Origin of the sequence: uncultured Salinisphaera sp., from assembly GCF_964012375.1 — a bacterium.
Lineage (GTDB): Bacteria > Pseudomonadota > Gammaproteobacteria > Nevskiales > Salinisphaeraceae > Salinisphaera.
Genome location: NZ_CAXGSH010000022.1, coordinates 1 through 42705, shown reverse-complemented (window position 1 = coordinate 42705; position 42705 = coordinate 1). Strand labels below are relative to the sequence as shown.

Sequence of the window (42705 nt, the reverse complement as noted above, 5' to 3'; positions counted from 1 at the left end):
GCGTCAGTGTTCGCTACCGTGCAGCAAGCACGCTACGCTCTCACTTCCTTGTCAACCGCGCGCAAAGCACGCCGGCGCGACCGCGACAGGTTATGCAGAGCTTCCCTAGATCTGGGCGGCCGCGTGCCGGCCCGCACAGCGCCCGGAATAGATACAGCCGCCAAGAAACGTGCCTTCCAGCGCGTTATAGCCGTGATAGCCGCCGCCACCGAAACCCGCCACCTCACCTGCGGCATACAGGCCGGCAATCGGCGAGCCCGCCGCATCGAGCACCTGGCCGTCCAGATTGGTATGCAGCCCGCCCAGCGTCTTGCGGGTGAGGATATGCAGGCGAACCGCGATCAGCGGGCCGTTGGCCGGATCGAGCATCTTGTGCGGCGTGGCGGTACGAAACAGCTTGTCGCCGAGGTACTTGCGCGCGCCGTGAATGGCGGTGACCTGCGCGTCCTTTGAATAGGCGTTGTCGATCTGGGCATCGCGGGCGACGATCTGGGCTTCGAGCGTGGCGCGATCGACCAACTCGTTGCCGGCCAGCCGGTTCATGCCGGCGACCAGCGCGTCGAGGTTGTCGGCCACGACGAAGTCCTCGCCGTGCTGTTTGAAGGCCTCGACCGGTGGCGGCGCGCCTTTGGACAGCCGGCTCTTGAGCACTTCGCGCCACTGCTGTGAGGTCATGTCCGGATTCTGTTCCGAGCCGGACAGCGCGAACTCTTTTTCGATGATCTTCTGGGTGAGCACGAACCAGGAATAGTCGTGGCCGGTCGCCAGAATTTCGCGCAGCGTCGACAGCGTATCGAAGCCCGGCAAGCACGGCGCCGGCAGACGCCGCCCCGTGGCATCGAACCACAGCGAGGACGGCCCCGGGATGATGCGAATGCCGTGCATGGGCCAGATCGGGTCCCAGTTCTTGATGCCTTCCGTGTAGTGCCACATGCGATCGCTGTTGATGATCGCCGCCCCCGCGTCGTGCGTAATATCCAGCATGCGTCCGTCCACGTGATGGGGCACGCCCGAAATCATGTGTGCGGGGGCAGGTCCGAGCCGTTCGACCGGCCAGTTCGCACGCACGCGATCATGATTGCCGCCGATACCGCCGGCCGTGACCAGCACCGCCCCTGCGCTGAATTCGAAATCGCCCGCGATATCGCGGCTGGATTGCTGGCCGCGCTCAACCGTGCTCGGCGCAAGAATCTCGCCGGCCACGCCGGTCGCGGCACCGTCGGTCATCACCACGCGGCTGACCTGGTGGCGACATTTGAGCGTGATACGCCCCGTAGCCATATGCTCGCGCACCCGCCGCTCGAACGGCGCGACCGTGCCCGGACCGGTGCCCCAGGTCAGATGGAAACGCGGCACCGAGTTACCGTGTCCGTTGGCCAGCGAACCGCCGCGCTCGGCCCAACCCACGACCGGAAACCAGCGCATGCCCTGCTCGTACAGCCAGGGCCGCATTTCGCCGGCGGCGAATTCGATGAAGGCTTCGGCGACCTTGCGCGGCCAGTAATCCTCGTCGCGATCGAAACCGGCTGAACCCAACCAATCGTTGAGGGCGAGTTCCGGGCTGTCCTTGATGCGCATGCGCCGCTGTTCGGGCGTATCGATCATGAACAACCCGCCGAGCGACCAGAAGGCTTGGCCGCCGACCGAATTCTCGCCTTCCTGTTCGACGATGAGCACCGACTTGCCGGCATCGGCCAGCTCAGCGGCTGCGACCAGCCCGGCCAGGCCCGCGCCAACCACGATACTGTCTGCTCTTTGAGTCATCCGCTGCTCCTCGTCGCACAGGCCCGTGTTACACGCGCGATCGAAATCGCTGTTGTGCATTCGAGTGTAGCCACCCGGCCCATAGGCGGCCAGTCGATTGCGCCCGGCCGGCCCGCGTCGGGCGCGGCGTCGTCAATCCCGGGCGATCAGCCAGTCAGCGATCTCGCCCCAGGTTTCGGTCAACGCGGTTTCGCTGGACACGATGCCGACATGACCGCCGCGGATGGTACGGCAGGTTACATCGTCGCTGGCCACGAATTTCGTCATCGCCTGACTGCAGGACGGCGTAACGATCGGATCGCCGCGGCCGCTTATATTGAGAATCGGCGCCTGCACGTTCGACAGATCAGCCGGCGGATCGGACATGGGCAGACGACCCTCGCCCAGCACGTTGTCGATCCACAGATAATCGATGAAGTCGGCCACTACGCCGCCCGGGTAAGCCACCATGTCGTCCAGAAACGCGGCGTTGGTCGCATGGTTGCTCACATACGCCTCGTCATGGAGATTCGCCGCCAGCCCGGCATAGCTGCGAACCGCTGCCATCGGGCTGGTGGCCTTGAACACCAGCGAATTGAGCACGCCGGGCGAGCGCAGCAGCGTCGGCGGTATGTGGTGGGCGGTCAGCCCGGTCTTGTCGTGCGTCCAGTGGCCGGCACGGGCGAGCGCCTTGTAGCGTTCACCGAGCACGCCGTTGTCGTGATAGTCCACGGGCGCGCCCACCAGCACCAGGTTGGCGATACCTTCTGGCGCGATCGCCGCATGGCACAGGCTGAACAGCCCGCCGAAGCTCCAGCCGTGCAGGTTCAGGCGCTCTACCCCGCTGTGTGCGCGCACGCGATCGAGGGCAGCCGGCAGGAGGCGATCGAAATAATCCGCCAGCTGCAGATCATCCTGGGCACGGCGGGGCCGGCCCCAGTCGACCAGATACAGCTCGAAGCCGCGGGCGCGCAGATACCGCACAAGGCTGCGCTCGGGAAACAGGTCGTAGATGAGCATGTTCACGGCGAGCGGCGGCACGATCACCAACGGCGTGCGCTGGGTCGTTTTCGCGACCTCGACGCGGCTGCCGTCGGCCAGCTCGATTTCGCTTTCCGCGAGCGGCGGGTAATAGCGCAGCGATACCAGGCCATCGTCATGGATGACGTCGAACGGGGTTTGGCCTGCCTGCACCAGCGCCTGCCGATCGAAAACGCGCTGGCGCAGATGCCGCAGGCGGGCGCGACTGCGGACGAGCTCGCGGCCGACACGGTCGCGGGTGGCGGATAGCAGGGACATGGAGGTAACGCCTCGATCTCGAAGGAGGCCGAAGTCTAGGCGATTCTGCTGCGCCGCAACAACTCGATAACGAAGCAGAAATCGGGTTTGAAACCCGGCTCGTCATACCAAACTTCAGCTTACATCTATAGACGGAGCCCGCCATGCAGTACCGCACCCTCGGCAACAGTGGCCTGAAAATCTCCAAGCTCACCCTCGGCACCATGACCTTCGGCGGCGAAGGCTTCATGTCCAAGCTGGGCAACACCGGCGTCGATGAAGCCCGCCGGCTCATCGACATGAGTATCGATCACGGCGTCAATCTGTTCGATACCGCCAATATGTATTCGGCCGGCGTCTCCGAGGAAATCCTCGGCAAGGCGCTGGGCAACAAGCGCAACGACGTACTCGTGACCACCAAGGTGCGCTTTCCCATGGGCGACGGGCCCAACGAAGGGGGCCTGTCGCGCCTGCATATTCGCGAACAGGTCGAAGCCAGCCTCAAGCGGCTGAATACCGAGCATATCGATCTCTACCAGCTGCATATGTGGGACGGCACCACGCCGCTGGAAGAGACGCTGCAGCTCATGGACACGCTCGTCGGCCACGGCAAGATCCGTTACTACGGTATCTCCAACTTCTCGGCCTGGCATGCGATGAAGGTGATGCAGGTTTGCGAACGCGAGGGCTTTACCAAGCCGATCAGCCAGCAGATTCACTACACGCCGCAGGCGCGTGAAGCCGAATACGAGCTCATGCCGATGGCCCACGATGCCGGCCTGGGCACCATGATCTGGAGCCCGCTGGCAGGCGGTCTGCTCTCGGGCAAGTATCGCCGCGACAAGGATGCACCCGAAGGCACGCGCTTTTCCGAAGGCTGGCAGGAACCGCCGATCCACGACGAAAAACGGCTGTTCGACCTGATCGAAACCCTGATCGAGGTCGGCGATGCCCACGGCGTGTCCGCTGCCCAGGTGGCACTGGCCTGGATCACCGAACGCCCCGGCGTCACCACGGCGGTGATCGGCGCCCGCAAGGCCCACCAGCTGGAAGACAACCTCGCCAGCGCACAGCTCGAACTGAGCGCCGACGAGCATGCAGCGATCGAACGCGTGAGCCGGCCGCAGCTGATCTACCCGTACTGGCACCAGGCCATGGCCGCCAGCGACCGCTTCGGCGCGGCCGACTGGGTGCTGCATGCCGATCACGCCGAGGATTATCAGAAGTGATAGTCGGTAGACTCGCCTGAGGATCGGCCGTGAATTACGGCCGACAGACTGCCCCGCGGCATGGAAACGTGCCGTGGGGTTTTTTGTTTCAGTCACCGTCTCGGAGCGGGATGCTCGCCGCACGTTCCCAATCGACGCTGAGTTCAAGCTGAGATGGGTTTTCCTCGCTGCGCCGCGGGAAAAACTCGAGCAATGGGTCAAGGCTTGAAGACTTAAAATCCGAACCGTTCGCTTGCGGAATCGACGTTGCGGGTTAATTTCGGCTTGGGGTTTCGCGCTGCTGCGCGAGTGACTTTCATTTGCTTGTCCAGGTAAGTCACCAAAGCAAAGGACACCCTGTCTTGCGTCGGCGCTACGCGCCGATACCCTCCCATCGCAGCCGGCAAGCGGGACGGCGCTGCGCCCAAGGGGCCCTAATACAGGCAAGCGTCGCTATCGCTCGCTCAAGGTCACGTCTTCTGTAGGTCAGCTTAGCGAAGCGTAAGCCGACAAGAACGCAGCCACAGCCCCAGCATCAAGTACATGGTTGTATGGACGCCGCGCTACGGGCTAGCTGCCTGTACTCGGGCCCCGTGTGGAGCGAACGAGAAGCGCAGGACCGAAGGGTGTCCGGCGCACTGCGCCGGTGCGCGTAGCATGTTAGAGGATCGCCAAAGCGATCCGAGTTCTGCGCGCATCCCTTCGGACCGAGCATCGCAGTGGTTCGGCGCGCAGCGCCGACGCGTAACCCGGGCGTCTTTTCCTTTGCTTCCTTTCGTTTGGACGAGCAAACGAAAGGGAGTCGCGCTGAAGCGCGAAACGAAAGGTTCGACGAACTTGTGAGCGCCGAAAGACGCGCGGCCCTATCCGTTCACATCTTCAATCAACTCGCGGCGAATTCTTGCTTGAGGTTTCGCATCGCTGTCCATGCGACCATACAACCCGTGATCGATCTACACTCCCATTCCACCCGCTCGGACGGTCGCCTGACACCGACCGAACTCGTCGCCCGTGCCGCCGAAGCCGGCGTCGAAACTCTGGCGCTGACCGACCACGACACCATCGACGGCCTGGCCGAAGCCCGCGTGGCCGCGCAGGCCCACGGTATCCATCTGATAAACGGCGTCGAAATTTCGGTGACCTGGCAAAAACGCACGCTGCATATCGTGGGCCTGGCCTTCGACGAAACCGACGCCGGTCTTGCCGGTGGTCTGGCCGCCCTTCAGCAGGTCCGGCGTGAACGGGCCGAACGCATCGCCGCCAAGATCGAGAAACAGGGCGTTGCGAACGCGCTCGATCGCGCCCGCGCGCTGGCCGGCGACGGTCAGATCACGCGCCCGCATTTCGCCAGACTGCTGATCGAAGACGGCATCTGCCGTGATAATGCCCAGGCGTTCAAACGCTATCTACGCCCCGGCCGCGACGCCCATGTATCCGTGGAATGGACCACGCTGATCCGTGCCGTGCAATGGATTCAGGGCGCTGGCGGAATTGCGGTACTGGCCCACCCGTTCGGCTATAACTTCTCGGGCGCATGGCGCCAGCGCGCGGTGACCGCCTTCGCCGCAGCCGGCGGCGACGGGCTGGAAATCTGTACCGGCACCACCGACCGTCAACAGGAAGTCACCGCCGCACGCGATGCCGACCAACACGGTCTGGCCGGCTCCGTTGGTTCCGATTTCCATGCGCCCGAACAGTTCTGGCTCGCGCTCGGCCGCCTGCGCGCGCTGCCGGGCGGCATGCACAGCGTCTGGGACGACCCGCGCTTCGATAACTGAACTCAGTACACGTCGCGCAGATAGCGATGCTCGGAGGCCAGCGTCTCCACATAGCGTTTGGCCTGGGCCTCGTTCATCTGGCCCTGCTCCATCACGATATCGTGCAGGGCCGTGTCCACGTCCTTGGCCATGCGCTCGGCATCGCCACAGATATAAATCACCGCGCCCGCTTCCAGCCAGGCCCAGAATTCGCGTGCCTGTTCGCGCATGCGGTTCTGCACGTACACCTTCTCCTTCTGATCGCGCGAAAAAGCCAGCGTCAGCCGGCTGATCAGCCCCTCGCTGCGCCATTTTTCCAGCTGATCCTTGTAGATATGGTCCTTGGCCGATTCCGGGTTGCCGAAGAACACCCAGTTTCTGCCGGCGTCACCGCGCGCCTCGCGTTCCTGAAGGAACGCCATGAACGGCGCGATGCCGGTGCCGGGGCCGATCATGATGGCCGGGTGATCCGGGTCCTTGTTCGCCCGGAATTCCGCAGTCGGCTGGATATACATCGGCACTTCGCCGTGGCGCGACAGGCGCTTGGCCAGAAAGGTCGATGCCACACCCTTGTAGCCGCGCCCATAGACGGCCGTTTTCACCACGGCGACGGTCGTATGGATCTCCTTGGGATACGGACGCGATGACGACGCAATGGAATACAGCCGCGGCTGGAGCGGGCCAAGCGCATCGATGAGATCCTGCAGCTTCGGCCGCGCGCTGGGATAGACGCGTACGATCTCGAGCAGCGTCTGGCCCTCTTCCACGCCGCGCTCGGCAAGCATGCGCAGGTCCTCGGCCTCGTCGGCGTCGGTGGCCGCCGCGGCGAGCACCGACACCGCGTCGTCGGTCGGCTTGGTGATATCGACGTCCTTGAGCAGGACCTGGCGCAGCAGCTTGTTTTCGCCGTCGTGCGATTTGACCTTTTCGCCGCCCGAGGCGTCGATATCCGCGAGAATCGCGTCCACCGTGCGCGGGTCGTTCTCGGGATAGATGCCCATGGAGTCGCCGGCCTCGTACTCGATGCCGGAGTCGCCAAGGTCGATCACCACATGGCGGGTATCCTTGCTCGAGCCCTCGGCATTGAGCGGCGTGCTCGACTTGAGCTTGGCCATGTAAGGGTTGTCGCGGGTGCCCAGCGGCGCTTTTTTCTTCGGCTTGGGTTGCGGTTTGGGCGTGTCCTCTTGTTCGGCCGCGCCGCCCTTGGCCGCTTCCTGTTCGGCCACCAGCTCCTTGAGTTTGCGTTCGGTTTCCTTCGCGCCCGGCACACAGCGGTTCAAGTCCTCGCCTTCGAAAGCGATGGCTTCTGCATAGGTCTTGCACAGATAGCCGCACTGCCCGCAGTCGAGCTGGGCCATGGCGGCCATGAGCTGGCGCTCGTGGGGCTTGCCTTCCGCCAGCTCCATGCGCTCTTCCATTTCCATGCCCGGATCGTGCCAGGGGAAGGATTCCTTGGCTTCGCCGCCGCCCTGCTCGGCGCCGCCGAGCGAGCCTTCCCAGCCGGCCAGCGCGGAGATCAGGCCGTTGAGCCATTCGCGCTGTTCGGCTTCGAAGGGTGCGTCTTCGGGAATCAAATCGACTTGTGTGGGCATGTGCTACCTCGTGCTCGTTCGGACTGCTACGTCCTTCTCAAACGACTTTTCGCCAACGACTGGTTTCGAAACGACAGAACCTCAGCCCGTACGCTGCCCGTCCTGAGCGGCTTCGGCCTCTTTGGGCGTGCGGTCGTAATCGTCTGTGGCGGCCTCGTCGCGTTCGGTTTTGACCTCTTCCGGCGTGTCGGCCTGTGCCTCGGCTTCGGAATAGGCTTTTTCCTCGGATTCGGCTTGCGCTGCTGCTGCTTTATCCGAACGCTCGGCCAAACGCTTGCGAAGATCATCAATCTCCTGGCGGCGCGCGAAGGCAACGAAGCGCTCGCCGTCGTGGCGTTCTTCCAGATACAGCCCCAGCAGGTTTTCCAGATAAGCGTTCAGGTGTACGACCGGAATCGAGGTCGCCAGCTCGCGGGCGATGCCTTCCTCGCTTTCATAGCCGCCACCGATATAGACATGAAAACCGTCGACCTGGTCGGCCTCTTCCGGATCGTCGGCCTCCGGGTCGGCCACGCGCGCACCGAGCAGGCCGATATCGCCGACATAATGCTGGGCACAGGAGTTCGGACAGCCGGTCATATGAATATTGAGCGGTTCGTCCAGATCGAGCGTGGCTTCGAGATGGTCGACCAGCTTGAGCGCGTTGCCCTTGGTTTCGGCATTGGCGAACTTGCAGCCGAAGCTGCCGGTACAGGCCACCATGCCGGTACGCGCGGGGCTGGCGTTGACGTGCAGGCCGAGCTTCTCGATACCGCCGACCAGCGCGTTCATGTCGGACTTGTCGACGTTGCCCAGCACCAGGTTCTGCCAGACCGTCGTGCGCATCTTGGAATCGGCATAGCGGTCGGCGAGATCGGCCAGGCCGTGCATCTGGGGAATGGTCAGCTTGCCGACCGGCAGCACGATGCCGACATATTGCTTGTCGTCGCCGTGATCGTGGATACCGATATGGCCGGCTTTTTCTACCGGATGCCGCGCTTCGCAGCGCGACAGCGGGTAGCGCCGCAGCGTGAACGGCAGCTGTTTCTGCACTTCGCGCATGAACTTGTCGAAGCCCCAGCGATCAAGCACGTACTTCAGGCGGGCCTTGTCGCGGCTGGTGCGATCGCCGTTGGCCAGAAACACGTGGAGCACGGCATGGGCCACGGCCACGCATTCCTCGGGCTTGAGCATGACGCCGGTATCGCGGGCAAAATCCTTGTGCCCGGTGATCCCGCCCAGACCCATCCGGAAATAGGGCCGGCGTGGGAGCGGGCCGTCGGCTTTCGGCAGCACGGCCGAAAAGCCGATGTCGTTGGTGCCCTCGAGCGCGCTGATACGGCCACCGCCGTCGAAGGCGATATTGAACTTGCGCGGCAGCCCGTAGAGCTCGCGATGGTTGAGAATGTGGTGGTGCATCTGCTTGCAGTACGGCGTGACATCGATCAGCTCGTCCGGGTCGATGCCGGCCAGCGGGCTGCCGGTGATGTTGCGGATGTTGTCGCCGCCCGAGCCCTGGACCACCAGGCCGACATCGGCGAGACCGGTGAGCACGTTGATCGGGTCCTTGGCGCCGATCTCGCGAATCTGCAGATTGGCGCGGGTGGTGACGTGGGTATAGCCGCCGCCGTAGGTTTCAGCCAGGTCCGCGACCGCGCGGAACTGGTGCGACGAGAAAATACCGCCCGGCATGCGCAGCCGGCACATATAGCTGTCCTGATTGGGCGCGACATAGAACATGCCGCGGCCCTTCATGAGGAACACGTCGTCGCCTTTCGGGTATTCCCCGGCGTTGGCCAGCGACACCATCTCGTTCCACATGTCGTTGGGGTTGAGATCGGCCTTGGCCTGTTCCTGGCTGGTCAGCTCGCCCCCCATCGCCTGCGCACGAATACGCGCCTGGGAATGGAAGTCATCCGGGCGCAGGCGTTTACCCGCGGTCAGCCCGGTCATACCCGGCACGCCCCGGGCAATATGCAGCCCGGCGGTCACGCCCTTGAGATAGCGCTGCTGTTCGTCGTCGAAACTTTGGTCGGTCATATCGAACTCCGGCTCTCGATCCGGCTTTGAGTCGTAAACGGAAGCGATCCGCACTGTGTGAATGGTGTTGTCGCGCCCAACGGCTGTGCTTGCCCTGCGTGCATCTGCGCTAACCGGCAAGCGTGCGTGTCGGTGCTATTCATCTGCCTGGGCCTCGGCGATGAGCGACGCGATTTCGGGCTTGCAGGACCCACAGTTGGTGCCGGCATCGAGTGCCTTGCCCACGGCCGCCACCGAGTCCAGGCCCTGCTCGTCGATCGCACGTAGGATCGTGTTGCGCCCGACGCCGAAGCAGGAACACACCTGCGGACCCGGATCGGCGCCCGGGTCGGCCGGGCGGCCGGCCAGCAGACCGATACGCTCGGCCTCGTCGACGGGTTCGCCGGTGAACAGCCCGGCCAGCCAGCTGCGCTCTGGCAGCGCCGCGGGTTCGGGGGCGACGAATACACAGGCATCGATATGGCCGGCGTCCATATGCGCGGCGCGATAGCGCCCGGCTGCCGGGTCGGCGGCTTCCAGCCAGTCGGTGGTGCGCCGGTCGATGCCGATCCAGCGACGGGCCTTGCCCGCCAGGTCCTCGGGCGCCTGCAGGCCGGCGATTTCGTAGCGATAGAAACGCTCGCCGGGTATCTTCACCCAGTAGTCGATATCGGACTCGCCGGCCAGCCGTAACGGTCGGCTGGCGAGGATGAAGCCATGCCAGGCCGCATCGAAGGGCGCGATCGCAGCCGGCGTGTGCTTGAACTCCGGCTCGCCGGAAATCGGGCAGACCGCCGGATTGGCGAGCGCGCCGACGCGTGCACGGGCAGCAAACTGATCGTTCCAGTGCATGGGCACGAACAGCGTGCCTTCGCGCTGCCCGTCGGTGACGATCACGCGCACATGCGCTTCGCCCAGCGCGGTCGATACGGTCGCGATGGCGCCGTCGATCACGCCGTAGCGTTCGGCATCGCTCGGATGCACTTCGACGAACGGCTCGGGGATATGGGCCGACAAACGCGCAGACTTGGCGGTCCGCGTCATCGTGTGCCAGTGATCGCGTATCCGCCCGGTATTGAGTGCCAACGGGTGTTGATCACTCACCGCGTTGGCCGGTCCGCGCGGCGTGACCGCCACCAGATGGGCCCTGCCGTCGCTCGTCGGGTAGACGCCGTCGACAAACAGACGCCGACTGTCTTGCGGTGCCGGCATGGCCCCGACCGCACGAAACGGTTTGTCGGCACGAACAGGCCAACGAAGCGGCTCGAGTCGGTCGTACGCCTGATCGGTGAGTTCAGCCAGCCCTTCGAGATTGAGCACACGCTCGCCGTCGTTCTCGAAGGCGGTGAGTGCGGCATGCTCGCGAAATATCGACGCGGCGCTGTCGAAGCCGAAACCTTCGCCAAAGCCCATCCGGCGGGCGACGTCGCAGATGATGTCCCAGTCGGCACGCGTATCGCCCGGCATCGGCAGGAACGAACGCTGGCGCGAGATGATGCGTTCGGAGTTGGTCACCGTGCCGCTTTTCTCGGCCCAGGCCGCGGCCGGCAGCAGCACATGGGCACGGTTGACCGTATCGGTATGGCGCATGCAGTCCGACACGGCCACGAATTCGCAGGCTTCGAGCGCGCGCCGGGCGCGATCGGCATGCGGCAGGCTCACCAGCGGGTTGGTCGCCATGATCCAGACCGCCTTGATCTCGCCGCGCTCGATCGCCTCGAACAGCTCGACGGCCTTGAGCCCCGGCTCGCTCGCGATCGCCGGCGAATTCCAGAAACGCTGCACCCGCTCTGCCGCATCGAAGCCCATATGCGCGGCCAGGGTGCTCGACAGTCCGCCCACCTCACGCCCACCCATGGCATTAGGCTGGCCGGTGATCGAGAACGGGCAGGCACCCGGCTTGCCGATACGGTCGGTCAGCAGATGGCAATTGAGAATGGCGTTGACCTTGTCGGTGCCCGCCGAGGATTGATTCACCCCCTGGGAAAACACCGTCACCGTGCGCTCGGTATTGGCGAACAGCTCGAAAAAGGCGGCGACGGCGTCACGAGCCAGGCCGCAGGCCTCGGCCACGGCGTCGATATCGCCGATCTTGCGCGCCTCGGCGACGGCGTCCTGCGTGCCGGGTAGATCGCTGGTCACACCGTGCTCGGCCAGATAGGCCAGCAGGCCGTTGAACAGATGCACGTCCGTACCCGGCGCCAGCGGCAGATGCAGATCGGCGCCTTCGGCGGTGGCCGTACGGCGCGGGTCTATCACGACGAGTTTCTTGTTCGCATCGTTTTCCTGTGCCGCGACGATGCGCTGATAAACCACCGGATGACACCAGGCCGTGTTCGAGCCGACCAGCACCACCAGATCGGCGAGCTCCAGATCCTCGTAGCAGCCCGGCACCACGTCCTCGCCGAAGGCCCGCTTGTGACCGGCCACCGCCGACGACATGCACAGGCGCGAGTTGGTATCGATATTCGCCGAGCCGATATAGCCCTTCATCAGCTTGTTGGCGACGTAGTAGTCCTCGGTCAGCAGCTGACCGGATACATAGAACGCCACCGCCTCGGGGCCGTGCTCGGCGATGATCTCGCCAAAGCGTGTGGCAACCTCGTCCAACGCCTCGTCCCAGCTGGCCCGGCGGCCGTCCACCATGGGATACAGCAGCCGATCACTCAGGCCTACGGTATCGGCCAGGGCCGTGCCCTTGGAGCACAGCCGGCCCTGATTGGAAGGATGCCTCTCGTCGCCGGCCACGCGCACGGCGTCGTTCTCGAGCACGGCGTTGACGCCGCAGCCGACGCCGCAGTAGGGACAGGTCGTGCGAGTGGTCGTCGTTTCCATCACGCCGCCTCCGCCTCGTTTGCAAGCTCAGGGGGCATATAGGCCTGGCCGAACAGCAGCAGATCGCGAACGTTGGATATGTCCACGCCTTCGCGCATGAGCTTGAAATACCAGCCGCCGTCGCGGGTATCGCCATAGAGCACCACGCCCACGATGCGGTCCTCGCGCAGCACGACGCGCTTGTACACGCCCCGGCGGACGTCCGAGAACACCAGCGCTTCGCTCCCCTCACCGTCGGAAAAATCGCCGGCCGAATAAACGTCGATGCCGGTGACCTTGAGCTGGGTCGCGGTGACCGAGCCTTCATAATGGGTATGGCCCCGATGGGCCAGATGATTGGCACAGACCTCGGCCTGGTCCCACAACGGCGCCACCAGGCCATACACGGCGTGGCGATGCTCGACGCATTCGCCCACGGCATAAATGCGCGGATCATAGGTTTGCATGGTGTCGTTGACGACCACGCCCTTTTCACAGTGCAGGCCGGCCTTGTCGGCCAGTTCCACGTTGGGCCGGATGCCCACTGCCATGACCACGAGATCGGCCTTGATCTCGGAGTCGTCGGCGTCGTCGAAACGCAGGCCGATCACCCGGTCTTCGTCATCGCCGAGGATGGCCGCGGTCTTCGCGCCCATACGAAACGACAGCCCGCGCTGGGCCAGGGAATGCTGCAGCAGATCGGCGGCGATCGGGTCGAGCTGGCGTTCCATGAGCGTTTCCATCAGATGCACGATGGTTACCTCCATGCCCCGCTTGTGCAGGCCATAGGCCGCTTCCAGGCCGAGCAGGCCACCGCCGATGACTACCGCCTTGCCGCCGTTCTTGCTGGCTTCGACCATGCGCTCGACGTCGCCGATAGCACGGAAGCTGATCACGCCGTCGAGCGTATGCCCCGGCACCGGCAGCATGAACGGCGTGGAACCCGTAGCCAGCAGCAGCCGGTCGTAGCCGGTTTCGCGTCCCGATTCGGAAATGACCATGCGCCGGCGCCGATCAATAGCCGTAACCGCTTCACCCGTATGCAGCACGATGTCGTTGTCGACATACCAGCTGCGGTCGTGGGTTTCGATTTCGGCAAAATCCTTGTCCCCGGCCAGCACCGGCGAGAGCATGATGCGGTTATAGCTTGGATGCGGCTCGGCGCCGAACACGGTGATGTTGTAGCGCTCCGGCGCGGCTTCCAGCAGCTCCTCGATCACGCGCACACCGGCCATGCCGTTGCCGATGACCACCAGATCGAGTTTGGGCTGAGTCGTATTGTCGCTCACGAAACTGCTCCTACGCCGGTTCCGGCGAATCGCTGCCACGGGCCTTGATCGGGTCATCGCCGGCCGAGGCGGTATCGAAGGCGGCTTTTTCTTCGGCCAGCACCTCGGCCGAGAAACGCACGAAAAACGCGAAGAACGAACACACCAACACGGCACAGCCGAGAATCAGCAACCCCTGCCCGTAAGACAGCGATTCGCTCTTGAACAGAAAACCGGCCAGCACCGCGCCGGCGTTCCCGCCCGCCCCGACGATGCCGTTCACCCCGCCCAGCGCTTTCTTGTTCATGAACGGCACAAGGCCGAAGGTCGCGCCTTCCGACATCTGCACGAACAGGCTGAACACGATCATGGTCGCGATGGCGGCAGGCAGCACTTCCATCTGCGAAAACGCGATCAGGGCAATGCCTTCGATGAACATGGCCGCGAACAGGAAACGCACGCGCCCGTTCAAGCCCATATAGCGCGCGGACAGATCCGAGAAAAAGCCGCCCATGGTGCGTGCAAAGATATTCATCAGACCGAACAGGCCGGCGATCAGCCCGGCGGTCTTGAGATCGACCTCGAAGTTGTCGAAGAAATAGATCGCGGCGACGTTGTTGATGGTCAGCTCAACGCCAAAGCAGCCGGCATAGACCACGAACAAGGCCCAGACACGATAGTCCTTGGCGGCATTGCGAAAGCTCGACCAGCCGCTGTTTTCGTTCTTGGCCTCGGGAATCTTGCCGGCAGCCCGCAGATCGGCATAGTTGCCATCCGGGGCGTCCTGGGTGAACTTCCAGTAGGCAATGCCCAGCAAGAACAGAATGATGCCCGGCACGACCATGGCCAGGCGCCAGCCCAGCGTCTCGCTGATGCCCAGCGAAACGATGGCGGCAAAGATCAGCGGCATGACGATCTGGGTGGTGCCGCCGCCGAGATTGCCCCAGCCGGCCGTGGTGGCATTTGCCGTGCCCACGATATTGGGCGCGAACATCACCGACGTGTGGTACTGGGTGATCACGAACGCCGCGCCGATGGCACCGATACACAGGCGCGCAAGCAGAAAGGTCTCGAAGCTGTTGGCAAAACCGATACACATCACCGGTATCGAACCGAGAATGAGCAGCGACGAGTAGGTCTTGCGCGGGCCGAACTTGTCGCACAGCGGGCCGATGAGCAGCCGCACCAGCACGGTGATCGCAACCGAGGCGATGATGGTCGAGCCGACCTGCGACTTGTCGAGGCTCAAATCCTCCCGCACCACGGCCATGAGCGGCGCGATGCCGAACCAGCCGAAAAAGCACAGATGAAAGGCCAGCCAGCTCATATGGAAGGCACGCATCTGTACCGATTTGAAATCGAACAGGCGAATGCGGGTCGCTTTATTGGCAAGTTCCATGGTTCAGGCGCTCCTGCAGATAAATTCGGTAACCAGAGACAATGATTCGGGCCCGCGCATCAGCACGTGACGGTGCCGCCACGGGCGCCCACCACCGGCGCATCGAGCATGGCGTTGACCGTTTCGAGGCGGCGATAGAGCGCCGGGCCGAGCCGTGCGCGATCCGGCGCGAGATAGGCCATGACGTTGCTCGGGTCGAAGATGGCGCCGTCGAGGAAACGATCGGCCGCCATGGCGATTGATCGGCCGTCGACCGCCGCCAGCGACCACGGTCCGTCGTGGACGCCCTCGGTCTTGTGATCGGCGCCCGGGCAGGCCACGCCGAGCGGCTCGACCGCGGCGCGATAGATATCCGGGCGATAAACATGGTCGGCGGTCGCGGCGATATCGATCGCCTCGCCGATCTGGCCCCAGCGCAGCATCTGGGCGATGAACCACATCGCATGCGAGCGCCAGGCGAAGGTGGCCGCATGACGATGAAAGACGTTGAAGTAAGGCGCCGGCCGCGGGGCCGCACCGGGCTGGTAGCAAAAGCGCCCACACAGCGTGCGCCGTACGACCTCGGCCGGCGCATCCACGTAGCGGGGCGCGGCAATCGTATCGGCCGCGAACTCGCGGTTTTCCTGGCTATCGAGCCAGGCGGCGGTTCGAACGATCGCCCGCACCAGCGCCCGGTGAGTGCGCGGATAAGCCTCGGCCCATTCGCGGGTCACCCCCAGCACTTTCTCGGGGGCGTTGTTCCATATTTCGTAGCCGGTGATCAGCGCCCGGCCCAGCCCGGCGCGCACCGCCATCTGGTTCCACGGCTCGCCGACGCAATAACCTGCCAGACGCCCTGCCTCCAGGTTGGCCACCATGCGCGCCGGCGGCACGACCACCAGCCGCACATCGCGATCGGGGTCGATACCGGCCGCGGCGAGCCAGTAGCGCAGCTGATAGTTGTGGGCCGAGGTCGGATGCACCATGCCGAAGGTCAGCGGCGCAAGACCGGCTTCGCGATCGGCTTCGATAACCTTGCGTAGCGCCTGGGCGCTGCAGGGGCGCGCGGCAGCCGCCTGCGGGTCGAGTTCGACCATACGCTCGTAGAGCGCTTTGGATACGGTGATGGCGTTGCCGTTGAGGCCCAGCGATACCGCCGTGACCATTGCATGCGGTGCCGCGCCCACGCCCAGGGTGGACGCAATCGGCATGCCGGCCAGCATCTGGGCGCCGTCGAGCAGCCCGAGCGCGACCTTGTCGCGAATCGCCGCCCAGGAAGATTCGCGCGAAAGCGTCACATCCAGACCTTCGGCAGCGAAAAAACCGGCCGCGCGTGCCATGACCAGCGGCGCACAGTCGTTGAGGGCGATGAACCCCAGTTTCAGACGCGGACGCTCCACGGCCGGGTCGACCGCATGGGGCCTGCGTCCAAACGTTGCTTCGTGCCAGGTCGTCATCGCATCGCTTCCTGTGTTGCTACCGCGCCAGGGCGGGTTCCGTCCACAAAAAAAGCCCGGCCGCCCACCGGTGTGATTCACCAGGGGCGTTGCCGGACTTCGTTGTCCTGATCGGGTTGTGTCGTGCGCCGCCCCGCCGTCGGCCTGTGGCCGTCACGATCGGCGAGTTGATCGCACTCGGTTATTGTTTAGCCAGAACCGTGCCAGCCCTCCATCCGACGATGAATATTTCGGCCAAACATGCACTTACGCGCGATCGACTCTCCTCACGGCAGCGCGGGCGCGCGCTCGACGCCATTGCTGCGTCGCTGCAGTGCAGCATTGCACTTAATTCGTGCAGGTCGCTATTCATTGGCCGCAAGAACCATGAGCTGACGCGCGATTTCCGGCAGCGGCAGGCCACGGTCCATCGCCGTCTTGCGAAGCCGCGTGTACGCCTGTTTTTCGCTGATCGCACTGCGTTCCATGAGCAGGCACTTGGCCCGATTGATCGCCTGCCGATCGGCGAGCGTTTCCCGCGTTTCGGCCAGTTCGCGCTTGAGCGACTCCATCTGCTGGTACTGGCGCATCGCCACATCCACGAGCGAACGCACCAGCGCGGGGGAGAGCCCTTCCATCACGTACGCGCTGATGCCGGCCTCGGAGGCCTGGGCCATCAGCTGGCGGTCGTCTTTCGAAGACAACATCAACAAGGGTTTGGGATAGCGCTCCCCGAGGATCGCCAGGTCTTCGAGCACGTCGCGCGACGGCGAGTCGGCACCCACCACGATGGCATCCGGCGCAAGTCGATCGACGGCGCCATACAGGTCCACGTCCTCGTCGAGCACATCGACGACCTCGAACCCGGCCTGCTCGATCACGGCCCGAAGCGCCGCCAACCGGGCGGAATGACGATCTACGAGCAACACACGCATGTCCGTGCCTCATGGAAGATCTACATCCTCAGTGGAGCAACAAACGTGCCATGGGCCGAGCGCGAATCGCATCGGTTACATCGGCCCGCCGACGACAACGCATTGCTGTGGCGGCGGGATACTAGCGCAACGGCAATGGGCTTCGCCAACAAACGTAATAAGCTCGGCAAGCGACCGGGGCGGCCGCTGATCGGCAAACGCGCAGTCCGACCCGCGCGATCAGAACGGCTCAAGCGTGCTTCGGCTGGCGCCCCCCGCTTCGGAGCCCGTGGCGCTGCGCGCCCCGGTTCTCGCGAGCGGTGCTCGCTCGTCGAACCGAGGGGGTCGAACCAGGGCCTCTCCCCCAGCCAGCACCCAAAAAAAAGCCCGCCATAAGGCGGGCTTTGGGTGCAGTCATACGGTATGTCCGGGGGACTTCGTTCAAGTTGGCAGCCTCTCAACCTTAGGATTATTCGCGTGCTGGCGCACGCTCACCCCTTCGGGGGCCCGTGGCGCTGCGCGCCCCGGTTCTCGCGAGCGGTGCTCGCTCGTCGAACCGAGGGGGTCGAACCAGGGCCTCTCCCCCAGCCAGCACCCAAAAAAAAGCCCGCCATAAGGCGGGCTTTGGGTGCTGGCTGGGGGAGAGGGATTCGAACCCCCGTTGGCGGAGTCAGAGTCCGCAGTCCTACCACTAGACGATCCCCCATCAACCATTTTCAAATGACCGCCGGGATAGGCAGCGACCACCTGATGCCAAACGCGTTTAGCGCTTGGAGTACTGCGGCGACTTACGCGCCTTGTGCAGACCGATCTTCTTACGTTCGACCTTACGTGCGTCGCGGGTCATGTAGCCTGCGGCACGCAGCGGCGCACGCATCATTTCATCATACTGAACCAGCGCACGGGACAGACCATGACGAATCGCGCCGGCCTGACCGTTGGGGCCGCCACCGGCGACGGTCACGTTGATGTCGAAACGATCGCTTGAATCGGTCGCTTCCAGCGCCTGGCGCACGATCATGCGCGAAGTCGGACGGCCGAAGTATTCGTCCAGCGACTTCTTGTTGACCGTGATCTGGCCACTACCCGGCTTGATGAAAACGCGGGCGGTCGCGGTCTTGCGACGGCCGGTACCGTAGGCTTGTTCGGTTGCCATTGACTAAATCTCCAGCGTCTGCGGCTGCTGTGCGGTATGCGGATGCTCGGCGCCCGGATAGACGCGCAGCTTGCGGGCCATCTGACGGCCCAGCGGATTCTTCGGCAGCATGCCCTTGACGGCGTGCTCGATGACGCGCTCCGGGTGTGCGGCCAGCTGGTCTTCGAGCGTGATCGACTTCAGGTTGCCGACATAACCGGTAAACCGGTAGTAGATCTTCTGCTGCGGCTTCTTGCCGGTGACCTTAATCTTGGACGCGTTCACGACCACGATATGATCGCCCACATCCATATGCGGGGTGTATTCCGGCTTGTGCTTGCCGCGCAGGCGCGTGGCGACTTCCGAAGCCAGACGACCGAGCGTCTTGCCGTCGGCATCGACGACATACCAGTCACCGGGGACTTCGTCTTTCTTTGCAGAAAACGTCTTCATTGCACTGTATCCTGAACCAACGCGATTAGGCAGCCGGGCGGCTGCGAAAGCGCGCAATTCTATCGGGGGTACACGGGTTTTGCAACGCCCGTTGCGGGCTATTTGCGACGACGCTCAGGGACGCGCTGCCAGTATGGCGTCAAGATCGCTGCGCTGGCTGCGTGGTCGGCGTTTCGGATAACCATACCACAGCAGGCCCACGCAGTATTCGCGCGCGCTGTCGATGTCCATAATCCGCGCGAGATCCGGATGGCGCGTGGCTTCGCCGCTGATCCACTTGCTGCCCAGCCCCGCGCTGTGCAGGTACAGCGACATGTTCTGTATCGCGCAGGCGCAGGCTGCATAGTCTTCCTGCGCGACAATCGGGTCGTCATCGATCACACAGGTGATCGCGAGCCAACCCGGCACCGCCTGCCAGCGCTCGCGCTTGGCCGCCGCCACTTCGTCGCCCTTGCGCTCGGCCACCAGGCGCGTGTTGAGATCGACGATCGCGCTCTGGGTATCGGGCCCGAGGGTATAGAACCGCCAGGGCTGGGTCAGATGATGGTTGGGCGCCCACCGCGCAAGTTCGACCGCCTCGCGAATGATCGCGGGGTCGGGCATCTCGTCGGTGAACTGATCCACGGTACGCCGGCCGCGGATGAAGTCGGCTGCATCCGCAGGCGTTATGGGGCTGGCCTTGAGAATACTGCGATCGGTCATTTGGGATGCTTTGTAGGCGAAGCGATGCCGGCCACTCTAATCGGCAAGTTTTTCATTCGCAGTGGCAACGCGAAGAAGAATCAGGTTGGACAGCTCTTCGTGCATCGCGGTCAGCAATTCCCGCTGCTCCTGCTCGGCCGCGAGGCGTTCGGTGTTGTCGAAGCTGTAGCTGCGGCTCACCGACAGCTTTTCGTTTTGCAGCTGAGTGGCATCGTTGACCGTGTAATCGAATACGACGGTGGTGGTGAGTTCGTATTCGGCCACCTGGCCATCGACGGGGCTGACCGAAATGATGCGCTGGCGGTTTTCGATGTCACGAATCGCAAGCCTGGCCGGCGCCCCGCTGTCGCCCAGCACATGCCGTTCGCGCAGTCGCTGACGCAGCGTTTCCACCAGCGGCGGATCGCCGACCTGGTAATCGTCGCTGTAGCTGACGTACATGCGATCGACGCCCTCCGGCAGCGGCGAGGCGCCCATCAGATGAAAACCGCAGCCGGCCAGGGACAGCGTGACGACCAGAATCGCCGCCAGGCTGCCAAGGCGGTGGCGGATAGATGAACGCGCGCCGGCACGTCGCGCGGGCAAACCAGCAGATATCGATTTCATGAGGCGATCTATACCACGAGATTGACGAGTTTGCCCGGCACGACGATGGTCTTCTTGATCGGCGCGCCGTCGATGAAACGCAGTACGTTGGCTTCGGACTGGGCCATTTCGGCCACCGTATCGCGATCGGCGTCCGCCGGCACGTCGATCTTGGCGCGTACCTTGCCGTTGACCTGGACCACCAGGGTGAGCGTATCGCGGGAAAGCGCTGAGTCGTCGGCCTGCGGCCAGGCCACGTCGAGCAGCAGATCGTCATGGCCCAGCTCGCGCCACAGCGCATCGCAGACGTGCGGGATGATCGGCGCGAGCATCTTGACCACTGCTTCCAGCGCTTCCTGGCGTACTGCCTGGCTATCGGCCTGCGCGCCGTCGAGTTTGCCGAGCGCGTTGCAGAGCTCCATGACCGCAGCGATCGCCGTGTTGAAGGTCGTACGCCGACCGATGTCGTCGCCCACCTTGGCAATCGTTTCGTGCAGCTTGCGCCGCAGCTCGCCGGCCTCGCCGTCGGCGCTCGTGGCCGGGGCCACGATGCCGGCTTCGACATGGTCGGCCACCAGACGCCAGAGCCGTTTGATGAAGCGGTTGGCCCCTTCCACGCCGGCATCCGACCATTCCAGCGACTGGTCCGGCGGCGCGGCAAACATGGAAAACAGGCGCACCGTATCCGCGCCGTAGCTTTCGATAAGCGCCTGCGGATCGACCGTATTGCCCTTGGACTTGGACATCTTCGCCCCGTCCTTGAGCACCATGCCCTGGGTCAACAGCCGCTTGAACGGCTCACCGGCGTCGGTGAGCCCCTCGTCGCGCATCACCTTCTGGAAGAAACGGGCATACAGCAGATGCAAGATCGCGTGCTCGATACCGCCGATGTACTGATCGACCGGCAGCCAGTAGTTGGCCCGGTCGTCGAGCATGGAATCCGCGTCCGGGCAGGCAAAACGCGCGAAATACCAGGACGACTCCATGAAGGTGTCGAAGGTGTCGGTTTCGCGCCGGGCGGCCTTGCCGCACTGTGGGCAATCGACGTTCACGAACTCGGGCATGTCCGGCAACGGCGAGCCCGCGCCTTCGGGGGTGACGTCCTCGGGCAACACCACCGGCAGATCCTGTTCCGGCACCGGCACGGCGCCGCAATCGTCGCAGTGGATGATCGGGATCGGCGCGCCCCAGTAGCGCTGGCGGCTCAGACCCCAGTCGCGCAGGCGGTACTGGGTCTTGCGACGGGCGATACCCCGGGCCTCCAGCCGGTCGGCAATATCGTTGAAGGCGCTGTCGAAGTCCTTGCCGTCGTCCTCGCCGGAATTGATGAGCACGCCTTTTTCGGTGCTTGCGGCTGCGCTGATGTCGGGGGCACTGCCGTCGGCGCGCGCGACCACGGGCACGATCGGCAGGTCGTAGGCGGTGGCGAACTCCCAGTCGCGCTGGTCGTGCGCAGGCACGCTCATCACCGCGCCGGTGCCATAGCCCATCAGCACGAAATTGGCGGCAAAGATCGGCATCCGCTCGCCGGTGAGCGGATGCGTCGCTTCGCTGGGCAGGCGATACCCTTTCTTGTCGCGTGTTTCCAGGCTGGCCTCGGCGGTGCCGGCCTTGCGACAGTCTTCACAGAAGGCGGCCAGTTCGGCGTCGTGCGCGGCGGCGGCCGCAACCAGCGGGTGATCGGCGGCGACGGCCATGTAGGTCGCGCCGTGCAGCGTATCCGGTCGCGTGGTGTAGACGGTCAGCGGCTCGTCGTGGCCGACCACTTCGAAATCGATTTCCAGACCGGTAGACCGCCCGATCCAGTTCGCCTGCATGGTCTTGACCGCTTCCGGCCAGCCGTCCAGCGCGTCGAGATCGTCCAGCAGTTCGTCGGCATAGTCGGTGATTCGCGCAAACCACTGCGGGATGGCGCGCTGCTCGACGATCGCGCCCGAACGCCAGCCGCGGCCATCCACCACCTGTTCGTTGGCGAGCACGGTCTGATCGACGGGATCCCAGTTGACGATCGATTCCTTGCGATACACCAGCCCTTTTTCGAACAGCTTGGTGAACAGCCACTGTTCCCAGCGGTAATAGCTCGGGTCGCAGGTGGCGATTTCGCGCGACCAGTCGTAGGCAAAACCCAGCTGCGCGAGCTGTTCGCGCATTGCAGCGATGTTTTCGCGGGTCCATTTCGCCGGCGGCACACCGTTCTTGATCGCCGCGTTTTCGGCCGGCAGGCCGAAGGCGTCCCAGCCCATGGGCTGGAGCACGTTCTTGCCGCACATGCGTTGATAGCGGGAGATGACGTCGCCGATGGTGTAGTTGCGCACATGCCCCATATGCAGCTTGCCGCTGGGGTAAGGGAACATCGACAGGCAATAGAACTTCTCGCGCTCGTCGCGCTTGACTTCGAAGGCGCGGGCGTCACGCCAGCGGGCCTGTACATCGGTCTCGATCGCATCGAAACGGTAGGTGGAATCCATCGGCGGCTATCGATCGAAAAGCAAAAAACGGCCGCCTAGTGTACTCGATACGCTCGCGACCCTTCACCGCCCGGTACCGGCAGCCGCACGCCGGCCCAACCTCTGAGCCTGCGCCCGCCCCTCTGGCATGGCAGACGTACAGGCACAGCCTCGCACCATTGAAGAACCGCCCGCTTGAAATTGAATTTCGTTGCGTCAAATATAAATGCGAATCATTTGCATTTATAAACCGAATGCCTATCCTCCCTCGCAACTTCACGGGGGGACACCATGTACAGACTCTTGATTCTGCCGACCTTGTTGGGCGCGACATCCGCCGTCCATGCCGAACCGCCGCCAGTGGCCGCCAGCGGTGACGTAACGCGACAAGATGAAGCGCGCGGTGAAACCGCGGCCGCCGACCAGAAAAGCCTCAACGACGCCCTGTCTTTCGAGCTGCCGGCGCTCAACGAGATCCTGGTCGCAGCCGACCCGCTGGATGCCCAGATCCAGAAGCTGCCGGCCGCCTACATCCGCGGTTCGGCACGCTCGGATCTGGCCGAAGCGCTGTCGGTCATTCCCTCCGTACGGGTGGCAGAAGGGGCGAGTTCGAGCCGCCAGCAAGGCGATATCAAGCCCGCAGAGTTCTCGATTCGCGGGGCTTCGCCCTACCAGAACCGCTTCGTACTGGACGGCGCGGCGGTAGACAACCTCATCGACCCCGCCCAGAGCCAGCGGGCCGACAACTACGCGCGCGTGGCCGGCCATTCCCAAGGCCAGTTCATCGACACCCGTTTCTTACAGAACATCGAGGTCAGCGATACCAATATTTCGGCCCGGGAAGGCGGCTTCACGGGGGGCGTGGTCAAGGCCGAAACACGTGCCTATGCAGGCCGAAACGAAGCCCATGTGTCGTATCGGGGCACCAGCGACAGCCTGACCCACCTGCATATCGATAAAACCCAGGAACGCGAGTTCGAAAGCGCGGCGGCCCAGATGCCCAACGGCGTGCCCGGCGAGTTCCAGCCCGATTTTCGCAAGAGCGAATTCAGCCTGGACGGCGCCACCCGCCTGGGCGATATCGGCCTGTTCGCCGGCTATAGCGAAAAGCGCTCGACCATTAGCCAAAAACAGCTGCTCACGATGGATCTGGACAATTTTCTGGAGACCGGCCAGCTCTACACGCCCAGCCAGAGCCGCGAACTGGACAGTAAGTCACGCTATGGCGTTGTGCGCATGGACCTGCTCGACCGCGACTACGAGCTCAACGCCTCGCTGTCGTATACGAACTTCGATGAAGACAGCTTCCTGATCAACTATCTCGATTCCGATTTCGTCGGCGGCCACGAGGGCATCAATCTAAGCGTCAACTATGCAAACCACATCGGTGCTACGCATGTCGACGCCAACGTCAACGCGGGGCTCACCACCGATGAGCATCAATACGACAGCCATACGCTGACCAACTTCAAGAGCACGTCGCTATTCGACGGCAGCATCATCGGCGGCCTGGGCGACCTCCAGAACCGACAACGCAAGCTGGGCGGTTCCGTTACGTTCACCACGCCGATCAGCGCTATCTGGACGACCGATTACGGCGCAGAAATAGCCTATCTCGACTACGAACAGCATCGGGGCCAGGACTTCGTGGCCGAAGACTATCGCCTCGATTACAGCCAGACGCCGCTGCCCGACCCGATCGGCCCTGGCTCTTATGCGCCGTCGGATCAATACCTGAGCCGCGTGGCGACCTATCGCGCCGGCGATATCGCGTTCTCCAACACCAATGGCGCCGTGTTCGGCGAGATCGCGGCCGACGGCCACCGGTTTTTCGGTAGCGCCGGGCTACGGGTCGAACGCGACGGCCTGCTGGAAAACACCAACGCCGCGCCGCGAGTGAAGGCCGGTGTCTATCTCGACAACAGCCAGAACATGCGCCTGATCGCCGGCGCCAACCGCTATTACGGCAAGTCGTTCCTTTCCTACAAGCTGCGCGCCGAGGAACGACGGCTGGTCGAGGTACGCGAGCGCGTCAACCCGAACGATCCGCTCACCGCGGTCGAGGATCGAAGCGAATACGACTACCGCGATCTCGACACACCCTACGACGACGAATACTCGATCGGCATCGCCGGCACGCTCTGGCGCGGCGATATCGGCCTGACCTATGTGCGCCGCCAGGGCAAGGATCAGATCCGCACCAACTACGATGGCGGTAGCGAGTTGTACAACTACGACAACTCCGGGCGCAGCAGCACGGATCAGGTCGATCTCTACTGGCGCTCGCGGCCGTTTGCCTGGGTGGGCGCCAACTGGGGCGTCAATCTCGGGGTGTCGTGGATGGACAAGGAAACCGATGCCAGCTACGGCGACGATGAGAAGGGCTATAACGGTACGGTCGCCGACGAGGATGTGATCTTCGAAGGTCGTCGGGTGCGTCGCTCGGAACTGCCGGCACGCGATTTCGCCACCCCGGTCAGCGCCCAGGTTGACATCATCACCTCGGCTTTCAACGACCGCCTGCAGGTGCGTAACGCGCTGAGCTACACCGACGGGTACCGCTACCTGCTGCGCGACGGCAAGGACCCGGCCACGGGGCTGCAGCGCTACGACATCGAAAAACAGGACAATACCCTGCGCTGGGATCTGAGCACGCGGCTGCGGTTGTTGCCCGGCGATCACTCGCCCTATGTCGGCGTTGACGTGCTCAACGTTACCGACAGCCGCAATATCGTAAGCAACCAGGCAGGGGTCCAGCTGTTCGGCGTTGGCCGCCAGTACTGGCTGGAAGTCGGCTATGACTTCTGACTCGCCTTCCCGCGCCCATTGGCGCGGCCGCTCAGCGGGCTATGGCCCGACGCTCGGGCGAGCAGCGGCGCGGCCGTATCTGTTGTCTCTGGCGTGGCGCCGGTACGCCACGGCCGTCGCCGCGCTTCGAACGCCGCCCGATCCGTGGGGCAAGTGAATCCCGGCGGCGTCATCGCGCGGATCGGTTCACGGCTGGCGCGACGCGAATCGATCGTCTTCGTTGCCATCGCTGCAGCGACCGCTGCGTTCATCGCGCTTGTCTATGCGTTCGCCCCGGCCATCGAACGCGCACGACTGGTCGAGCGTTACCGCGGCCCGCAGTCGCAGTGGCCGGCACTGGAAACGCGCGCCGACCTGGATATAGAAGCGCTCGCGCCCCTGCCCGGGCGACCGGAGTTTCCAGCCGACAATCCCTTCAGCGAAGCAAAGGCCGCTCTGGGCAAACGGCTGTTCTTCGATCCGCGCCTGTCCGGTTCGAATCAGATCGCCTGTGCCTCCTGTCACGAGCCCAGCCTCGGCTGGGCAGACGGTCGCCACAAGGCCGTCGGTCACGATCGCCAGGTCGGGAATCTGAATACCCCCACGGTACTCAACGCCGGATTCAAGGATCGTATGTTCTGGGACGGCCGCGCCGCGGACCTGGAAACCCAGGTCGTCGCCAGCTGGTCGAACCCGATTGAAATGGCGGGCGTACCCGAACACCGGGCACGCCAGCTGGGCGAAGTGGCCGGCTACGCGCCGCTGTTCGCCGATGCCTACGGCGACCCGTCGGTCACGGTGGCACGCATAGCCCAGGCGATCGCAACGTTCATGCGTACCCTGAATACGCCGAATACCCGCTTCGATCGTTTCATGCGCGGCGAGCGCGATATCTTCACGGCCGCGGAAATTCGCGGGCTCGACCTGTTTCGCGGCCGGGCAAACTGTGTTCGCTGCCATCACGGCGCCCTGCTCTCGGACGGCGATTTTCATCACCTGGGCACATCGGTGCACGGCGTGGGCGATTATCTGGGCCGCTACCGTGAAACCGGCGCGCCGGAGGATGTCGGCGCGTTTGCCACGCCGGGGCTGCGCAATATTGCACGCACGGCGCCGTATATGCACAACGGCTTCGGCGACGGGATCGATATCGAATCACTGCTTGCGCTTTACAACATGGGGTGGTGGCAGAACGCGCCGCCGACCGAGAAAGTCAGCGATGTGCCGCTGGCACGACTTTCACCGCTGATCGAACCGCTCGGGCTTACCCCGGCCGAACTCGACGATCTGGCGGCATTTCTGCGAACGCTGGACGGCCATTCGCTCTACATGCCGCAACCCGACCTACCGTGACGCGCCGGCCTTGCTACGACGACGCGTGAGCAGCACGCTGCCCAGCAATGACAACAGCGTGACCGCTGCACTCGCCCACCACAATGGCCAATCGCCAATACGCATATAGGGCGTTTCGCCGCTGCGCGGCTGCACCTGCGATTCGATGTTGGCGATTTCGAACTCGGGCGTGGCCTCACGCACGCGCCCGTCATAGTCGATGATTGCCGAAATGCCGGTATTGGCCGCGCGCAGCATGGGCCGTCCCGCTTCCAGCGCGCGCATGCGCGCGATTTCCAGATGCTGGGCGGCCGCCGTGGTGCCGGCAAACCAGGCATCGTTGGTGACGTTCACCAGCATGCCGGCCTGCGGCAGCGCCTTGGCGATTTCGTAGCCAAAGGCATCCTCGAAACAGATCGACAGGCCAAGCTTGACCCCGTCGACCTCGATCAGCGCCTGGTCCTCGGCGCCAAAACCGAAATCGCTGTAGCGCATGTTCACGCCGTCGAGCAGCGTCTTGACGAACTCGGGGACCGGAAAATACTCGCCGAAGGGCACCAGATGGCGCTTGTAATAACGTCCCTCGCCCGCGCCGAGCGCCAGCACGGCATTGTAGTAGGGCGCGTTGTTGCTTTCGTGTACCAGCGTGCCGGCAAGAACGGTCTGGTTACGCCCCGCGGCCAGGGCGGCAATCTCGTCGAAGTAGGACGAAATCTGATGGGCCGGCGCCGGGATGGCCACTTCCGGCCAGACCACCAGGTCGGCATCCGAGGCTTCGGTCATGGAGCGATAGCGCTCGAGGGTGGTGCGGAACACGTCGCGATCCCATTTGATCGCCTGCGCGAAATTGCCCTGGACGATATCCACGCTCACCGGCTCGCCGCTGGGCCGGGTCCATGCCGTGGTCGGCGGCGTATACCAAAGCCCCAGCGGGGCGAGCGCGATCAGTACCACCGCCAGCGCCCGTGCCGGTATGGAACCGGCGAACAACAGCGCCACCGTGCCGGCGCTGGCCATCATCAGCAGGCCGAGAAAATACACGCCGCCGATCGGGGCCAGCGCGGTCACCGGCGCGTCGATCAGCGAGTAGCCCAGTGAGAGCCAGGGAAAGCCGGTCATGACCCAGCTGCGCACCAGTTCCGCAAGCATCCAGGCAAAAGGCACCACCACCAGCGCCCACAGCGTACGGGGCAGTCCCCGCGTAGCGCCGGCCAGCGCGCCCACCAGCAACGGATAGAGCGCGAGGTACACGCTCAGCGCGGCCACGAGCCCAATCGCCATCGGCAGCGGCGCGCCGCCGTAGTAGTAGGTGGAAACGAAGGTCCAGTAGATGCCGGTGCCGAAGTGCGCCAGGCCGAACACGAAGCCGCGCCAGGCGCCGCGCCGGGCAGACGCCTGCCACCACAGCGCGATCAGCCCGATCAGGGCAAGCAGCGTCAGTCCGTAGTAACCGAAAGGCGCGAAGCCGAGCGTGGCTAGGCCGCCGAATAGCGCCGGCAGCAGCACATCGAACGCAGCGACCCGAAGCACGCGCTTTGCGCCCATGTGCTACTCGGAGGCCTCCGGCAGCACGGTCATCTGGAACAGATGAATACGGCGCGAATCGGCCCGCTGCACGTTGAACTGGAAGCGATCGATGATGGTGGTCTCGCCACGCTTGGGCATATGCCCGAATTCATGCACGACCAGGCCGCCGATGGTGTCGAAGTCCTCGTCGGAAAACTCGGTGTCGAAGTATTCGTTGAACTCCTCGACCGGCGTGAGGCTGCGAATGAGAAAACGATTGTGCTCCTGGCGCAGGATATTGGCGCCTTCGGCCTGATCGTATTCGTCGTCGATTTCGCCCACGATTTGCTCGAGCGCGTCTTCGATGGTCACCAGGCCGGCGACACCGCCATACTCGTCCACGACCACGGCCATGTGGTTGCGCGAAGCCTTGAACTCCTTGAGCAGCACGTTCACGCGCTTGGACTCGGGCACGTAGACCGCCGGCCTGAGCACCGCCCCCAGTTCGAAGGCTTCGCGGTCGTCGCCCTCCTCGGCCAGCTGCAGCATGTCCTTGGCCAGCAGAATACCGACGACTTCGTCTCGCGATTCGCCGATCACCGGAAAACGTGAATGGCCCGAGTCGATCGCGATGGACAGGATATCCGCCGCGGCGGCATCGGATTCGACCACCACCATCTGCGAGCGCGGCACCATGATGTCGCGCACCTGCTGCTCGGAGACCTTGAGCACCCCCTGCATCATCCAGAGCGCGTCGATATCCAGCAGCTCGTTTTCCTGTGCTTCCTTGAGCACCTCGACCAGCTCGTCGCGATCGCGCGGTGGCCCGGCCAGGCTCATGCCGATCTGGCGCAGCCAATTGCCGCTACTTCGACTCTGTTCGCTGTCGTCCTCGTCGCTCATCGCATGCGGCCGCAGCCGCGCCCTCCTCTCAAGCCTGTTTATCTGGCTCGGCCCTACGGCCTGCGGTATTCGTTCAGACGCCGAGCACGCGGTAAGGATCGTCGTGGCCGAGCTCGGCCATCACGTCGCGCTCGATCGCCTCCATGGTTTCGGCTTCATCGTCGCCGATATGGTCATAGCCGAGCAAGTGCAAGACCCCGTGTACCACCATATGCGACAGATGTGCGACGTCGCTCTTGCCCTGCTCTTTCGCTTCACGCGCGATGACCGGCATGCAGATCACCAGATCGCCGAGCACGGTCAGGCCCGGCAATTCGGCGCCGGCAGGGAATGACAACACGTTGGTGGCATACGGCTTGTCGCGATAGTCGCCGTTGAGCTGCGCCGATTCGGCCTCGTCTACAAGACGAACGGCCAGTTCATAAGCCACGTCTTCGCGGCAAGATGCCCCACGCAGCGCAGCCGCTGCCGCGCGTTCGAGCATGTCGGTATCGGGCGCGTGGATGCCCGGCGCGCAGTCCAGCGCGAGTTCGATATCCATGCGGTTGCCGCTTAGCTGTGCTCGCCCGCTTCGCTTTCGCGATCGTAGGCCTGGACGATGCGCTGGACCAGCGGGTGGCGCACCACGTCGCGCGCCGAGAACTTGGTCACGCTGATGCCCTCGATATCCTGCAGCAGACGCACCGCATGCCGCAGGCCCGATTTCTTGGCCACCGGCAGATCCACCTGGGTCATGTCGCCCGTGACCACGGCAGTCGAGCCAAAGCCTATACGGGTCAGAAACATCTTCATCTGCTCGATGGTGGTGTTCTGCGCTTCGTCCAGAATGATGAACGCTTCGTTGAGGGTGCGCCCGCGCATATAGGCCAGCGGCGCGATCTCGATGACGTTGCGCTCGATCAGACGCCCCACCCGATCGAAACCTAGCATTTCATAGAGCGCGTCGTAGAGCGGGCGCAGATAGGGATCGATCTTCTGGGCCAGATCGCCGGGCAGAAAACCCAGCCGTTCCCCGGCTTCCACCGCCGGACGCACCAGCAACAGACGGCGCACGCGCTCGGACTCCAGCGCATCGACGGCCGCGGCCACGGCCAGATAGGTCTTGCCGGTACCGGCCGGGCCGATGCCGAAGTTCAGGTCGTTGTCGGCGAGATTGGCCAGATAGCGGCGCTGACTCGGCCCGCGCCCGCGTACCAGCCCCAGGCGGGTCTTGATGACCACGTCGCGGGGTTCGGACGCCCCGCCCTGGGCCTCGCCGCGCAGCTCGCGCTCGGCCGTGCGGGCCACGATATGCACCCGATCCGGGCCAATTTCGCCGGCCGCGGTGGCGCTATAAAGCTCGTTGAGGGCGTCGATGGCCGCCGTCGCGGCGCCTTCGCTGCCCTCTACCTGAAACAGATGGCCACGATTGTGCACCTGCACGTCCAGCGTTCGCTCGATCAGGCGCAGATGCTGGTCTTGCGGGCCACACAGAAAAGCCAGCCGGGTGGTATCCGGCGGGTCCAGTTCCAGGGTCTTGCGGATGGATTCGTTCAAGATGCTTTGTCGGGTTGGCAACGTGGCCGATCAGCCGGCCGCGGCCGCGAGATCGGGCATGGGCGCATGATCCTCGCGGGTCACGACGCGACCCCGCAGCGAGTTGTCGAGCGCTTCGGTGATTTCGACTTCCAGGAAATGCCCGGCCATGCGCGGGTGGCCGTCGAAGTTCACCCAGCGGTTGGAGTCGGTACGTCCGGCCATCTGGCCGCCGCCGCGCTTGGACTCGCGTTCGACCAGCACACGCTGGGTGGTACCGATCATGTCCTGCATGTACTGGCGGTTGAACTCGGCTATCCGTGCCTGCAGACGCGCCAGGCGCGCCTTCTTGACCTCGCGCGGGGTGTCGTCGGTCATGTCCGCGGCCGGTGTGCCGGGGCGCTTGCTGTAGACGAAGGAAAACGCCGCGTCGAAGCGCATGTCTTCGACCAGCTGCATGGTGGCCTCGAACTCGGCCTCGCCCTCGCCGGGATGACCGACGATGATATCGGTCGACAGGCTGATATCCGGGCGCACCGCGCGCAGCTTGGCGATGCGCTCGCGAAAATGATCGGCCGTGTAGCCGCGTTTCATGTCGGCCAGCACCGTATCCGAACCCGACTGGACGGGCAGATGCAGGTAGTTGGCGAGCTTGGGCACGCGCGCATAGGCTTCGATGAGCGCATCCGAGAATTCCAGCGGGTGGCTGGTGGTATAGCGAATACGCTCGATGCCGTCGATCTCGGCCACGAATTCCACCAGCATGGCCAGATCGCAGATCGAGCCGTCTTCCATCGGCCCACGATAGCCGTTGACGTTCTGGCCCAACAGCGTGATTTCCTTCACGCCCTGCTCGGCCAGTTCCGCGACCTCCAGAATCACGTCGTCGAAGGGACGCGAGATTTCTTCACCGCGCGTGTAGGGCACGACACAGAAGCTGCAGTATTTCGAACAGCCTTCCATGATCGACACGAACGCCGTGGCGCCCTCGGCCTTGGCCGGCGGCATGTGGTCGAACTTGTCGATTTCCGGGAAGGCGATATCGACGATGCCGGCGCCGTTGTCCTGGACCGCGTCCAGCATCTCCGGCAGCCGGTGTAGCGTCTGCGGGCCGAACACCATGTCCACGAACGGCGCGCGCTCGCGAATTGCATGGCCTTCCTGGGAGGCCACGCAGCCGCCGACGCCGATTACGATATCGGGACGCTCGGCCTTGAGTTCGCGCCAGCGCCCGAGCTGCGAAAACACCTTCTCCGCGGCCTTTTCGCGGATGGAACAGGTGTTGAGCAGGATGATGTCGGCTTCTTCCGGCGTGTTGACGCGCTCGGCGTTGCGCTGCTTGCGCAGCACCTCGACCATCTTGGCCGAGTCGTATTCGTTCATCTGGCAGCCCCAGGTCTGAACGAAGACCTTGGGTTGAGTCGCGCTGGTCATGACCCGTCCGGCCCGTTTTCGGGCGAGTTCAAGCAAGCGCCGTAGTGTAAACGATCGTGCAAGGCGCTTGCCCACGCGCGAGCGGGTATATCCGCCCGACATGCGACAGTCACGATTGATCCGCTACCCAGGCGCCGCGGCTCGAGCGCTCGCGCAGGGCGTCGCGATCGAGAATTTCCACCCGATGCTGCGACACCTTGATGATCTGTGCACGTTGCAGCCGCGTGAGTACGCGGCTGACCGTTTCCAGGCGCATGGAAAGGAAGTTGGCCAGATCGGCACGCTTCATGTTCAAAGGCACGGTGGTGGCCGGCATACCGCGAAGCGCGCGCCGCCGGCTCAGCCCCAGCAGCAGGCTGCTGATACGGCCTTCGCTGTCCTTGCGGCCCAGGGTCAGCATCATGCGTCCGTCTTCGGAGAGCACCTGGCTCATCAGCCGCGTCAGACGCTGGCGCAGGCTCGGCAGCTCGTCGACAAGCGCATCGAGCTGGTCGACCGGGATACGACAGAAATGGCTGGTTTCCAGGGCCACCGCGCTGCAGTGGTGGTGCTGATCGGCAAAACCGTCGAAGCCGAGGATGTCGCCCGGATAGTAGAAACCCAGGATCTGTTCGAAGCCTTCCTCGTCGATGCGCACAGTCTTGGCGGAGCCGTCGCGTACGGCATAGATATGGGTCAGGCCGTCGCCCTGGGCGAACAGCTCGGTGTCGGCCACCACCGGCGCGCCCGAATCGACCAGCCGCTCGAGCTTTTCGAGGTCATGCGTATCGAGATGGTCGGGCAAACACAGATAGCGCAACGAGCAATGACTGCACGTTTCGCTCAACTGCTGCATTTGCTGGGAGAGTGGCGGCATGGGGGTTGCTCTGGGGTTCAAAATAAAAAACGCGCGTATAACCTTGCAATCCTAGCCGAATACCGCGCGATTTTCAGGCTTCTTTAGTCGCGCGCGAGCGCATTGCGGCGCACCTATTAGCACACAATCCAATTACGAGCCGACGTCGGCGCCTTTATTGACCTAAATCAACACGGCCGCAGCGCAACCCCGCCAACCTGTTCTCCAGACGCTTAAACCATAGAACAGGAGCCCTGCCATGACGTCTTTCCCGCGTGCCGCAATCGCCCCCGCGGCCCTTGCCCTGACCTCGGTATTCATCGCGGGCGTGGCCCATGCCGAAGCCGGCGATTGGATCGTGCGCGGCGGCGTAACCTACGTCGCCCCCAACGATGACACCTCGAGCCGTAACGGCGAACTTGCGCCCGCGCTTCAGGGCACGGACGTGGCCGTGAGCTCCGAGCCGCAATTCGGACTGACCATCGCCTATCTGCTCAGCGACAATCTGGCGGTCGAACTGCTGGGCGCCTCGCCGTTCGAGCACGACCTCACTCTCAGCGGCGGCGCGCTCGACGGCGCCCCGCTGGGCGATATCAAGCACCTGCCGCCCACTCTGAGCCTGCAGTACCGCTTCAACAACGAGTCGGCATTCACGCCCTATGTTGGCCTGGGGCTGAACTACACGTTCTTCTTTTCGGAAGACGTCTCGGACGAGGCACGGGCGCTGGGCATCGAGAAGATCGAGCTGGACGACTCCTTCGGACCGGCCGCACAGGTGGGCGTGGACTACGCGCTCAACGACCGCTGGCTGATCAACGCCGACGTGCGCTATCTGCAGATCGACACCACGGCCGAGGTGCGTACCGCGACCGGCAGCACCCATGTCGACGTGGACGTCGACCCGTGGGTCTATACGCTCGCGCTGGGCTATCGCTTCTAGCCGTTACGACACCGCCGCAGCCAGCGCTGCTGGCTGCGGCGGGGCCGACCTCGTGCTCGCCCCACCGTTGTTCGCCATGGCGGCCCATCAGGCGTTGCTGCACCCCGCATCGACGCGCAACCGAACCACTGGCGCTTGGCGCAGATTGCTGAACTTCAGGACTGCAACCGATCCGCCATCCATCAGCCCGCGAATTTCATGTTGCGCCACTCATCGGCCTTTGATCTAGATCAAGCCCTGCATCCGGCGACGACGTAATACTGCAAGTACACAAAAAAAGGAGATCGATATGTCACAGACCATCCTTGTACCGCTGGACCTGAATCAGGACGCGGTTTTCGACAGCGTGTTCGAAAACGTCAAACGAGTGGCCGGCAACACCGGCGCGACGGTCATCCTGCTGAGCGTTATACCGCAGATCGATGCCGGCGACTTCCCTTATGTCGGCACCGACTACGTCAGAAAACTGGGTGAGACCGCGCATGCGCAGCTCGAGCGCGTGGGCCGGCAATACCTCGGCGAAGACAGCAACTGGCAGGTCGACGTGCGCGTGGGCCCCGTGGCCCGCACGATCGTGCGTCGTGCCGACCACTTCGGCGTCGATCTCATCGTCATGGCTTCCCACAACCCGAAGTTCTGGGACGTGCTGCTGGGCAGCATCGCCAGCCAGGTGGTCAAGCATTCGCAGCACTCGGTTCTGGTGGTACGCCAGAAACGCGAACCCCATGCCGCCGACATCCACGACGAAAGCCGCGACCCGCTGGCGGACTGATCGCATTCCAGTCCGGCCGGAGCACCACCGACCCTTTGCGCGAGTGCCGATATGAAGAACTGCATCCTCGTACCGATCGATCTCGCACACGAGGCGAATTTCGATTTGATCTTTTCGGCTACGACGACGCTGGCCCGTCGGCACCACGCCAAGCTTCATTTGCTTAGCGTGGTGCCGACGGAAATTTCGGTATGGCCCTATGTGCCGCACAACTTCGTGGGCGAAGCGCAGAAGCTGACCGAATCGCAGCTCGAGGAGCTGGCTCGACTCGAGTACGCCGACGACATCCACTGGACCAGCGAAGCGGTGATCGGGCCCATCGCCCAGACCATCGTCAAACGTGCGCAGGATCTCGGTGCCGGGCTGATCGCCATCGCCTCGCACGATCCGAAGGTGCGCGACCTGGTACTCGGCGGCACCGCAGACCGGGTGGTGCGACGCACCCGCGCCAGCGTGCTGGTGCTACACCACAGCGATTGCTGGGACTGGAGCTGAACGACCAGCTTGTCACGAAAACGCCCGGCTTGGCCGGGCGTTGTCTATTCAGGGCTCTTGCACGCTGGACTGCCAGCCGCCCTCCGGCGCACGCTCGAACAGCCAGCGCGGATGCTGGCGGTGCCATCCTGCCGCCCAGAACTCCAGGCGGGTAGCAAGCAACCGGTAGCCGACCCAGTTCTGCGGACGGGGCACCTGCTCGAAGTCGTAGCTATGGCGTTCCTGCTCGCGCCGCTGCCGAAAGGCCTCGGGATCGCCGAACACGGCCTGCTGTTGCGAACTGCGGGCGGTGAGCTGGCTGTCGCGCGAGCGCTGTGCCCAAAGCCGGTCCGCGTCGCCTGCCTCGAGCGCCTCGACCACGCCTTCCACGGTGATTTGCTGCTGTAGACCGTGCCAGAAAAAGCAAAGCGCAACGTAGGGATGCCACTGCAGCTGCTGGCCCTTGCCGGTATGGGCGTTGACGAAGAACACCAGCGAATCGGCGTCGATCTGAACGTTGATCGTGCGCACGCTCGGCCGGGCAAATGCCGGGTCCACCGTTGCCAGGGTCGCGGTTTGCGGATCGGGCTCGCCACGTACACCGGCCGCGGCGATCCAGTCGATCAGCCCCCGGACCGGATCTGCGCTATCGGGCGGATTCATTGGCCATACCTCGCATGAATAAACAAGATGACCGGCTGGCGCCCCTCGTGGTTAGACGATGCGCGCAGCCGGGCCGTTGAATGCGGCAACGGCGGGACGCGATCGACCCGACGCTGCTCGAATAAAGACGCTCACGAAGCCACGCTCGCTGATTTGGCGCGCAGGGCATGGCGCAGAACTCTCGGGTTGGGCACCTCGATCATGCGACCCCCGCACAGCACGATCGTGCCGTTCTCGGCGAGTTGACGCAGCGTGCGCGAAAACGTTTCCGCGCGAATCGCCAAACGCCCTGCGATCGCGCTCTTCGAGGTGGGCAGACACAGCTGTACCGGCCCGGTTGCCCGCTCGGGGATCAGCTCCAGCAGGTAGTTGACCACGCGATAGCGGCTGTCCTTGAGCGTGAGGGACTCGACCTCGTCGAGCAGGCGTTCGATACGGGCGGTAAGCTTGTGCATCACCGCCATGCAGGTGGTAGAGCAATGCTGGATTTCGTCGAGATAATCGGCGCGATTGATCGCCACCACACGGCTGTTCTCCAGCGCCTGCGCGCTGACCGGGTAACGCGCGGGGTCCATGAACAGTATGCCCTCGCCAAAGCTCTCGCCGGCGCCGACCAGGCCCATGATCTTTTCGTCGCCGTCGATGGATAGCCGATAGAGCTTGACCCGGCCCTCGAGCACGACGAAGAAGCTTTCGGCCATATCGCCGCGATGAAACAGCGTCTGGCCGGCGGCAAAAACATGGGTACTGGCACTGTTCAACAGGCGCGCCCGGCGCACCTCCGACATGCCTTCGAGAAAATACTGGGGCGCGAGGGCCGTGCGTATCTCGCGTGCGGCAACGCTATCGTTAACAGCCATCGCCACGACCCGCCGTCAGCCGTGTCACGCTTCGCGCGACCCGGATAAGGGCCCCCGTGCGGCCATGTACCGATACGAAAACTGGATTCATCACGCGATGATCGCGTGCGCCCGGCCCCCATACATTGATCTGGGTCAAGGCGACGCCCGCGAGGCCTTTTAGGGCGGGCTGCCCTGCCTCGCACCGGGTCTTGTTAACCCGGCACGGAAACAGATGATTTATCGGGTGGGCAACGCGCGTGCATGCAGGCACGCGCGCCACGGCCGACGGTCGAAAAGCCGTTGCAAAGAAACAACGGGCAGGTGCCCGCGTTTGTTTCGACGCCGTTGAAAACTGCTGCGGCCGTCAGCGGGTCGGGCAGCGGATGGATATCAGACGATCTGCCCGATCAGGACAAGCTAGAACGGGATATCGTCGTCCAGATCGTCGTCGAAGCCGGGATCGCCGCCGGCGGGCTCGCGCTGCGGCGGCTGATAGGACTGCTGACCGCCTCGGCCGCCGCCCTGACCACCCTGGCCACCGCCGTAGCCGCCGCCCTGCTGGGGCGGGCGCTGCTGCTGGCCGCCACCGCCGCCGAACGGTGCACTGCCGCCGCCGCTGCCGCCCTTGGTATCGAGCATCTGCATTTCGTTGCCAACGATCTCGGTGGTGTAGACGTCCTGGCCGTCCTTGTTCTGGTACTTGCGGGTCTGGATGCGCCCCTCGACATAGATCTTGGAGCCCTTGCGCAGATATTCACCGGCCACTTCGGCCAGGCGCGCAAAAAACACCACGCGATGCCATTCGGTGCGTTCCTGCATTTCGCCGCTGGACTTGTCGCGCCAGGTGTCGGACGTGGCGAGATTGACGTTGGTCACCGCGGTGCCGCCGGCGGTATAGCGGGTTTCCGGGTCGGCGCCGAGATTGCCGATCAGGATCGCCTTGTTGATGCCCCTACTTGCCATTGCAACACTCCATCGATGTTAGGTCGGCTGGCTCGCACTGGTTTGTGCGGAGCGCCGTGAAAATGCGTCGAGATCGACATCGTCTGCCTGCGCGCTGTCGACTTTTATATAGGCCACGCCTTCGTCGAGCGCAACCGTCGCTTCGACCACGCCCGCCTGCGCGAGCAGCTCGGCCTCCAGCGCCCGTGCCTCGGCCGCGTTCGCGACCTCAACGCTGATCATGCGCGTACGCGTAAAGCGTGGCGGCTTCATGGTGACCGCCACCACGAACCATAGCAGCGCCACGATCGCCGAAAAAATGAAGACCCCGGCCGGCCCGTCCAGACCGTAGGCCCAGCCGCCGATGGTGCCACCCACGAAGATGCCGAAGAACTGCGAACTCGAATAAACGCCCATGGCCGTGCCCTTGGCATCGGCCGGCGCGGCCTTGGAGATCAGCGACGGCAGACTCGCCTCCATGGTATTGAAGGCAGCGAAGAACAGCGTCAGCACCACCACCAGTTCGACCAGGCTGTTGTGCCAGGCCAGCAGCGCGAGCTGGCTAAGACCCAGGGTCACGACCGCGCCCACAAAGACGGACTTCATCTTCCGCTTGGCCTCGGCGAGGATGATCATTGGCACCATGATCATGACCGATACCGCCAATACGGGCAGATAGACCATCCACAGCTCGTTTTCGGCCACGCCCACCACGTCGCGCAGCAGTACCGGCACGGCAATGAAACTCGCGGTCAGCATGGCGTGCAAGGCGAAAATGCCGAAATCCAGGCGTAACAACTGCGGGTCGGTCAGCACGCGCTTGAACATCGCTGGCACAGCGCCCGTATCGCGGTGCGACTGCAGCGCGGCCGGCTGCGGCGTAACGGCATAGAGCACGCCGATACCGGCCAGCGCCATGACCGCTGTCGTCCAGAAGATGCCGGAGACGCCGATTACGGCGTTAAGCAAGGGCCCGAGCACCAATGCCAGGGCGAACGACAGGCCGATGGTCATGCCGATGACCGCCATCGTCTTGGTGCGCTGTTCTTCGCGGGTGAGGTCCGCGCCAAGGGCAAGAATCACGGATCCGACCGCGCCTGCGCCCTGCAGAATACGCCCGGCGATCACGCCATAAATACTGTCCGACAGTGCCGCTACAACGCTGCCCAACGCAAAGATCAGCAGGCCGATACAGATCATGCGCTTGCGCCCGAAGCGATCGGAAAGCATGCCGAAGGGAATTTGCAGCAGGGCCTGCGTCAACCCGTATGCGCCCAATGCCAGGCCCACCGTGAACGGTGTGGAACCATCCAGATGCTTGGCATAGAACGTGAACACCGGGTAGATCATGAACAGCCCGAGCATGCGCAGGGAGAAAATGCCTGCCAGCGAGAAGGCCGCCCGGGTTTCGAATCTGGTCATGAGCAACTCTTGCCAGGTATGGGTGCGATACCGGCGGCAGCACGACGCATGCGGTGCCTGTCACCCGTCACGCACCGCTGAGGCACGTAATCGAGCGGCATTCGCGGGCCGTGCCGACAAGCCACACGACGCGAACGCACGGCTGCCGGGGCCGTCGATTGGCGGGGCCAATCAGGCCGCGAATTCTACCACAGCGGCCTGTACCCGCCGGGGCTAACGTTGTTTGGGGCGTACTTGCGGCGCTGCGTATACTTGTGGGCTATTCCTCCCCATCGCGCCCGCTTCATGGACAGTATCCGCATTCGCGGTGCCCGTACGCACAATCTTCAGAACGTCGACCTCGATCTGCCGCGTAACCAGCTGATCGTGATTACCGGGCTGTCCGGCTCGGGTAAGTCGAGCCTCGCCTTCGATACGGTCTATGCCGAAGGCCAGCGTCGCTATGTCGAATCGCTGTCGGCCTATGCGCGCCAGTTCCTGTCGATGATGGAAAAGCCGGACCTGGATTCCATCGAGGGTCTGTCGCCGGCGATTTCCATCGAACAGAAATCGACCTCGCACAACCCGCGTTCGACCGTGGGCACGGTCACCGAGATCCACGATTATCTGCGCCTGTTGTTCGCCCGCGCGGGCACGCCCTATTGCCCCGATCACGACGAACCGCTGACCGCACAGAGCGTGTCGCAGATGGTCGATCAGACGCTGGAAAAGGAAGCGGAATCGGCCTGGATGCTGCTCGCGCCGGTGATTCGTTCGCGCAAGGGCGAGCACCGCGACGTATTCGAGCAGATGCGTGGCCAGGGTTTCGTGCGCATGCGCGTGGACGGCGAGATCGTCGAAATCGACGAGGTGCCGGAACTCAACCCGAAGGTGAAGCACGATATCGAAGTGGTGGTCGACCGCTTCAAGATCCGCGACGGCATCCAGCAGCGTCTGGCCGAATCCTTCGAAACCGCGCTGCGCCTGTCCGAAGGCATTGCCTGGATCCTGCCCTGGCGTGGCGACGGCGAGCCGGAGGTATTTTCCTCCCAGTTCGCCTGCCCGGTCTGCGGCTATTCCATCAACGACATGGAACCGCGACTGTTCTCCTTCAACTCGCCGCACGGCGCCTGCAGCGCCTGCGACGGCCTGGGTTCGCTGGCGGTGTTCGATGTCGACCGCGTGATCACCGACGATTCGCTGAGCCTGGCCGGCGGCGCGGTGCGCGGCTGGGATCGGCGCAACCCCTATTTCTTCGGCCTGATTCAATCGCTGGCCGAGAAATACGGCTTCGACGTGGATACGCCCTGGCGCGACCTGCCGGAGAAAGCCCGCAAGATCATCCTGCACGGCTCCGGCCGAGAGCAGATCGAGTTCCGTTACGTGAATGCCCGCGGGCGTACGCGCGTGCGCAAACATGCCTTCGAAGGCGTGCTCGACAACATGCAGCGCCGCTATGCCGAAACCGATTCCATGGCGGTGCGCGAAGAATTGGCCAAGTATCTGTCGGACAAGGCCTGCCCCAGCTGTGGCGGCGCACGCCTGAACCAGGCCGCCCGGCACGTACGCGTTGCCGACCGCACCCTGCCCGAAATCAATGCGGCCAGTATTGCCGGCGCCTATGAGATCGCCGAATCGCTGGATATTCCGGGCCATCGCGCCGAGATCGCCGAACCGATTCTCAAGGAGATCAAGGCCCGGGTGAAGTTCCTGCTCGATGTGGGCCTGAATTATCTGACCCTGTCACGCAGCGCAGAAACGCTGTCCGGCGGTGAAGCCCAGCGTATTCGTCTGGCCAGCCAGATCGGTGCCGGGCTCGTGGGCGTGATGTATGTCCTCGACGAGCCGTCGATCGGCCTGCATCAGCGCGACAACCGGCGCCTGCTCAACACCCTCGAACGCCTGCGCGATCTGGGCAATACCGTGATCGTGGTCGAGCACGACGAAGACGCCATCCGCGAAGCCGAATACGTGGTCGATATGGGCCTGGGCGCGGGCGACCACGGCGGTCATGTCATCGCCCAGGGCAGCGCCGAACAGATCGCGGCCAACGAGCAATCGCTCACCGGGCAATATCTGTCCGGCCGGCTGACGATCCCGATTCCGGACAAGCGCATCGCCTTCGACAAAGAACGCGTGATCAAGATCAACGGCGCACGCGGCAACAACCTCAAGAACGTCTCGGTCGAGCTGTCCATGGGCCAGCTCACCTGTATTACCGGCGTGTCCGGATCGGGCAAGTCGACGCTGATCAACGAAACCCTGTTTCCGGCGGCCGCGCGCCAGGTCAACCGAGCGGTGGCACGGGCCGCGCCCATGACCTCGATCGAGGGCCTGGAGCATCTCGACAAGGTCATCGATATCAGCCAGGCGCCGATCGGGCGTACGCCGCGCTCCAATCCGGCCACCTATACCGGCCTGTTCGGCACCATTCGCGAGCTGTTCGCGAATACGCCGGAAGCCCGTGCCCGTGGCTACCAGCCAGGGCGTTTTTCGTTCAACGTCAAGGGCGGGCGCTGCGAAGCCTGTCAGGGCGATGGCGTGATCAAGGTGGAAATGCACTTTCTGCCGGACATCTATGTCACCTGCGATACCTGCAAGGGCGCGCGCTACAACCGCGAAACCCTGCAGGTGCACTACAAGGGCAAGACCATTTCCGACGTGCTGGAAATGCGGGTGGAAGCCGCGCTGGAGTTCTTCGCCCCGGTGCCGAGCCTGAAACGCAAGCTGGAAACGCTCATGGACGTGGGCCTGAGCTATGTGAAGCTCGGCCAGAACGCGACCACGCTATCCGGCGGCGAGGCACAGCGCATCAAGCTCGCCCGCGAGCTGTCCAAGCGCGATACCGGGCGTACGCTCTATCTGCTGGACGAACCCACCACCGGCCTGCATTTTCACGACATCAACCAGCTGCTGAAGGTGTTGTTGCGCCTGCGCGATGCCGGCAACGCGGTGATCGTGATCGAGCACAACCTGGACGTGATCAAGTCCGCGGACTGGCTGGTCGATCTGGGGCCGGAAGGCGGCGAAGGCGGCGGCGAGATCATCGCCACCGGCACGCCCGAAGACGTGGCCACAATCGAGGCTTCGCATACCGGGCGCTTTCTCAAACCCATGCTCGGCGATACGGCGCCCGGCACCGGTCACAACACCAGCGGCGACAAGCGCGATCTTGCCCTGCCGCCCAAGAAAGAAAAGCCGGAAAAGAAAAAGGCCGCGGCCAAGTCGTCCAAGACCCAGCCCGGCACGCGGGCACGCAAGAAGACGTCGAGCTGAACCCGAGCCGCGTACGGGCTCACTTGCCCGTGCGGGTGCTCCAGATCAGGCTCGCCATGCGGCCGGTTTTCGGCTCGCGCCGATAGGAATAGAAGCGCTGTGCATCGTCGATGGTGCACAGCCCGCCGCCATAAACGGCGTGCACGCCAGCGCGCTCGAGGCGCGCCCGGGCGAGTGCATAGATATCGGCCAGAAACTTGCCGGGCGTGTCGCGAGCAACGAACGCGGATGCATCGGCCGGCGCGCGCTCGCAGAACGCAGCCCGCACGTCCTCGCCCACCTCGAAGTTATGGGCACCGATCGACGGCCCCAGCCAGGCCATGACATCGGCAGGCCTTGCCGGTAACGCGTCGATCGTGGCTTCGAGCACGCCGG

The 42705-nt window shown here is 64.0% G+C and carries 32 protein-coding genes, 1 tRNA gene and 1 pseudogene; 8 read left to right on the top strand and 26 right to left on the bottom strand.

Annotated features, from left to right (window positions below; genetic code table 11):
• Positions 1–105: 105 nt before the first annotated feature.
• Together ABNU97_RS05895 and ABNU97_RS05890 are read right to left on the bottom strand one after the other, a co-directional pair.
• Positions 106–1764, bottom strand: a complete 1659-nt coding sequence (locus ABNU97_RS05895; RefSeq protein WP_348765820.1) for an FAD-binding dehydrogenase — start codon at positions 1762–1764, stop codon at positions 106–108.
• Between the two features lie 132 nt (positions 1765–1896).
• Positions 1897–3042, bottom strand: a complete 1146-nt coding sequence (locus tag ABNU97_RS05890) for an alpha/beta fold hydrolase (RefSeq protein ID WP_348765819.1) — start codon at positions 3040–3042, stop codon at positions 1897–1899.
• A 143-nt stretch (positions 3043–3185) separates the two neighbouring features.
• Here ABNU97_RS05890 and ABNU97_RS05885 point away from each other — a divergent pair, with 143 nt between their 5' ends.
• Positions 3186–4250 (top strand): aldo/keto reductase, encoded by a 1065-nt coding sequence (locus tag ABNU97_RS05885; RefSeq protein ID WP_348765818.1) that lies wholly within the window; start codon positions 3186–3188, stop codon positions 4248–4250.
• Positions 4251–5173: 923 nt separating this feature from the next.
• A complete protein-coding gene (locus ABNU97_RS05880) occupies positions 5174–6007 on the top strand; it encodes a PHP domain-containing protein (RefSeq protein WP_348765817.1) in 834 nt (277 codons plus the stop codon).
• 2 nt (positions 6008–6009) lie between these two features.
• Here ABNU97_RS05880 and ABNU97_RS05875 read toward each other — a convergent pair whose 3' ends face one another.
• The 13 genes and pseudogenes from ABNU97_RS05875 to leuS all read right to left on the bottom strand — a co-directional run bounded on the left by ABNU97_RS05875 (position 6010) and on the right by leuS (position 22729).
• The gene (locus ABNU97_RS05875; RefSeq protein ID WP_348765816.1) at positions 6010–7578 is read right to left on the bottom strand and encodes a sulfite reductase subunit alpha; all 1569 of its coding nucleotides are present in this window, start codon (positions 7576–7578) and stop codon (positions 6010–6012) included.
• Positions 7579–7659: 81 nt separating this feature from the next.
• On the bottom strand, positions 7660–9597 hold the full coding sequence (locus ABNU97_RS05870; protein ID WP_348765815.1) for a NirA family protein: 1938 nt from the start codon (positions 9595–9597) through the stop codon (positions 7660–7662).
• A gap of 135 nt (positions 9598–9732) precedes the next feature.
• Positions 9733–12411, bottom strand: a complete 2679-nt coding sequence (locus tag ABNU97_RS05865; RefSeq protein WP_348765814.1) for a molybdopterin-dependent oxidoreductase — start codon at positions 12409–12411, stop codon at positions 9733–9735.
• Between the two features lie 35 nt (positions 12412–12446).
• Positions 12447–13679: pseudogene (locus ABNU97_RS05860) on the bottom strand (FAD-dependent oxidoreductase); the annotation flags it as partial.
• Positions 13680–13689: 10 nt separating this feature from the next.
• The gene (locus ABNU97_RS05855; protein ID WP_348765813.1) at positions 13690–15057 is read right to left on the bottom strand and encodes an MFS transporter; all 1368 of its coding nucleotides are present in this window, start codon (positions 15055–15057) and stop codon (positions 13690–13692) included.
• Between the two features lie 59 nt (positions 15058–15116).
• Positions 15117–16493 (bottom strand): CmpA/NrtA family ABC transporter substrate-binding protein, encoded by a 1377-nt coding sequence (locus ABNU97_RS05850; protein WP_348765812.1) that lies wholly within the window; start codon positions 16491–16493, stop codon positions 15117–15119.
• Between the two features lie 344 nt (positions 16494–16837).
• Positions 16838–17407 (bottom strand): ANTAR domain-containing protein, encoded by a 570-nt coding sequence (locus ABNU97_RS05845; protein ID WP_348765811.1) that lies wholly within the window; start codon positions 17405–17407, stop codon positions 16838–16840.
• Between the two features lie 611 nt (positions 17408–18018).
• Positions 18019–18092, bottom strand: a tRNA-Gln gene (locus ABNU97_RS05840).
• Positions 18093–18149: 57 nt separating this feature from the next.
• A complete protein-coding gene (rpsI, locus tag ABNU97_RS05835) occupies positions 18150–18542 on the bottom strand; it encodes a 30S ribosomal protein S9 (protein ID WP_293628550.1) in 393 nt (130 codons plus the stop codon).
• A 3-nt stretch (positions 18543–18545) separates the two neighbouring features.
• On the bottom strand, positions 18546–18974 hold the full coding sequence (rplM, locus tag ABNU97_RS05830) for a 50S ribosomal protein L13 (protein WP_006913188.1): 429 nt from the start codon (positions 18972–18974) through the stop codon (positions 18546–18548).
• 114 nt (positions 18975–19088) lie between these two features.
• Positions 19089–19676: a nitroreductase gene (locus tag ABNU97_RS05825; RefSeq protein WP_348765810.1), complete on the bottom strand. Its 588-nt coding sequence runs from the start codon at positions 19674–19676 to the stop codon at positions 19089–19091.
• Between the two features lie 36 nt (positions 19677–19712).
• Complete coding sequence (gene lptE / locus ABNU97_RS05820; RefSeq protein ID WP_348765809.1) at positions 19713–20282, bottom strand: LPS assembly lipoprotein LptE; 570 nt, start codon at positions 20280–20282, stop codon at positions 19713–19715.
• Between the two features lie 8 nt (positions 20283–20290).
• Entirely contained in the window at positions 20291–22729 is a 2439-nt protein-coding gene (gene leuS, locus ABNU97_RS05815) for a leucine--tRNA ligase (protein WP_348765808.1), read from the bottom strand.
• A gap of 270 nt (positions 22730–22999) precedes the next feature.
• On the opposite strand from leuS, the gene ABNU97_RS05810 reads away from it, so the two are divergent.
• A complete protein-coding gene (locus ABNU97_RS05810) occupies positions 23000–25516 on the top strand; it encodes a TonB-dependent receptor plug domain-containing protein (RefSeq protein WP_348765807.1) in 2517 nt (838 codons plus the stop codon).
• A gap of 144 nt (positions 25517–25660) precedes the next feature.
• A complete protein-coding gene (locus ABNU97_RS05805; protein ID WP_348765806.1) occupies positions 25661–26848 on the top strand; it encodes a cytochrome c peroxidase in 1188 nt (395 codons plus the stop codon).
• Here the strand turns inward: ABNU97_RS05805 and lnt are convergent.
• From lnt to ABNU97_RS05775, 6 genes are all read right to left on the bottom strand, one after another.
• Positions 26840–28372: an apolipoprotein N-acyltransferase gene (gene lnt, locus ABNU97_RS05800; protein WP_348765805.1), complete on the bottom strand. Its 1533-nt coding sequence runs from the start codon at positions 28370–28372 to the stop codon at positions 26840–26842. The two genes, ABNU97_RS05805 and lnt, sit on opposite strands and share 9 nt — an antisense overlap.
• A gap of 3 nt (positions 28373–28375) precedes the next feature.
• Positions 28376–29236: a transporter associated domain-containing protein gene (locus tag ABNU97_RS05795; protein ID WP_348765804.1), complete on the bottom strand. Its 861-nt coding sequence runs from the start codon at positions 29234–29236 to the stop codon at positions 28376–28378.
• Positions 29237–29309: 73 nt separating this feature from the next.
• Complete coding sequence (gene ybeY / locus ABNU97_RS05790; RefSeq protein WP_348765803.1) at positions 29310–29777, bottom strand: rRNA maturation RNase YbeY; 468 nt, start codon at positions 29775–29777, stop codon at positions 29310–29312.
• A gap of 11 nt (positions 29778–29788) precedes the next feature.
• On the bottom strand, positions 29789–30772 hold the full coding sequence (locus ABNU97_RS05785; RefSeq protein WP_348765802.1) for a PhoH family protein: 984 nt from the start codon (positions 30770–30772) through the stop codon (positions 29789–29791).
• A gap of 30 nt (positions 30773–30802) precedes the next feature.
• Positions 30803–32185, bottom strand: a complete 1383-nt coding sequence (miaB, locus tag ABNU97_RS05780) for a tRNA (N6-isopentenyl adenosine(37)-C2)-methylthiotransferase MiaB (RefSeq protein ID WP_348765801.1) — start codon at positions 32183–32185, stop codon at positions 30803–30805.
• Between the two features lie 109 nt (positions 32186–32294).
• Positions 32295–33041 (bottom strand): helix-turn-helix domain-containing protein, encoded by a 747-nt coding sequence (locus tag ABNU97_RS05775; RefSeq protein ID WP_348765800.1) that lies wholly within the window; start codon positions 33039–33041, stop codon positions 32295–32297.
• A gap of 238 nt (positions 33042–33279) precedes the next feature.
• Here ABNU97_RS05775 and ABNU97_RS05770 point away from each other — a divergent pair, with 238 nt between their 5' ends.
• From ABNU97_RS05770 to ABNU97_RS05760, 3 genes are all read left to right on the top strand, one after another.
• Entirely contained in the window at positions 33280–33960 is a 681-nt protein-coding gene (locus tag ABNU97_RS05770) for an OmpW family outer membrane protein (RefSeq protein WP_348765799.1), read from the top strand.
• A 289-nt stretch (positions 33961–34249) separates the two neighbouring features.
• The gene (locus ABNU97_RS05765; RefSeq protein WP_348765798.1) at positions 34250–34732 is read left to right on the top strand and encodes a universal stress protein; all 483 of its coding nucleotides are present in this window, start codon (positions 34250–34252) and stop codon (positions 34730–34732) included.
• A gap of 51 nt (positions 34733–34783) precedes the next feature.
• On the top strand, positions 34784–35227 hold the full coding sequence (locus ABNU97_RS05760) for a universal stress protein (protein ID WP_348765797.1): 444 nt from the start codon (positions 34784–34786) through the stop codon (positions 35225–35227).
• A 48-nt stretch (positions 35228–35275) separates the two neighbouring features.
• Here the strand turns inward: ABNU97_RS05760 and ABNU97_RS05755 are convergent, their stop codons facing one another.
• The 4 genes from ABNU97_RS05755 to ABNU97_RS05740 all read right to left on the bottom strand — a co-directional run bounded on the left by ABNU97_RS05755 (position 35276) and on the right by ABNU97_RS05740 (position 39075).
• The gene (locus ABNU97_RS05755) at positions 35276–35869 is read right to left on the bottom strand and encodes a pyridoxal 5'-phosphate synthase (RefSeq protein WP_348765796.1); all 594 of its coding nucleotides are present in this window, start codon (positions 35867–35869) and stop codon (positions 35276–35278) included.
• A 131-nt stretch (positions 35870–36000) separates the two neighbouring features.
• Positions 36001–36729: a Crp/Fnr family transcriptional regulator gene (locus tag ABNU97_RS05750; protein WP_348765795.1), complete on the bottom strand. Its 729-nt coding sequence runs from the start codon at positions 36727–36729 to the stop codon at positions 36001–36003.
• A 399-nt stretch (positions 36730–37128) separates the two neighbouring features.
• Positions 37129–37674: a single-stranded DNA-binding protein gene (gene ssb, locus ABNU97_RS05745; protein WP_348765794.1), complete on the bottom strand. Its 546-nt coding sequence runs from the start codon at positions 37672–37674 to the stop codon at positions 37129–37131.
• An 18-nt stretch (positions 37675–37692) separates the two neighbouring features.
• A complete protein-coding gene (locus ABNU97_RS05740) occupies positions 37693–39075 on the bottom strand; it encodes an MFS transporter (protein ID WP_348765793.1) in 1383 nt (460 codons plus the stop codon).
• A gap of 285 nt (positions 39076–39360) precedes the next feature.
• On the opposite strand from ABNU97_RS05740, the gene uvrA reads away from it, so the two are divergent.
• Complete coding sequence (gene uvrA / locus ABNU97_RS05735; RefSeq protein ID WP_348765792.1) at positions 39361–42330, top strand: excinuclease ABC subunit UvrA; 2970 nt, start codon at positions 39361–39363, stop codon at positions 42328–42330.
• Positions 42331–42349: 19 nt separating this feature from the next.
• Here uvrA and ABNU97_RS05730 read toward each other — a convergent pair.
• On the bottom strand, positions 42350–42705 hold a 356-nt coding region (locus tag ABNU97_RS05730; protein ID WP_348765791.1), incomplete at its 5' end, for a laccase domain-containing protein.

What these genes read in the sequence shown, in the direction of transcription:
- ABNU97_RS05895 (WP_348765820.1), bottom strand. Translation starts at nt 1,764, where the DNA reads ATGACTCAAAGAGCAGACAGTATCGTGGTTGGCGCGGGCCTGGCCGGG.
- ABNU97_RS05890 (WP_348765819.1), bottom strand. Translation starts at nt 3,042, where the DNA reads ATGTCCCTGCTATCCGCCACCCGCGACCGTGTCGGCCGCGAGCTCGTC.
- ABNU97_RS05885 (WP_348765818.1), top strand. Translation starts at nt 3,186, where the DNA reads ATGCAGTACCGCACCCTCGGCAACAGTGGCCTGAAAATCTCCAAGCTC.
- ABNU97_RS05875 (WP_348765816.1), bottom strand. Translation starts at nt 7,578, where the DNA reads ATGCCCACACAAGTCGATTTGATTCCCGAAGACGCACCCTTCGAAGCC.
- ABNU97_RS05870 (WP_348765815.1), bottom strand. Translation starts at nt 9,597, where the DNA reads ATGACCGACCAAAGTTTCGACGACGAACAGCAGCGCTATCTCAAGGGC.
- ABNU97_RS05865 (WP_348765814.1), bottom strand. Translation starts at nt 12,411, where the DNA reads ATGGAAACGACGACCACTCGCACGACCTGTCCCTACTGCGGCGTCGGC.
- ABNU97_RS05855 (WP_348765813.1), bottom strand. Translation starts at nt 15,057, where the DNA reads ATGGAACTTGCCAATAAAGCGACCCGCATTCGCCTGTTCGATTTCAAA.
- ABNU97_RS05850 (WP_348765812.1), bottom strand. Translation starts at nt 16,493, where the DNA reads ATGACGACCTGGCACGAAGCAACGTTTGGACGCAGGCCCCATGCGGTC.
- ABNU97_RS05845 (WP_348765811.1), bottom strand. Translation starts at nt 17,407, where the DNA reads ATGCGTGTGTTGCTCGTAGATCGTCATTCCGCCCGGTTGGCGGCGCTT.
- rpsI (WP_293628550.1), bottom strand. Translation starts at nt 18,542, where the DNA reads ATGGCAACCGAACAAGCCTACGGTACCGGCCGTCGCAAGACCGCGACC.
- rplM (WP_006913188.1), bottom strand. Translation starts at nt 18,974, where the DNA reads ATGAAGACGTTTTCTGCAAAGAAAGACGAAGTCCCCGGTGACTGGTAT.
- ABNU97_RS05825 (WP_348765810.1), bottom strand. Translation starts at nt 19,676, where the DNA reads ATGACCGATCGCAGTATTCTCAAGGCCAGCCCCATAACGCCTGCGGAT.
- lptE (WP_348765809.1), bottom strand. Translation starts at nt 20,282, where the DNA reads ATGAAATCGATATCTGCTGGTTTGCCCGCGCGACGTGCCGGCGCGCGT.
- leuS (WP_348765808.1), bottom strand. Translation starts at nt 22,729, where the DNA reads ATGGATTCCACCTACCGTTTCGATGCGATCGAGACCGATGTACAGGCC.
- ABNU97_RS05810 (WP_348765807.1), top strand. Translation starts at nt 23,000, where the DNA reads ATGTACAGACTCTTGATTCTGCCGACCTTGTTGGGCGCGACATCCGCC.
- lnt (WP_348765805.1), bottom strand. Translation starts at nt 28,372, where the DNA reads ATGGGCGCAAAGCGCGTGCTTCGGGTCGCTGCGTTCGATGTGCTGCTG.
- ABNU97_RS05795 (WP_348765804.1), bottom strand. Translation starts at nt 29,236, where the DNA reads ATGAGCGACGAGGACGACAGCGAACAGAGTCGAAGTAGCGGCAATTGG.
- ybeY (WP_348765803.1), bottom strand. Translation starts at nt 29,777, where the DNA reads ATGGATATCGAACTCGCGCTGGACTGCGCGCCGGGCATCCACGCGCCC.
- miaB (WP_348765801.1), bottom strand. Translation starts at nt 32,185, where the DNA reads ATGACCAGCGCGACTCAACCCAAGGTCTTCGTTCAGACCTGGGGCTGC.
- ABNU97_RS05775 (WP_348765800.1), bottom strand. Translation starts at nt 33,041, where the DNA reads ATGCCGCCACTCTCCCAGCAAATGCAGCAGTTGAGCGAAACGTGCAGT.
- ABNU97_RS05770 (WP_348765799.1), top strand. Translation starts at nt 33,280, where the DNA reads ATGACGTCTTTCCCGCGTGCCGCAATCGCCCCCGCGGCCCTTGCCCTG.
- ABNU97_RS05765 (WP_348765798.1), top strand. Translation starts at nt 34,250, where the DNA reads ATGTCACAGACCATCCTTGTACCGCTGGACCTGAATCAGGACGCGGTT.
- ABNU97_RS05760 (WP_348765797.1), top strand. Translation starts at nt 34,784, where the DNA reads ATGAAGAACTGCATCCTCGTACCGATCGATCTCGCACACGAGGCGAAT.
- ABNU97_RS05755 (WP_348765796.1), bottom strand. Translation starts at nt 35,869, where the DNA reads ATGAATCCGCCCGATAGCGCAGATCCGGTCCGGGGGCTGATCGACTGG.
- ABNU97_RS05750 (WP_348765795.1), bottom strand. Translation starts at nt 36,729, where the DNA reads ATGGCTGTTAACGATAGCGTTGCCGCACGCGAGATACGCACGGCCCTC.
- ssb (WP_348765794.1), bottom strand. Translation starts at nt 37,674, where the DNA reads ATGGCAAGTAGGGGCATCAACAAGGCGATCCTGATCGGCAATCTCGGC.
- ABNU97_RS05740 (WP_348765793.1), bottom strand. Translation starts at nt 39,075, where the DNA reads ATGACCAGATTCGAAACCCGGGCGGCCTTCTCGCTGGCAGGCATTTTC.
- uvrA (WP_348765792.1), top strand. Translation starts at nt 39,361, where the DNA reads ATGGACAGTATCCGCATTCGCGGTGCCCGTACGCACAATCTTCAGAAC.